Source organism: Agrobacterium sp. S7/73, from assembly GCF_019355535.1.
In the GTDB taxonomy this organism is placed as follows: domain Bacteria; phylum Pseudomonadota; class Alphaproteobacteria; order Rhizobiales; family Rhizobiaceae; genus Agrobacterium; species Agrobacterium tumefaciens.
The window spans coordinates 779,919-837,096 of record NZ_CP072136.1 but is presented as its reverse complement, the minus strand read 5'-3'; the positions used below and the strand labels follow the sequence as shown (position 1 = coordinate 837,096).

The following is a 57,178-nucleotide window of genomic DNA, read 5'->3' as shown; positions in this document are numbered from 1 at the left end:
TCCAGATGCGCGAGTTCGAAGACCGTTTCGTCACGCTAGGCCTCAATTACCGCGTCATCGGCGGTCCGCGCTTCTACGAGCGTCTCGAAATCCGCGATGCCATGGCCTATTTTCGCCTTGTCTGCCAGCCGGCCGACGATCTGGCCTTCGAGCGCATCGTCAACACCCCCAAGCGCGGCCTGGGCGACACGACCATCCGCAATCTGCATGATTACGCCCGCGCCCGCGACATTCCGATGCTGGCGGCAGCGACCGACATCATCGAGACCGACGAGCTGAAACCGAAAGCGCGCAAGGCGCTGTTCGACGTGGTGCAGGATTTCCGCCGCTGGCAGGGGCTTCTGGAAAACACCGAACACACCACGCTTGCCGAGCAGATCCTGGACGAAAGCGGCTATACTGCCATGTGGCAGGCCGACAAGACGGCGGAAGCACCCGGTCGGCTGGAAAACCTGAAGGAACTCATCCGCTCGATGGAGGCCTTCGAGAGCCTGCGCGGTTTCCTCGAGCATGTCGCGCTCGTCATGGATGCCGAGCAGAACGAAAATCTCGATGCCGTCTCAATCATGACGCTGCATTCCGCCAAGGGGCTGGAATTCGACACCGTCTTCCTTCCCGGTTGGGAAGAAGGTCTGTTCCCGCACCAGCGGGCGCTGGACGAAGGCGGCCGCTCCGGTCTGGAGGAAGAACGTCGTCTCGCCTATGTCGGCATCACCCGCGCCAAGAAGCTATGCCATATCTGGTTCGTATCGAACCGGCGTATCCATGGTCTGTGGCAATCCACCCTGCCCTCGCGTTTTCTCGATGAACTGCCGCCAGCGCACGTGGATGTGGCGGCATCCGACAGCAATTACGGTGGTTACGGCGGACGCGGCGGTTATGGCCAGTCCCGTTTCGACAAGGCGGAGCCCTTCGCCAACAACTACTCCACCCCCGGCTGGAAACGTGCCCAGGCCAACAAGTCCGACGCGACCCGCGATAACTGGGGCACACGCTCCGGCCATGCGGTCGAGCGGATTGGTTATGGTGAAAGCGGGCCCCGCGCCCGCACGATCGACGGCGAACTGGTGGCAAAATCGGTTGCCGACACACCGTCGAAATTCGTGGTCGGAGACCGCGTTTTCCATATCAAATTCGGCAATGGCAACATCTCCGCTATCGAGGGTAACAAATTGACCATCGATTTTGACCGCGCCGGACAAAAGCGTGTGCTGGATGGATTTGTGGAAAAGGTTTGATTCGACAACTATGAGTGTGCGAATGCAGTTTTTTCCATAGCCCCCGTCACGCCGTTGCAATAAAGGAGTTGCAACAGGGTGCAGAAACCGGGCGAGGACTGCTTTGCATATTTTACCGAAAAGCGGGCGCAAGCTTGCCGTTTTCCTGATCAATATGGACAGCGCCACCAAGCGCCTCGAGGACATGAACGCACGCCTCGACGCCATCGGGCTGAAGGCAGAGCGGGTCCCGGGCGTTAATGGCCGCGAACTGAATTATCCGATCCCGGAATTCAGCGAGCTTTCCTACATGCTCATGCATGGCCGCCGCACCTCGCCGCCGGAAATCGGCTGCTATCTCAGCCATGTTGCCTGTGCCAACAGGTTCATGGGCAGCGATGCCGACATCGCGCTCATTCTTGAAGACGATGTCGTCTTCGAAAAGGATTTCCTGGAAGCAATCGACGAGGCGATAGTGAACGGGAGCGACTGGGATCTGCTTCGGCTGACCACGGTCAGCAACGGTCGCAAGTTTCCGTTCCGCAAGCTCGTTGGCGGACGCTCACTCGCAATTGCGTTGACGCGGGAAAAGGGTTCGGGCGCATATCTCGTCAACCGCCGCGCCGGCAAATGGATCTCGAAGCTGATCCCCATGCGGCTTGCCTACGATATTGCCTTCGACCTGGAATACCTCGCTGGCCTGAAGGCAGCCTTCATTTACCCACTCTGCGCCACGCAGGATGCGGACGGGGAAAGCCAGATCCAGAACAATCTGCGGATATACCGTCTGCCCCGCTGGCGCTACTTCACCGTGCTGCCCTACCGCACTTTTCTGGAAACCAGCCGTTTCCTCATGCGCAGCCTCCGCTTTGCCGTTGCCAAGCTGACCGTTGCGCTGGAGCGCGCCAAGGGCAAGGCCGTTCCCACCGGCAATTGACTACGCCGGCCTACACTTCGCCGGGCGTGAACCCAACCAGATAGACCGCCGCGATCACAGCTGCGAGAGTGAAAATCGAAATGACGAAAATCGTCATCCGGTTCAAGGGTTTGCGCGTCGTTTTCTTCATGGTGGAATAATGCGAAGCGCGCGTTCTGGTTCCCTACGGATTGTCAGCTTTTGCCTGCGGTAACCTGTGAGACAGGTAATCCCGCATCTGCTCCATTGCCTCGTCGCGCGTCAAACCACCGGACTGCAATCCTGAGCGCAACCAGAGGCCGTCGATAAGCGAAGTGATGCCAAGCGCGACAGTTGCGCAGTCTTGCCTCGGCACGAGATGCACCAAAGCCGACAAAAGATTGGAGCGCATCCGCGCATGGATCACCTTCTGAATCCTGGCGAGCTGCGGCTCGCGCGGAACCTCGGCGCAAAGCGACAGCCAGGCGTGGCAGATCGAGGGCTGAAAGAAGCTCTCGTCGAAATTCGCCTCGATAATCGCATCGAGCCGTTCACGCGGACTGACCGCCCGATTGAGGCGCGCCACCACGGCCTCCTTCAGCTTCACATTGGCTTCACGCATCGCGTGCTCGAACAGTTCCTGCTTGTTGGCGAAATAATGCAGCACGATGCCTTTCGAGGCGCCTGCCTGCGCCGCCACCCTTTCAAGCGTGGCACCCGCCATTCCCTCACGCTGAAGAACTTCGAATGCAGCCCGCCTCAGCTCCGCCCGGCGAATATCGCTTATCTTGGTCAGTCGCATCTTTGTCTCCTTGCGTGAGCAATATTGACAAATTTTCCGTAAAGATCAATTATTGTCCCACCGGTCAATCTAATGACCCAATAGACAAAAAAAGGTGGAACAATGAAAAAATGGGCAGGTGTTTTTTCGGCCGCGATGGTTTTGACGACCGTCGGCACTTCCGCGCTCGCATCGGATGCTGAAACTTGCAAGGTTGTGCGACTGGCCGAGCCGGGCTGGAACGATCTCGCTTTCACCACCGGCATCGCCATGTCGCTGTTGAAGTCACTGGGATATGAGCCGCAAAGCCAGCTTCTCGGGATCGACGTCATCTACACGAGCCTGAAGAGCAAGGATCTCGACGTCTTTCTGGGCTATTGGAACCCGGCAATGGTGAACTACTACAAGCCTTACAAGGAAGACGGATCGGTCGAAAAAGTCCGAACCAATCTTGTAGGCGCCAAATACACTTTCGCGGTTCCGACCTATGTTTGGGATGCCGGCGTCAGGGATTTCTCCGACCTGCAAAAATTCGCGGACAAGTTCGACAGCAAGCTCTACGGCATCGAACCGGGCTCCAACCAATTGATGCTGGATGCCGTCAACGATCCGGCACTGGGACTGCACAATTGGGAAGTGGTCGAGTCCAGCGAACAGGGCATGCTTTCGCAGGTAACCCGTTTCGCCCGCAACAAGTCCTTCATTGTTTTCCAGGGTTGGGCGCCGCACCCGATGAACAGCAAATTCGACATCAAGTATCTGACGGGCGGCGATAAATTTTACGGGCCCGACTTCGGCGCTGCAACAGTCGATACGCAGGTACGCAAAGGCTACCTACAGGAATGCCCGAATGTGGCGAAGCTGCTCGACAATCTCGCATTCGACGTGGAGTACGAGAACAAGGGCATGGATTATATCATGAACGGTGGAATGTCCCCGGAAGACGCGGCAAGGCAGGCGATCAAGGATGAGCCGCAACGAATGGACGCCTGGCTGAAGGGCGTATCGACGTTCGACGGGCAGGATGGTCTCACTGCCGTAAAGGCGGGGATCGGCCTGTGACGGCAATATTGCAGGATGATTGGGAGAAGCGGAAGCAATATGTAGAATTGCCCCGCGGTCGCCAGCTGGCTTTCATCGACACCGGCGGTCCGGGCCCAGTCCTGCTGATGCTGCATGGTTTTTCGGACACCAGCCGCAGCTTCTCCATGCTGGAGCCTTTTTTCAGCGAATACAGGCTCATCGTCCCTGACCTGCCCGGACACGGTGTTTCCTCGGCGGGACAGAGCCTGCATGTCGCTGATTTCGCCGAAACGGTCGATCGGTTTCTAACGCTCCTGGGTATTTCACGGCTGTTTCTGCTCGGCCACTCCATGGGTGCGATGACCACTATCGAACTTGCCGCCCGGCGAGGCGACACGATCCGGGCTCTTGCCCTCATCTCGGCAACGCTTGAGCCGGATTTTGGCGCTGAAAGCCAGTTGACCAGAGATATTCTCGCACTTCGGGACCCGATCGGACCCAATAGCGGCTTTCTGCGCGGCTGGTATTCGTGCAGTCAGCCAGTCGACGAAGATTTTTTGTCGAAAATGAAACAGGATGCCGCCAACATGCCGGCTGCCATCTGGCATGGCGTCGTTGAGCGCTTTGCGGATACAAACCTGCATCACAGCGCGTCCAGAATAAAAAAACCGGTACTGTGCCTCGCCGGTTTCGAAGACCCCCTTTTCGGCGCGTCGCATCGTCGAAAATTGGCCGCCGCCTTTCCCGAGGCTCAAACCGTTACGCTCGATGGGCATGGCCACAATCCGCATTGGGAAAACCCGAAGGGCGTATCCACGCTGATCGCCGATTTTTTCGCGGATGTGATGACCGACTGCGCTAAGTAAGAGGGTGGAGTGCGCCGGTTGAACAAGTTTCTGGAAACAACTGACAAATCGATTTCGATTCAGGTGCCGATGTTGTAACGCTTCGCTGAATAATCATATTTTGGCTGGCCATGACAGAAACGACCCATCCCCGCCTGAACCCGTTGCACCTTGCCGCCGCCTTCGCAAGCGGCTGTCTTCTGACATTGATGGTGCATTTCAACGGCCAGCTTGCGCATTACGGTAACGCACTTTTCTCCTCCTGGACTGCACACGGCACCGGCACGGTGGCGGCGCTGATCTATCTCGCGATCATGCGCCCGAAGACGGAGGCGGGTGCGCTGGCCAAACCGAAGGCGCCGCTCTGGGCCTATTGCGGTGGGGTGATTGGTGCGGCCATCGTCATCCTCACCTCCACCGCCGTCAATTCGCCGCTTGCCCTCTCCGGCACCATCGCGCTCGGGTTGGGCGGACAGGTGATCTTCAGCCTTCTGGCCGATTTCTTCGGCCTGTTTGGCCTGCCCAAACGGCGGCCGGATTTGCGTGACATGGCGGCGGTGGCACTGATTCTCTGTGGCAGCGCACTTATTATCCTTGTCGGGAGAACGGCATGATCGTCTGGATAGCCATGGCGTTTACCGGCGGCGTCTTTGTGGCACTAAGCCGTCAGGTCAACGGCCGCCTCAGCCTGTCGAACTCACCGCTGATCGCCTCGTTCTGGAACCATATCGTCGGTTTCGGGGTATTGACCGTCATCGGCCTCATCGTCGGCGGCCTCATTCCGCCAGGCGCGGCCGACGCGCCGTGGCTTGCCTTTATCGGTGGCCCCATCGGTGTTGTCTTCATCGCTTCGGGAAGCTGGCTCATCCCCCGCATCGGCGCGGTCAATACCGCACTTCTCGTCATCAGCGGCCAGATGGTCTCAAGCGTCGTGCTCGACTTTTTCAGCGATCAGCCGCCGAAACTCTGGGCGAGCGCACTCGGCATTCTGCTGATTCTCGCCGGCATGGTGCTGACCCAGCGACGCGGCCGCTAGGGCATTTCTCCGGTAAAAATGTGCAGCGGTTTTACGTCCGGGAAAGCGTAAATCAGGTATCGCTGTCGCGTGAGAACATGCTGAGCAGGGTCTTGCCGCCACTCTTGCCACCGCTGCTTGCGAGCGTCGGGCGACCACCATTCAGCTTCGGCACCACGACCATGCGTTTGACTTCGCCACGTTTGAAGGCCGCAAGGAACCGGGAGTAATCCCGGAACACAACGCAGCCATTCGATTCACCGCGTTTCGCCAGCATATAGGTGTGGGCGAGAAGACCGTCGCGGCCATGCGGATTGACGCCATTTTCCGGTGTCAGACGGATTGCTTCGACGCCATGGAACCGCGCCTCGCGCATCGTCAGACGATAGCTGGAGGGCGGCGTCGAGCCGCGCATTCTCACATGAACATAGTCGGGGTTGTCGCGCATCTTGCCGATGCCCGAATGTGCCTCGAGCTTTTCGCCGTTCGGCATATGAACCAGGCCGGAGGAAATATCGTAGATCGCCGTGCCGTTGCCGCGATCCGGCCACGGAACCGCATCCATCTTGCTCGGCTCGCGCACCGGATTATCAGGTTTTGCAAAGGCGAGCATGCCGGCCGTGCCCTGCCGCGGCTGCTGGGGTGCACGCGCAGGCACCGGCGCATCGAAAGCAGGTGCGGAAGCAACGGCTGCCGGGTGTTCATCGGTCTTCGCTAGAACGGCGGGGCGGGGTGATGGCTCCACCGTTTCGGCAGCCGCAACCTCGGCCCGGAAGCTTGGCAAAGGGACGTCGTCCGGAAGCAGGCTGCTCGCCTCTTCCTCGATCTGCGGGCGCCCTAATGCCACTTCAAATGCCGGATGTTGCGATGCGGCGCTCTGATATGCGACCTCTGTGGTGCGTCCAAGCGCCGAATCGACGATGGCGGAGGGCCGCAGCGCTGCAAGTTCCTTGACTGTCGCCTGCCCCTTCGCGTTCGCAGCCGCGCCAAAACGCTCGCGGAACTCCTTCTCGCCGATTTCGGGCATGATGCCGGCAAGGCGAACCGCCTTCTGCGGGCCATGGCTGTGGTCGCTCAGACGGGAAAATTTGCGGACGTGAATATCCCGTGCGGCTGCGCCGGAAATCGCAGCCTCGCCAGACTCCAGCCTCGCCACCAGCGTCTTCTCAAACTGCCCGACACCATGCGATGCGGCCGCCATCGTGTGAAGCGAGGCGAAGGCAGCGAAGGCGAACAGACCGGCAAAGGCACCACCGCCAAGCAGAGCGGACATTCGGCCAAGAGAAAAGGATTTGCCTCTCTTGAGGCAAGACGAACCGGCAAGACCGGCGCCATTATAAGCCGCAGCAGAATACGCCATGATACTCGTTACTCGAACCGTTCACGCACACCCGGGCAAAGCCGGAGGGATTTTGGGGCATCCGAACAGCGGGTGGACACCCGGCCGATTTCGGAACTGACTGGTTCGAAGCATGACGAATTATGGTAACCAAAGTGTTTACGAGTCCCTGCAAAAATAATTCGTTAAGGTCTGCGCATTATCGGGCGAAGGCAAAACAATGACTTGCGCGGGCTGGGCATGCATCTGCATCGCCTTTTCGCGGAAAATGCCCCGCAGGGCGTCATCGGCCTTTAAAGTTTACGTCGCCGCATCGTCAGGTAAATTCCGACTTTGCCGGAAATTTGCTGTAAATGCGGCAGGACTGCGACGGAGCAAATCTATGCCATCAGCCGTCAAGCACACACAAAGCTGGTAAGGGCACTTGATCCGTTGCTGCCGGCTTGGCATCCTGCCGGAAATAAGGGAGGCAAATCATGAAGGCGCTGCTGCTCATCGATATCCAGAACGGCTTTTGTCCGGGCGGTAATCTGGCTGTCGCCGATGGCGACCGGATCGTGCCCGTCGCCAACGCCCTGATCGACAATGGCGGTTACGATCTGATCGTCGCCTCGCAGGATTGGCACCCGGAAAATCACGGCAGCTTTGCCTCGCAGCATGTCGGCAAGAAGCCGTTCGATATGGGTGAACTCTCCGGCAAACCGCAGATGATGTGGCCGGACCATTGCGTGCAGGGCACGCCGGATGCGGAATTCCATCCCGACCTCAAGACGGAGGCTTTCGACTATATCCAGCAGAAAGGCGAAAATCCCGCCGTCGACAGCTATTCCGCCTTTCGCGACAATGATCAGGGGGCAACGACAGGTCTTGCCGATTATCTGACGCGCCAAGGCGTAACCCAGCTCGACATATGCGGGCTCGCCACCGATTATTGCGTCAGTTTCTCGGTGCTCGATGCCCTCGACATGCTGCCTGGCGTCAAGGTGCGTTTCATCGAGGATGCCAGCCGCGGGATCGATCCCCAAGGTATACAGGCGTCGATTGCGGCCATGCGGGAAAAAGGCGCGACCATCCTCAAAAGCCGCGACATTTTGGACGACTGAGGGCCGGTCATCGCAGCCTCGGCTTCTCCAGCACGTCGATATCGCCTGCCGCATCCTCCAGGCGCCGCAGGATCGCGGCATGCGCATCCTTGAGCCCCTGATTGTAAAAGACATATCCGACTTCTTCGGCCAGAAAGTCGACGAAGATTTCCGCCTGCAGCAAGCCGATCTCGGTTTCGGTCTCCCGGGCCAGATACTCCCGAACACGCGCAGCCAGCACTGCCCTGTCCTGCTTCTCCAGCATTGATCCTCCATTATTCAATCGTTTGGGCGGGGAGCAAAAACCGGGTGAGGCCTTCCGTCCGACGTCGCGTATCGGCGTTACCGTAACGGAAGCTTCAAGGGAATCAATCGATCCATTCATGCAATTTGTTTGCCAGCCGGCCGGGACGGCGATAGAGCGGCGGGCAAGGAGTTCCTGAACAATGTCCAATGCAGATTTCCGCGAAGGCCTCAAAAGCGGCTTTCCGATCGCCCTTTCCGCCGCTCCCTTTGGCGCGCTGTTCGGCGCGGTCGCGGTCGATAACGGGCTGAGCGTCGCCGAAGCGACGATCATGAGCGGCACCGTCTATGCCGGTGCCAGCCAGCTGGTCGGCATCGAATTATTCGGCCAGAAGGTTGCCCCCTGGCTGATCGTGCTATCGGTGTTTGCCGTCAATTTTCGCCATATTCTCTATTCGGCCGCCATTGCCAGAATGATTACCAACTGGACTTTCCTGCAAAAGGCCATCGGGTTCTTCGTGCTGGTGGATCCACAATTCGCCGAGTCGGTCAGGAAATACGAAAACACTGGCGTGGTCGGTTTTGCCTGGTACATGGGCTTCGCCACGCCGATCTATATTCTGTGGCTGGTGATGACCATTGTCGGCGCATCGCTCGGCAATCTCGTCGGCGACCCGAAAGCCATCGGCCTTGATGTGCTGTTGCCGATCTATTTCATGGGCATGGTTTTGAGCTTCCGCCAGCGGGAGAATTTTTACCCGGTGATGCTGGCAAGCGCTCTTGGCGCAACCGTTGCCTATCACATCGTCGGCTCGCCCTGGCATGTCAGCCTCGGCGCGCTTGCCGGTATTCTCGTCGCAGTCGTCTATCCGCCGAAACCAACCGGCGAGGCCAATTCTGAAAGCAAGGTGGAAACGCCATGAGCGATCTGCTGCACGCCGACACGCTGATCCTGATCGCGCTCGCCACCGTCGCCACCTATCTTACCCGCATCGGCGGTTATGTTCTGATGACGCGGATGAAATCCATCCCGCCGCGCATGGAAGCGGGATTGAACGCCGTTCCCGTGGCGGTTTTGACGACCCTTGTCGCACCCGCCTTTTTTGAAGGCGGATACGAGGTGAAGATCGCAATGGTGGCCGCTCTTCTGGTCTGCCTGCGTTTCCCCGGCCTGACGATGCTGACCATTGGCTGGGCGATCGTTATCGCCATCAGGCACTTTTCTATCCTTTAAGCGTTCCGCGCCAGAGGCTGCGTGGCCGCAACAAGCCACGCTTTCACCTCTTCATCCGCGATCAAAGGCGAGAGCTTTTCCAGAACGCCGGCGTGATAGGCATTCAGCCAGTCCAGTTCGTCGTCGGTCAAAAGTGCCGTGACGACCAGCCTGCGATCGATAGGGCACCAGGTCAGGGTCTCGAAGGACAACATCGGCTGATCGCCGCCCGCGACTTCCGCCGCCTCGCGCACATAGATCAGGTTTTCGATGCGGATGCCAAAAGCGCCGGGGCGGTAATAACCGGGCTCATTCGACAGAATCATGCCCGGCAGAAGTTCCTGCGTCGAAAGCCGAGAAATACGCTGCGGCCCCTCATGCACCGAAAGATAGGAGCCGACGCCGTGGCCGGTGCCATGAGCATAATCCGCACCGGCCTTCCACAGCGCGATACGCGCCAGGGGATCGAGATCGCAACCGCGCGTTCCCTTGGGAAACCGTGCGTCGCTGATGGCGATCACGCCCTTCAGCACCAGCGTGAAGAAACGCCGCTGATCTTCCGGGACATTGCCGATTGCCACGGTGCGGGTGATGTCAGTGGTGCCGTTGACATATTGCGCGCCGGAATCGACGAGGAACATCTCACCATCGCCAAGTGTCCGGTCCGTATCGGTGGTGACGCGATAATGGATGATGGCGGCATGTTCGCCCGCGCCCGAAATCGTATCGAAAGACACGTCCTTTAGAGGATTCTGGAGAGACTGCCCCACTTTGGCGCGCGCAGCCTCCAGCGCCTTCACGGCCGCGATTTCGGTAACGCTGCCCGGTTGCTGACGATCCAGCCAGCACAGATATTCAACCATAGCCGCGCCGTCCTGCACATGTGCCGCTGCCGAGCCGGCAAGCTCCGCCGCGTTCTTGCACGCGCGCGGCAAGCGGACGGGATCGGCCTCCTCAATCAAGGTGCCACCCGCCGCTGTAATCGCCCCTGTCAGCGCCACAGGCGTCAGATCGGCGTCCACCATGACGCGGCCCTTGGCGCTGGCAATGGCGTGCAGACGATCGGCGATAGTCGATGGCGGCAATTGCGTCGCCAGCTGTGCCAGATAGGCCTCGGCCTCGATACCGGTCTTGCGTTTGTCGAGAAAAATATCAGCCTTGCCATCCGCATAGATGATGGCGCGGGCAAGCGGATGCGGCGTGTGCGGCACATCGTTGCCGCGAATATTGAAAATCCAGGCAATGGAAGACGGATCTGTCACCAGCAGGGCATCGGCTCCCTTGGCCGACACCGTCTCTGCCAGCGAGGCGATCTTTTCCTTCGCCAGCTTGCCGGTGAAGGCTTCCGGCTGAATGACGACAGGCTCCAGCGGTTCTGACGGGCGGTCGTGCCACAGCGCATCGAGTGGGTTGTTTTCGAGCAGGACGACGGAACCGCCCTTCCCCGCAAGCGCCTTTTCCAACCGCTTCAATTCAGCGCCGGTATGCAGCCACGGATCGATCCCGAGCCGAAAGCCCGCAGCCCCGTGCTCCGACAACCAGACGGAAGGCGGGGCACCGACCAAATCACCACCGCTGAACACCGATTGATCGACCTGCGACTTCAACTGCGTGGTATAGCGACCATCGACAAACACCACCGCCTCTGCGCGCGTTACCAGCGCAATGCCGGCAGAGCCGGTAAATCCGGTCAGCCATGACAGACGCTCAGATGATTCAGGTACATATTCGCCCTGATATTCATCGGCACGCGGCACCAGGAAACCATCGATACCAAGGGCGTCGAAACTGGCACGCAGCGCCTCGACGCGGGCCTTGCCGAATTGCGGCGCGGATTTGTTTTCGAAGGTCTGGAACATGGGCATCTTTCGGGAACTGTCATGAGGAAAGCGGTCGGTAACGCCGTCAAATCATTGGCGCGCAACGACAATGCCATGCCGGCAAACCCGGTTTCAAGCCATATGTGCCATCAACCATTACGACAGGCACGCGCGCTGCCATTTACCCCAAAGGCCGAGAAAAGACGCCGCTAAATTGAGCAATTTTCCCTAAATAAGTAATATTGAAAAGCCGCAGACATGCGAAAAACGCATACCTACCTTGAAGCAAGACCCCTAACCAAACAAAAACACATCGCTTATCTTCAAGCCAACACAGCGAGAGACACACTCTCCTGGCAAACAAGGATTTGAAGCAATGGCAAAATCTTTCCTCCGCACCGCTTTCGATCGCGTCATTGAAGCACGCGAGCGTCAGGTCAGCCGTCATGTCAACGCAGCCCTGCTTAACCTCGACGACAAGTCGCTCGAAGCGCTCGGCATGAACCGCGCCGAACTTCGCCGCACCGCAAAGTCCAGCTACGTATTCTGATCACTTCGGGCGCGGCGATCCTCCCTCCACCGCGCAGGAACAGGAATACGTCGACCCGCTTGAGCGATTCTCCTCCAATATGCTCGCGGGTTTTCAGGCGGCGCGAAAGCGCCGCCTTTTCTTTGTCCGGAAACGAATGCTGCTAAAGCGTCAGTCCTTGCGCAGATGCAGCGTGACCCAGCCATTGCGCCAGATGGTGCGGACGTGGGAGAGCCGCGCGCCATTATAGGCCGCAAGCACCTTCCAGCGCTGCGATGCGAGAATTCCCGACAGGATGACGGTGCCGCCGGGCGCCAGATGCGTGACAAGCTGCGGCGCCATCTTGATGAGCGGCCGCGCCAGAATATTGGCGATGATGAGATCGAACGGGCCGTATTTGCGGAAAGCGTCGGAGTGGAAACCCGGAGCGGTTTCAAGCGCCAGCCCGGAGACGATGCCGTTCAGCCGCACATTCTCCCTGGCCACGCGCACCGCGATGGGATCAATGTCCGTTGCGAGTACCGGAATATAGCGCATCTTGCGCACGGCAATTGCCAATACACCGCTGCCGGTGCCGAGATCGAGCGCATTGCGCACGGTCCGCGCCCGCAGAACATCCTCGATCATCTCAAGGCAGCCCGCTGTCGTGCCATGATGGCCGGTGCCGAAAGCCTGACCGGCCTCGATCTCGATGGCCAGATCGTTGGGCTTGATCTTATCGCGATCATGCGCGCCGTGAACGATGAAGCGCCCTGCCCGTACCGGTTTCAGCCCCTCGAGCGACTTGGCGATCCAGTCGATGTCGGGAACGATCTCCTTTTCGATGGCGAGGCCGGGAAAGGCCGGTGCCAGCAAGGTGTCGATGCGCTCGCGGAATTCGTCTTCCTGCTCGGCCATCAGGTAAACCGAAGCTTCCCAGATGTCGCGTTTCTCATCCACCTCGGTGGTGGCGATCGCGACATCCTCCTCGCCGAAATAGTCCGACATGAGATCGAGGATTTCACCGGCCTTGATTTCGGTCGTGGTGACGTAAAGTCGGATTTCGCTCACGGCAGGCTGCTTTCTCTAGCTAAGGTTCTTAAGGCTTGCATTTGCCACAAAACCTCCGCCAGTCCAATAAGCCAGGCACAATTATGCCGTCTCGTTCAGCCCTTCAGCAGATTCTGGAGCTTCTGCTCGGCAACATCGGGGTTTTCGCCATAGGCGATGGTGCCGGAAAAACGACCATTGGCGTCAAGCAGGATGACGGAAGCCGTGTGATCCATGGTGTAGTCACCATTCGGATCCTTGTCATCGACCGGCACCTTCTTGGCATAGATGCGATAGCCTTTCAGCGTTTCGGCAATCTTGTCGGCCGGACCGGTGATGCCGGTGATCCGCTTCGAGACGTTGGAGACATATTGCTGCATGAGCTCAGGCGTATCGCGCTCGGGGTCTACGGATACGAAATAGGCCTGCAGCTTGTCGCCGGCCGGGTCTACCTTCTCCATCCAGCCGTTCAGCTCGAACAACGTCGTTGGGCAGACTTCCGGGCAATGGGTGAAACCGAAAAAGAGCGCCGTGGGCTTGCCCTGAAACGCCTTTTCGGTGATCGGCTGACCGTTCTGCGCCGTGAGTTCGAACGGCACGCCATAGGCCGTTTCCACCATTTCCTCACGGGTCTTGGTCATTTCGAGCGTCAACCAGCTGACGACACCGACAAGAACGACAACCACGGCCCACAATACGATGCGAATATTTCTCATTGTCCTAATCCTACCCCCGAAGCCCGGCCGCATGACGTGGGCCTCCATCGTCTGATAACGAACAGCGGTGGCGACGGCAAATCAACTGGGCGTATTTGCGTAAACCGCGCTGATTTGTCACAAAGCCGGGACGGGACGGCAGATTACAGACACCAGGCGATGCCGCTTTGCACGGCGGAGAGGAAAATATCCGTGCCGTGTCGCACCCAGCCATCAAAGGCAAGAAGCACGACGGCAAGCGAGGCCGCTACCGCAAGGCTTGCAAGAATAAACTTCAGCGGATTGGCAACGAGTGCGTTCATGCGTCTGTTATAACCTGTTTGCACCGGCGCGAAAACCGCCAAAATACTGGGTTTTGCGAGCGCGGCACCGCCAATTGTTAGGGAAAGTTTAAAATCTTGCTGTGCAATATGGCCATAGCGGTTTTTAAGTTCCGACATGATGTCTCCCGGTCCATTCCGGCCACCGCATAAAGCTCAATCATGCATGGGCCTGCCTAAGAGCCGCCAGAGGAAACCTGCCGTCATGTCCAACGCCATCAAGCAATCCGGCGCATATCTCGAAATCGTTTCCTTCCATCTCGGCGGTCAGGAATTCTGCATCGACATCATGGCGATCCGCGAAATCCGCGGCTGGGCGCCGGTTACCCCGATGCCGCACACGCCGCCTTATGTTCTCGGCCTCATCAACCTGCGCGGCGCCGTCATCCCCGTCATCGACATGGCAGGCCGCCTCGGCATGAAAATGACCGAACCCTCCGAGCGCTCCGCCATCATCGTCACCGATATCGGCGGCAAGCTGGTGGGACTTCTCGTGGAACAGGTCTCCGACATGATGACCATCCGCTCCGAAGACCTGCAGCCCGCGCCCGACATCATTCCCGAAGAACAGCGCAACTTCTGCCGCGGCATCGTGGCGCTGGAAAAGAGCATGGTGTGCTTCCTCAACCTCGACACCGTGATTGCCGACGAGCTGGCGCGCGAAGCGGCTTAATAGAGCCGGTGAGGTTTTGATAACATAACGCGCAGGTTCCACAGCTTGCCCTGAGGGGTACGGCAGGGTCGGAAACCTCTCCTCCGTCATGCTCGGGCCTGTTCCGAGCATCTAAAACCTATCGATTTTACGATACGTGATTGTATCCTCGGGACAGGCCCGAGGATGACGTCGCGGGTGAATTATGGTGTCAGCAGTACCAAGGGCAAAGCCTCAAGGCTTGCCCTTTTCCCACGTCACCTGCTGGTTATAGAGAGGCACTGTCGAAATCGCCATCTTGGCCGAGCCATCCTTCAGCTCGCGCGCATGGACCAGATAGATCAGCGTGTCATTCGCCTTGTCGTAAACGCGACTGACGACCAGCTTCTTCCACACCAGCGACATGCCCTGCCGGAAAACCTCTTCACCGCCCTTCGACAGATCGATATCACCGATTTCGACCGGTCCCGTCTGGCTGCACGAAATGGCGTTGTTGGAAGGGTCCTCAAACCAATTGCCATTTTTCAGCCGGTCGATGACGCCACGATCGAAATAAGTGACATGGCAGGTCACGCCCTTGATCTTGGGATCGGCAATCGCCTCGATGACGATATCGTTGCCGATCCAATCGACACCGACCTTACCGACGACCTCCGAATGCGCAACCGTCACCGGAAACAACACCAGAAAGCCTGCAAACAAACCCGAGAGCGTTTTCATCGTCATCGCATGTTCTCCGTTATGCTACTTCAGACATAGGTGTGGGGAACGGTTACGCAACCCGCGAGACAACACGTTTTTTCATGCTGCAAGGCTGATAGCCCGTGGAAGTGAGACGGCCGGCGACCATGCCGATCTTTTCCGGCAGGTCGCGGATATGGTCAACGCGCAACGCCCTGGCCGCCGCAATCGATGCCGCAGCGCAGACGACAGCATCTTCGGCGGCGTTATGGTGCACGAAACGCAACTGAAGGTGATGGGCAATCACATTCAGCTTGTGCGACGCCAGCTGCGGCCAGACATGGCGGGCAATCTTGACGCTGCACAGATAGGAAAGATCAGGATAGGACTGCCGGTATTTATCGAAGGAAGCCCGCATGACGCTGAAATCGAAGGCGGCATTGTGGGCAATCATCGTGGCGCCGTGGAAATCGTCGATGAATTCCTCCATCACATCAGGGAATTCCGGCGCATCCTCTACATCGGCAGGGCGAATACCGTGCACGGCAATATTGAAGGGCGAGAACCGCATGTCCTTCGGCCGGATGAGCCGTTCCTCGACGCGAACGATCTCACCGTCTTCTATCCACGCAAGCCCGATGGAGCAGGCGCTACCCCGTTCCTCATTGGCGGTCTCGAAATCGATGGCGATGGTTTTCAAGAGTGATTCCCGTTGTTTCATTCCGGCATAGACCGGATTGGCGTCAAAGAGAACCGGCTTCGGTAGATCCCGCTTCCGCAAGCATCCAGTCAAGCAGCCTCACAAGATCGGGATTATCAAGCATGCGCCGTGGATAAACCAGGAAATAGGCAAGCGTGCTGGCAATGTCCGTGCCGAAGGGAGCTATCAGCGCTCCCTCGGCAAGTTCGCGGGAAACAAGCGATCGCCGCGTCAGCGCAACACCATGCCCGGCCTTGGCCGCATCCAGCGCGCCGTTGCTGTCGATGAACACGGTGCCCCCGGAGGCATCGACCTCTGTAGCGCCCGCCGTTTCCAGCCAGCGCCGCCACTCGTTGCGGTTTTCATCGTGCAGAAGCGGCACGCATTTCAGATCACCGGCCACCCGAAGCGGGCCATATTTTTCAAAGAGTTGTGGTGAGCAGACCGGCAAGGTGCTGTCGTCTATGAATCGGATGCTTTCCAACCCTTCATAGCGACCAAAACCGTGACGCACGGCCAGATCGACATCGTCCCTTGAGAAATCCACCAGCCGGTTCGTCACGCTGATACGAACATCCACTTGCGGATGTTGTTGCTGAAAGCCGGGCAATCTCGGCATCAGCCATTGCACCGCAAAAGTTGGCGTGCAGCTTAACGTTAAGACCGTAATCTCTGATCGCGCCGTCAGTTCCGCCGTCGCCTCGCGCATCATCCGGAATGCGGTGCGAAGGGAACCGTAATACCGCTCCCCTTCCCTCGTCAGCTGGATGCTGCGCGGCTTGCGGACAAACAGCTGCACGCCAAGGCGGGCTTCCAGCTCCCGGATTTGCAGGCTGACCGCGCCGGGGGTGACGTTCAACTCGTTGGAGGCAAGCGTGACACTGCGGTAGCGCGCCGCAGCCTCAAAGGCCTGCAATCCTTTCAAGGAAGGGAGTTCTGCAACCATGGTTTAGCTGAGCTCAATTATCCGACGAGAAACTATCGTTTGAAAACAGCATAATATGAGGAGTAAATAGATGCAACGGGCACGGACGTAACCAAGATTGCCAGACGACTGATTGAGGTAAACTCAACCGATATCGGGTGGCTGAACGTGGCGTTCTCTGTGACTATTTCAATTTTCCAGCGGTGGGAGAGACGAAGGTGGCAATACAAAAACAGATGGATGCCAGCGAATGGGGGATGCTTGTGGCGCTCTCGCTGCTGTGGGGCGGATCGTTCTTTTTCATCGGCATTGCCGTCAAGGAACTGCCGCCGGTCACCATCGTCACGCTGCGTGTCAGCCTCGCTGCCACGGCACTGCTGATCGTCTGCCGCATCATGGGCCTTCATCTGCCACGGCAATGGGCCGTATGGCGCGCCTTTTTCGGCATGGGCCTCCTCAACAACATCATTCCCTTCTGCCTGATCGTCTGGGGCCAGACCCATATTGCCAGCGGGTTGGCCTCGATCCTCAATGCGACGACGCCGCTCTTTACCGTCATCGTCGCCCATTTCCTCACCGCCGACGAGAAGATGACCGGCAACAAGCTGGCGGGTGTTCTCATCGGTTTTGCCGGCGTGGCGACGATGATCGGCCCGGCAGCCTTTGGCGGTGCGATCTCCGGCCTCTGGGGCCAGATTGCCATTCTCGGCGCAGCTATCTCCTATTCTTTCGCGGGCATATTCGGCCGCCGCTTCAAGGCCATGGGCGTGCCGCCACTGATGACCGCCACCGGCCAGATATCGTCTTCGACACTGATGCTGATCCCCGCCGCGCTCCTCATTGACAAGCCTTGGACGCTTGCCATGCCGAGCCTCGGCACCTGGGGCGCACTCATTGGTATCGCGCTCTTGTCCACGGCCCTGGCCTACCTCATCTTCTTTCGCATCCTTGCAACTGCCGGCGCCACCAATCTCGCGCTCGTCACCTTCCTCATTCCCGTCAGCGCCATCCTTCTCGGTTCGCTCATTCTCGGAGAACAGCTGGAAATCAAGCACTTCGCTGGAATGGCGATGATTGCCGCCGGCCTTGCCGCGATTGACGGCAGGCTGCCGGCAAAACTAAGAGATTTCCTGCGCAAGGCACCCGCTTGACAGTGACAGTTCGTAAAAGCATTCTCGCCATCATGATCGCTATCAAAACGACGACCACCCGCCATATGACGATGACCGGTCAACCGGCAGGGAAAGGCATGTCCGCGCACTGAGCGATCAACATCCACCCCTGCCGATAAGAGCAGGGGTGTCACGCCTGCTCCGAACGCGGCACAAGGAGACAGGCATGAACATGAAACCAGCGGATATTACAAACAAGCCATTCGATCTGAAGGACGTTGTCCTGCGCGCCACCCGGCTTGAAGACGTCGAAGCTTTGACGGAAATGCTCAACCTTCCCGGCGTCCGGCACGGCACGCTTCGGCAGCCTTTCCAGACAATTGAAAAGACGAGAAAATCGATAGAAAACCGAGCCCCTACCGACATCGTCATCGTCGCGGAGTGGCACGGAAAACTCGTTGGTAACGCCGGATTATACCGCAGAACGGGCAGACAGTACCATGTCGCCGATCTTGCGATGTCCGTTCACGACGATTTCGCCGGAAAGGGCGTCGGTTCAAGGCTTCTGACGGCACTCATCGACGCGGCCGACAACTGGCATGATATCCGCCGCATCGAACTGAATGTCTTCACCGACAATCTCGCCGCCCTCCGGCTCTATGAGAAACTCGGTTTCGAACGCGAGGGCACCTTGCGCAACGATGCCTATCGCGACGGCAAATATGTGGATGCCTACGTCATGGCGCGTCTGCGCTGATGTTTCAGGCGGACAAATGATCGGCAATCACTTCCCGAATGGTCCGACGTGACCATTCGGCCAGTTTCTCATCACGTCCACGTTGAGCCTCAAGCGTGATCAACGCCTTCCACAGCGCCCAGCCGCGCCCGCGCTGCCATGTGGCATTGTCGAGATCCATCGCCTGGCGAAAGACGTTCCGGCTTTCGGCGTCGAGCACGTTCCATGCCAGAATGAGATCGGAAGATGGGTCTCCGACGCCGGAACTGCCGAAGTCTATGACGGCTGAGAGGCGGCCATCTCTCACCAGCAGATTGCCTTCGGCAATATCGCCATGCACCCAAACGCCCTGGCCCTGCCAGCTGCTCGAAAGAGCAAGCTGCCATATTTCCATGGCCAGCCTCTGATCGACCTCATCGGCGAGGCGCAACGTCGCCGCCCTCGCCTCGCCGTCATAGACCGCAAGCGACCCACCGCGGTGGAAATTTTGCTCGCCCGCAAGCGGACCATCCGTCGCATCGATGCCCTGCAGGGATTTCAAAAACGCTGCTACGTCGACGGCTATTGTTGCGAGATTTATATGCCCAAGATGCCGGGCGAGAGGCTCGCCATCAAGCCAGCCATAAACGGACCATGGAAACGGATAATCTTGTCCCGGCTCCCCAATCGCCAATGGCTTTGGGATCGGAAGAGGCAAAAGAGGCGCAAGCTTCGGCAGCCAGCGATGCTCCTTCTCCACCTGTGCCACATAGCGGCCAGCGCTCGGCAGGCGAACGAGCATATTATCACCAAGGCGGAAGCTGCGATTATCCCAGCCGCTCAGTTCCACTGGCCTGACATCAAGCTCCGCCCATTGCGGAAACTGGCTTGCCATCAGCGCTCGCACCTGCTGCCTAGAGATGACGATGCGGTCATCCATGTCCCGTCCCCCGTTTCAGGATGAGACCCATAGCGGCGCGAAACAACGAGGCGATGACGGTGCTTCAGCCACCGATCAGCGCCAGCCACTCGTCCTCGTCCATGGTCTGAACGCCCAGCTCCGCCGCCTTGGCAAGCTTGGAACCTGCCCCCGGCCCGGCCACCAGAATATCCGTCTTCTTCGATACGGAACCGGCCACCTTGGCGCCCAGACTTTCCGCACGGGCCTTGGCCTCGTCGCGCGTGAATTTTTCCAGAGACCCGGTAAAGACCACCGTCTTGCCCGCCACCGGGCTGCCTTCGGTCGAGGGCTTCTCGGCCTCCTTTGGCCGCAGCTCCCGTATCAGCCGGTCGATGACATCGAGATTGCGCGGTTCCTTGTAGAATTCGATGATGGCGCGCGCCACGACCTCGCCGATGCCATCGATACTGTTGAGTTCGGCCCAGGCATCGCTCGCCGGGTCGGCTGCCGCCTTCATGGCTTCCTCGAAATGCTCATAGGTGCCATAGGAACGCGCCAGAAGCTTCGCCGTGGTTTCACCGACGTGACGAATGCCGAGAGCGAAGATCAACCGATGCAGATCGATCTCGCGGCGGGCATCGATGGCATCGAACAGTTTCTTGACGCTGACCTTGCCGAAACCATCTATGTTTTCGAGCTTGGTAAGATGCGATGCCTCCTGCCGCGCCTTCAGCGTGAAAATATCAGGCGCGGTCTTGATGGAGAGGGCCGGATCCTCGCTTTCGAAGAAGAAATCGATCTGCTTGGTACCCAACCCCTCGATATCGAAAGCATTGCGTGAGACGAAATGTTTTAGATGCTCGACCGCCTGCGCCCGGCAGACGAAACCGCCGGTGCAACGCGTGACCGAATCAAGCTTGCCGGTCTTTTCATTGCGCTCCCGCACCGCATGGCTGCCGCACACAGGACATTTCTCCGGAAACGCATATTTCACCGCCTCAGCCGGGCGCTTCTCCAGAAGCACATCCAGCACCTGCGGAATGACATCGCCTGCACGCTGCACGATGACAGTATCGCCAATGCGGATATCATGATCCTCGGGCCGAATGCGCTCGCCGCTATTGCCGATACCCTCGATGTAATCGGCATTGTGTAGCGTCGCATTGGTGACGACGACGCCGCCGACGGTAATCGGGGTGAGACGCGCAACCGGTGTCAGCGCGCCGGTGCGCCCTACCTGGATTTCAATGTTCTCGACCGTGGTGAAGGCCTGTTCGGCCGGGAACTTGTGTGCGGTGGCCCAGCGCGGGCTGCGCGAACGGAAACCCAGCCGTTCCTGAAGGTCCAGCCGGTCGACCTTGTAGACCACGCCGTCGATATCGTAATCGAGATCGGGTCGCGCGACGCCGATTTCATTATAATGTTCAAGCAATTGTTCGGCAGACGTGAATCGCTTCATCAGCGGATTGACCGGGAAACCCCATTCCCGGAATTTCTCGACGATACCATATTGCGTGTCGGCAATCCGCGTCGGCTGGCCGCCATTGGAGACCTCGCCAAGAGCATAGGCAAAGAACCGCAGCTTGCGTTTCGCCGTCACCTTGGCGTCAAGCTGGCGCAGCGAACCGGAGGCCGTGTTGCGCGGGTTCACGTAGGTCTGCTTGCCATCGGCCTCCATCTGGGCATTGAGCGCCATGAAGTCGCTCTTGGCCATATAGACCTCGCCGCGCACCTCCACCACATCGGGTACATCGGCAGGCAGCTGGTTCGGAATTTCCTTGATGGTCTTGATATTGGCGGTGACGTTCTCGCCCGTCGTGCCGTCGCCACGTGTTGCCGCCGTCTTCAGCTTGCCGTTCTCGTAGCGGATGGACATGGAAAGTCCGTCGATCTTCGGTTCGGCGGTAAAAGCAATCGAATCATCCGGCAGGTGCCCGAGGAAGCGATAGACCGAACTGACGAAATCGCGCAGATCACCTTCAGAAAACGTATTGTCGAGTGACAGCATCGGCCGCGCATGCACGATGGGCGCGAAGGTGGGAAGCGGCGTGAAGCCGACTTTCTTCGAAGGGCTGTCGGCCCGCACCAGCGCCGGGAAAGCCGCCTCTATGGCATCGTTGCGCCGCTTCAGCGCATCGTAGTCCGCGTCCGAAATTTCCGGCGCGTCCTTGCCATGATAAAGCGCATCGTGGCGGGAAAGCTCGGCTGCCAGAAATGCCAGCTCGGAAGAGGCCTCAAGCTCGGTCAGGTTTTCGACGGGAATCTGGTCTTTCGACATGGAAGAAGCCTCACGGATGAATCTGCAATGCTTTTAGCGAATTATTGGCAAACGCAAAACCATCCTCGCTTTTCAACAGGCGGGAATCCGCTATTCTGAGCATCCGGATGAAACGGAAGCCGGAGCCCCCATGGAACTCGCCACCCTCATTGCCTTTGCAGCAGCCTTCTTCGTGTTCGCGGCCAGCCCCGGCCCGGACAATATGACGATCGTCGCCCGCACCATCACCCATGGTGCCGCCTCCGGCCTCGCCTATGGGGCCGGAACCGTTGCAGGAATATTGATATTCCTCACGCTTGCAGCCTTCGGCCTGTCGATCCTCGCCGCCGAAATGGGAACGGTGATGGCGGTGCTGCGCTATGGCGGCGCGGCCTATCTCATCTGGATGGGCTTCAAACTCTGGACAGCGGAACCTGTGGTTCCCGATCTGCAACCCATGAATGGCCGCCATAGCCTTCTTTCGATATTCGCCACGGGAACCGCGCTCAATCTCGGAAATCCGAAAATGCCACTCTTTTACGTGGCATTGCTACCGAACGTTGTCGGCGCCTCGCTGACGGTCGATCACCTTCTGGCGCTGACATCCGTCATCGTCGTGGTGGAGGCGGTTGTGATCGGCGCTCATGTGGTTCTGGCTGTGCGGGCAAGAAAGCTGCTGCGTGAGCCAAGAATTGTCCGCAGGGTGAACCGGGCTGCGGGCGGCGTCATGATCGGCTCCGGCGTGGCGGTTGCCGTCAGCCGTTAATCCTTGGCGGCAAGCAGGCGGGCGGCGGCAGCCCTCGCCTCATCGGTCACCGAGGCACCGGCAAGCATGCGGGCGATTTCTTCGGTGCGATGTTTCGGCTCCATGGTAGCGACACGCGTGGCGATGCGCTCGGTTCCGTCGCCGGAGGGGCCTTTGGAAATGAGAAGATGTGTGGCCGCCCGCGCGGCCACCTGGGGCGCGTGGGTGACGGACAGAACCTGGACGGTTTTCGACAGACGACGCAGCCTCTGGCCAATGGCATCTGCCACAGCGCCGCCAACGCCCGTGTCGATTTCGTCGAACACCAGTGTCGGTGCCGATCCACGATCAGCCAGCGCGACTTTAAGCGCCAGCAGGAAACGGGACAATTCGCCGCCAGAAGCGACTTTCATGATCGGGCCGGGCCGCGTTCCAGGATTGGTCTGAACGTGGAATTCCACGATGTCGATACCGTCAGCCGTCGCTTGCTCCGGGTCGGAGCTGACTTCGACGGTAAAACGTGCCCGCTCCAGCTTGAGCGCCGGAAGCTCAGCCATGACAGCTTCGGAAAGCGCATTCGCCGCATTGTGGCGTTTTTCGGAAAGCGATTTGGCCGCGTGGTCGAAATCGGCTTTCACAACGCCGAGATTGGCTTCAAGTTTGCCGAGCTTTTCTTCGCCCGCATCGAGGTCGGCGAGATCCGCGACCATTTTTTCCGCAAGCGCCGGTAGATCAGGCACCGCGACATTATATTTGCGTCCGGCGGCGCGTAGCGCAAACAGCCGTTCCTCCACCCGCTCCAGCTCGCGTGGATCGAACTCGGTGCGGCGAAGTGCGGCCTCCACTTCCATCTGCGCGTTGGAAAGGCTGTCGAGCGCGGCATCCAGCAATTGCACGGTGTCTTCCAGCAATCCCGGCGCCTCGTGGCTCTTGCGTTCCAGGCGCCGCATCATGGATGCGATCATGGGCACTGGCGAGGCGTTGCCGTTCAGGAACTCGCTCGCTTCGGCGATATCACCGGCAATACGTTCGGATTTCTGCATCACCGCCCGACGTTCGGCAAGCTCCTCCTCCTCGCCGTCGCGCGGCGAGAGCACCTCAAGCTCCTCGACGGAGGAACGCAGATAGTCCGCCTCTCGGGCAGCAGCCTCAACCTTGGCACGATGGGTTTTCAACGCCCGCTCGGCGTCCTTCCATGTGCGGTAGAAACCCTGAACGGCACGGGCATCGTCGCTCAGCCCGGCAAAAGCATCCAGCAGCGTGCGGTGGGCATCGGTATCAACAAGAGCGCGGTCGTCGTGCTGGCCGTGAATTTCGACCAGTAGCTGCCCCAGCTGACGCATCATCTGCACGCTGATGGCCTGATCGTTGATATAGGCCTTTGTGCGTCCGTCTGCGGATTGCACGCGGCGGAAAATCAGGTCGCCATCGTCATCCAGACCGTTTTCGCGCAGGAGATGCCGTGTGGGGTGGCTGTTCGGAACTTCGAAAGTGGCAGTGACCTGTCCCTTCTCTTCCCCGTGGCGCACCAGACCGCCATCGCCGCGGCCGCCGAGGGCCAGCGACAGGCTGTCAAGCAGAATGGATTTGCCCGCGCCCGTCTCACCCGTCAACACGGAAAGGCCCGCCTCAAAGCCGAGGTCGAGCCTTTCAATCAGAACGATGTCACGAATCGAGAGCTGGACCAGCATGGCCTATGCCCTGTCTCAGGCGCCGATAAGCTTCTTGCCGGCGCGCGAAATCCAGGACCCCTTGTTTTCACGCGGCTCCAACCCACCGCCCTTCAGCAGCTTGTAGGAATCCGCATACCATTGGCTGTCGGGATAGTTGTTGCCGAGAACGGCGGCAGCAGTCTGCGCCTCGTCGGAAAGACCCATAGCATAATAGGATTCCGTCAGACGGGCCAGCGCTTCCTCGATCTGGTTGGTGTTCTGGTATTGCTCGACGACGATACGGAAACGCGAAACGGCGGCGAGATATTCCTTGCGCTCAAGGTAATAACGGCCGACCTGCATTTCGCGGCCGGCGAGCTGGTCGCGGGCGAAACGGATCTTGGCCTGCGCGTCAGCGACATATTCCGAATCAGGGTAGTCGTTGACCACCTTGCTCATCGCCTCGACCGTGCGCTGCGCGGCGCGCTGGTCCTGAGTCACGTCGGAAATCTGCTTAGAATAGGCAAGACCGATCATGTACTGAACGTAAGCGGCATCCTTGGAGCGCGGATATTGGCGCAGGAATCGGCTGCCCGACGCGATGGCCACGTCGTTCTTGTTGGTGCGCGTGGCGATGAAGGTCTGCATCACAAGCGCCTTCTGGCCCCATTCAGTGAAGGGATATTGCTTGTCGATCGCCTCGAACTTGCGTGAGGCTTCCGTCATGTTGCCGGCGTTCATGTTGGCAAGCCCCTGCTTGTACAGAACGTCTGGCGGATCGGTCTCGACGCCGAGCTTGGTAATGTCGATATCCGGATCGGACTGGCAGGCCGTGACGGCAACACTCGCACCGACCAACATCAACGAAACGGCGATCCCCCGCATCGTACCCTTCATTGCACCAGACCCTACATGCTTCATTCGACAGTTCCCACTTCCCGCGCAAATACATAAGCATCGGCTTTGCACTGGCGTTTCTAGCCATAAAAGCATCTGCAGGGCAACGCAATGATGATGCATTAACGCATTTTTATGGCATCGGCCCATGCAATCGCATGAATATCAGGCGGTATGACAAAACATCCCGCCCCTCATCGTGAAAAAGCCGCCCCGAAACGGAGCGGCTTTTCCTGTCAATCAATAGCCTGCAAACAAACTCAAGCGGACCAGGGTGCAAATTCCGGCATGTTGACCGGGACGAATTCGCGGGCACGTACCTGGTTGCGGGCGGCCGGAGCCTCCACGATCTCATAGGCCGAGCGGTCGCTCAGCAAAGCCTTCAGCGCGTTGGCATTGACCTTGTGGCCGCCGCGATAGGAGCGATAGCAACCGATGAACTGCGCACCGGCAAGTGCCAGGTCGCCCACGGCGTCCAGCGTCTTATGGCGAACGAATTCGTCCTTGGCATAACGCAGGCCTTCCATGTTGATGACGCTGTTGTCGTCGGAGATGACAACAGAGTTTTCAAGCGAGGAGCCGAGTGCGTAACCGGCAGCCCACAGGCGCTCCACGTCACGCATGAAGCCGAAGGTGCGGGCGCGCGAAAGCTCGTTCTTGAACGTATCCGCCGTCAGGTCGCCCTTCCAGGACTGCTTGCCGATCAGTGGCGTGTCGAAATCGATATCGACCTCGAACCGTGTGCCGTCGTAAGGGCGGAACTCCGCCCAGGACGCACCCGAATCGATGCGCACCGGCTTGATGACGCGGATATAGCGGCGCTTCACACCAAGGTTCTTGATGCCAGCCGATTCGATCGCATCGATAAATGGCGCAGAGCTGCCGTCCATGATCGGCACTTCCGGACCGTCGACCTCAACGACGAGGTTATCGAGGCCCATGGCGTAGATGGCAGCCATGACGTGCTCGACCGTTGCCACTGACTGGGATAGCGAGCGGCCGAGCACGGTGCACAGATCGGTATTGCCGACATTGGAAGACACCGCCTTCAACTCGGTTACGCTGCCATTTTCATGAAGGCGCTGAAACACGATGCCCGTTCCTGCTTCTGCGGGCTGGAACGTCATCGAAGCCGGATTGCCGGAATGCACGCCAATGCCCTTGAGCTGAACAGCATTTGCGATAGTCGTCTGAAATCCGAGCAGTCCGATAGTCATGCGTATATGCCTTGTTTTGAAAACCGCGCCGTATATTCAGCGCCGTTCAAGTTTTTCAAGCCGGTTTCAACAACCGGCGAGGTCAATGTTTTCCCTTACCCAGCCTCATACATACGCACATGAAAGTGCCAGGACAAATCACTGTTCGTTTCGGATTGTTACACGCACAAGCCATTGAAAAGATGAATTAATTTACTGTTAATAACGCACAATAAAACAAAACGCCCGGGTCGTGTGACCCGGGCGTTTGGAGAGGCGAACGGAATCGCTGTTAGTTGGACTGGCGACGCAGGAACGCCGGAATTTCCAGCTGGTCGTCGTCATGGTGGCTTGCCGAAGAAGGCGTCGCACGACCGTGATCGTCAAGCTGGCCACGACGCGGAGCGTAGAGGCTGGCTTCCGGCGAAAGTGCGCGGCGCTGCTGCGGCGCCATGCTCGGCGCATCCATCATTTCGGAAGGAACTTCTTCCTCTTCGCGTCGGCCAAGCGAGTTGGTGATGCGCTTCAGAAGACCCATCGGGCCACGCTCTTCCTGGGCTGCAGGAGCTGCGTGGGCACGGTGATCCATCTCGGCCTTCACGACCGGCGGAAAGTCCTCGACCTTCGGCATGCGGACAGGCTCGGGCTGGCGGGCAACAGGAGCCTGCTCCTGATAGACCGGAGCCTGCGGCTGCTGCAGACGCGGAGCGGCAACCTGTTCCGGCGCGTGATAGACCGGTGCCGGGGCAACCGGTGCCGGAGCAGCCTGCTGAACCGGCTGGGCCGGACGGAGAGCCGCCGGTGCTTCAGCCGGAGCAGATGCAAAAAGCTTGCTCTGCGGACGGAAATCCTGAGAGGGCTGCTGGTGTGCTGCGAAACCAAGTTCACGTTCCATTTCGGCTTCCGCCGAACGGATGGTCTGGGCGATCTGGTCTACGGTCTTTGGTGCCTGCGATACTGCTTGTGCAGGCTGAACTGCGGCCGGAGCGGGAGCAACGGCCGCGGAAGGACGGATAAGCGGCTTGGCGGCTGCGGCGCGCATATCGGCAACGTTCTGTTCGCCAACGCCCGCAACGCGGTCGATGCCGGTCGCGACGACGGAGACGCGGATGAGACCTTCAAGTGCCTCGTCGAAGGTTGCGCCGAGGATGATGTTCGCATCCGGATCGACTTCTTCGCGAATACGGGTAGCCGCTTCGTCGACTTCGAACAGGGTAAGATCGCGACCGCCGGTGATGGAGATCAGGAGGCCCTGTGCGCCCTTCATCGAGGTTTCGTCGAGCAGCGGGTTGGCGATTGCCGCTTCCGCAGCCTGCATCGCACGGCCCGGACCGGAAGCTTCGCCAGTACCCATCATTGCGCGGCCCATTTCACGCATGACCGAGCGAACGTCAGCGAAGTCGAGGTTGATGAGACCTTCCTTCACCATCAGATCGGTAATGCAGGCAACGCCGGAATAGAGAACCTGGTCAGCCATAGCGAAGGCATCGGCAAAGGTCGTCTTGTCGTTGGCAATGCGGAAGAGGTTCTGGTTCGGAATGACGATCAGCGTATCGACGGACTTCTGCAGTTCCTCGATGCCCTGTTCGGCAAGACGCATGCGGCGACCGCCTTCGAAATGGAAAGGCTTGGTAACGACGCCGACCGTCAGGATACCCTTGTTGCGGGCAGCCTGTGCGACGACAGGTGCAGCACCCGTGCCGGTACCACCACCCATGCCGGCAGTGACGAAGCACATGTGGGTGCCGTTCAGGTGATCGATGATCTCATCGATGCATTCTTCAGCGGCGGCGCGTCCGACTTCCGGCTGGGAACCGGCACCGAGACCCTCGGTGACGTTGACGCCGAGCTGGATGACCCGGTCTGCCTTCGTCATGGTCAGAGCCTGTGCATCCGTGTTGGCGACGACGAAATCGACACCCTGGAGGCCAGCCGTGATCATGTTGTTGACAGCGTTACCGCCACCGCCGCCCACACCGAAAACAGTGATGCGTGGCTTCAGCTCGGTGATATCAGGCTTTTGCAGCTGTATCGTCATTTTACCATTCCTTCTTTCTCTGGCCGCATCGCCCCGCTGGCCGATTCTTGAAAACTCAACTTGGAAACCTCAGGCTCACGCCACGAGGCTACTCAGAAACTCTCTTTCAGCCATTGCCCTACCCGGGCTATCCGGCCGCTACCCGTACCAAACGGCGAGAACATTCCGCCTTGCGCCGCATGAATTTCGATGTCCGCCACCTGCGGATAGATCATCAGTCCGCATGCGGTTGAAAATGCCGGTCCCTTTGCCGCAACCGGAAGACCCGCAACCCCCATCGGGCGGCCGATACGAACGTTGCGGGCAAGAATGCGCCGTGCCGTTTCCGGCAGCCCCGTCAGCTGGCTCGCGCCGCCCGTCAGGACAACACGTTTGCCGACGATGGGGCTGAAGCCGGACTTCTGGATACGATCACGGATCAATTCCAGCGTCTCTTCGATACGCGCCCGCACGATGCGGGTAACAAGTGCCCTTGAAACTTGCGATGGTTGATCGCGATCATCTTCGCCAATCGGCGGGATCGAAATCATGTCGCGCTCATCCGCGCCATTCAGCAAAGCCGAACCATGCACCACCTTCAGTCTCTCCGCATCTTCGATTCGTGTCGAGAGGCCTCGTGCAAGATCTGTCGTAACGTGATGGCCGCCAAGGCCGATCGCGTCGGTATGAATGAGACGGCCTTCGGCGAAAACCGAGATCGTCGTGGTGCCGCCGCCCATGTCGATGGCGGCACAGCCAAGCTCGACCTCGTCATCGACCAGTGCCGCAAGACCGCTGGCATAGGGCGTCGCCACCATGCCCTCGACCGAGAGATGCGCGCGATTGACGCAAAGCTCGAGGTTCTTCAGCGCCGTGCGTTCGACAGTCACCACGTGCATGTCGACACCGAGAAGATCGCCATACATCGACAGCGGATCACGAATGCCGCGCTCGCCATCCAGCGAATAGCCTGTTGGTAGCGAATGCAGGATCGCCCGGTCCTGACGCATGGACTGCTGGCTCGCCGCCACCAGAACCTTGCGCAGGTCGCTTGCTTCGACTTCCTGTCCGCCGAGATCGATGCTCGCGGTATAGATGTCGCTTGCCAGCCTGCCGGCGGAAACATTGACGATCAGGCTGTCGACGGTCAGGCCTGCCATGCGCTCGGCCGCATCCACCGAAAGACGGATCACGCCTTCGAGCGCGTCAAGATCGGCGATCACGCCGGATTTCACACCGCGCGAGCGCTGGTGACCAATGCCGATGATTTCCACCTTGTGGGTGCGACCCGGCAGGATTTCGCTTTCCTGGCGCGGCGTCAGCCGTCCGATCATGCAAACGACCTTGGTCGAGCCGATGTCGAGCACCGAGACGATGTGGCTGCGCTTGGAAGACAGCGGCTTCAGGCGAGGCAGACCGAAATGGGAAGAACCAAAAAAGCTCATGTGTTCTTCTCCGCTTTCTTGAGTGCCTTCGTGCGTGCATCTACCGCCGTCTGGCGGCGCTCTGCTGCACCTTCGGTCAACTGGATCGTGGTGCGGTCCGTCAGACGCAGATCGACGGCAGCGACATCACGCGACAGAACCTTTTCCTCGAGATCGAGCCGTGCCAGCAATTGCAGTGCCTGCGGCAGGTTCTCTTCCGGCAGCTTGACGACAATGCCGTTGTCGAGATGCAGATCCCAGCGGCGGCCGGCAATGCGAACATAGGCGCGAACGCGGTTGCGAATTTCCGGCCAATCGGCCAGTTGCGCGACGAAACCGGCAGCGCCCGTTTCCGCGTCACGTCCGACGAACAGCGGCAGGGCGGCAAATTTATTGTCACGCAGCGGCGCGATCACGCTGCCGCTTTTTTCGATCAGCGACAGTTCCGTGCCATGCTGCCAGATGCCGAAAGCTTCACGCTCCTTCAGGCGAACCTCAACCGTCTTCGGGTAGACCTTGCGGATATCAACATCTTCGACCCAGGGAAGCTGGACGAGCTTGCGGCGTGCCGCATCGATATCAAGCGCAATCAGGGAGGTGCTGCCGTCAAGGCCGAGAAGCTGGAAGACTTCGATTTCCGATGTCTGCAAATTGCCGGATACCTTGACGTCCTCAACCGCAAAACCGGCGGCCGAGGTCGTGGTCTGGGTGACGATATTCGTATGTCCGCCAAGCGACATGCCGTAAAGCCCGATCACCGCGTAAAAGGCAACAGCCGAAATCGTGCCGGTATGGGCGGGAATGTGGATGCGTCCGGTCGCAAGGCTGACACCGAAACGCACGAAACGACGCAGCGGACGCGGCAGCACCCTGCGATCGTCGGCATTTGCCGTCGCCACGAATTGCTCGCGCTTTTTTGCCGTCGACTTTTTGCCGGTCACCGCAAACACGAAGCGTCCTCCACCATCCAGCTGACAAGGTTACCAAAGGAGCGGCCAGCATGGGCCGCCATTTCCGGCACCAGGGAGGTCGGCGTCATGCCCGGCTGCGTATTCACTTCAAGCCAGATAACTTCGCCATCTTCTGAGAAGCGGTCGTCGTAACGAAAGTCTGAACGGCTTACGCCACGGCACCCGATCGCCCGATGCGCCATAACCGCCAGTGTTTGAATTTTTTGGTAAATTTTTGGTGAAATTTCTGCCGGAATGACATGCTTTGAGCCACCGGCTGCGTATTTAGCGTCATAATCATAGAAATTGTGACCCAGCGGCACCACTTCCGTAACACCTAGCGCCTCGCCGTCGAGCACGCCGCAGGTCAGTTCGCGACCATGGATGTAACGCTCGACCATGACGTGATCGCCGTAACGCCATTCGGACGAGGTAAGGATTTGCGGCGGATGCGACTGGTCTTCCTTGACGATCACCACACCGAAGCTCGAGCCTTCGCGCACCGGCTTCACGACGTAGGGCGGCGCAAGCGGATGTTCGCTGGTGAATTCGAACCGGTTCATGACGCGTTCGTCAGCCACCGGAATGCCAGCAGCCGCAGCCACTTTCTTGGCCTGCGTCTTGTCCATGGCAAGTGCAGAAGCAAGCACGCCGGAATGTGTATAGGGAATGGCGAGATATTCGAGAATGCCCTGAATGGTGCCGTCTTCACCGAAGGGGCCATGCAGCGCATTGAAGGCGACATCCGGGCGCAGTTCGCCGAGTACGGCGGCGATATCGCGCCCCACATCGACCCGGGTGACCTTGTACCCCTCGCCCTCAAGGGCGAGCGCGCAAGCGTTCCCGGACGAGAGGCTGACCGGCCGCTCCGACGAAAACCCACCCAAAAGAACAGCTACGTGCTTGCCGCCCATCGATACCTCTGACACCAAATCTCCGCTACGATCCGCACCGGAACCAACCGAATTTGACGAACGGTGATTCTGGCACATGATCCTTGAGATCAGTTAAACGCCATTAAGGTTAATGAATCGTTTACTTTCGTTAACCGCCGCGCCCAACATGCCAGTTCCATTAAAGAATCAGCATCGATCCGAATTACCTCCTTGGAATCAGAGAGTTGGACGGATTGCAACATGCAGGTTTTCAATGATCGGAAATAGAACGAGGGTGCCGCACACTTCTATCCCTGATAAAGACAAGGCGAAAACGTTAACGGACGACGCTTTTCCCCAGCGAAAATTATCTGACGTTTCAGCGTTTTAAATCCGTCGCCTGAATCAGTCTCTCAATCTTGAGGCTACGTCCTCGCACACGCTGCGGTCCCTGTCGCACCAGCCGATCACATTGTCCGCATTATTTCTTTTTTAGCATTCCAAAAGAACAAAAATTGCGTTAACGCAGTCAATGCCTCCCAAGGCATGACATGCAATCATCCAAAAATGGGACCAAAACCATGACTGACGCGATATCTCAGGTATCGCCGACAGCTGGCAATTCGAACGTTGTAAAGACAAATTCGCCTGCACGAGTTCTCACTGCCAGCCTGGTCGGCACGACCATCGAGTTTTTCGATTTTTACGTTTACGCCACGGCCGCAGTGCTCGTGTTTCCGACATTGTTCTTCCCGAACAATGATCCGATGACGGCACTTCTGGCATCCTTCGCCACCTTCTCCATCGCCTTTTTCGCCCGCCCGCTCGGCGCCGTCGTTTTCGGCCATTATGGTGACCGCGTCGGCCGTAAAGCTACGCTTGTCGCCGCTCTGCTGACCATGGGCGTATCGACGGTCGTGATCGGCCTTCTGCCGTCCTATGAGACAGCCGGTGTTCTGGCACCTCTGTTGCTGGCGCTTTGCCGCTTCGGTCAAGGCTTCGGTCTTGGCGGAGAATGGGGCGGCGCGGTCCTGCTGGCCACGGAAAACGCTCCTCCCGGCAAGCGCAGCTGGTACGGGATGTTTCCGCAGCTCGGCGCGCCCGTCGGTCTGTTCCTCTCCTCCGGCGTCTTCTGGATCCTGCTGCACTTCATGTCGCAGGAAGCGCTTCTGAGCTGGGGCTGGCGCATTCCCTTCGTCGCTTCGATCATCCTGATCGCGGTTGGCATGTGGGTTCGTCTGTCGATCACCGAAACGCCTGCCTTCCAGAAGGCAATCGAAAAGGAAGAACGTGTTGCCGTGCCGGTCGTGGAACTGTTCCGCAACCACAAGCGCAGCCTCGCGCTCGGCACTTTCGTGGCGCTGGCTACCTTCGTGCTGTTCTATATCGGTACCGCCTACCTGCTGTCCTACAACGTCAAGGTTCTGAAAATCCCGTTCCTCGACGCACTCGAAGTGCAGATCATGGGCTCCATCGTTTTCGGCATCTTCATCCCGATCGCCGGCAAGCTCGCTGAGCGCTTCGGCCGTCGCGAAATCCTGATCCTGACGACGGTGCTGATCGGCCTGTTCTCGTTCCTGCTGCCTACCCTGATGACAGGCGGCGAAGGCTCGATCTTCATCTTCGCGGCCCTTGCGATGACGCTGATGGGCATGACCTACGGCCTGATTGGAACGGCGCTTGCCGCCCCCTTCCCGACAAGGGTGCGCTACACCGGCTCGTCCATCACCTTCAACATGGCAGGCATCTTCGGCGCATCGCTGGCACCCTACATCGCCACATGGCTGCAGGTGAATTACGGCATGGGATATGTCGGATATTACCTCTGCGTATCCGCCCTCATCACGCTCGCCTGCATTCTTTTGTCCCGCAAGGATGAAGTCTGAGCGACAGGCCACTAAAAGATCGAGGCCGCGAAATCACCTTTCGCGGCCTTTTTTCGTCTGTGATGATCATCAAGCGATAATTTGACGGCCACCTTTCGCGCCCGACGAACAGATGCGATTACGCCCGCTACGTTTCGCCTCGTAGAGCGCCATATCCGCATTGTGCATGACCTTCTCGAAAATCTCCCTGTTCCCGCGCAAGGCCACACCTATCGAGATGGTGGTCCTGATCTGCAAATCCTGAAAATGAACCGTTGTCGTCGCGATCTTCTCACGGACGCCTTCGCACTGTTCCAGGAACCGGTCCGGGGCAAGGGTGTGGACGACGACAAACTCTTCACCGCCCATCCGCGCCACATGAGCGGCTTCATCGAAACCTTCCCGAATTGTCTTGGCGACACTGGAGATAACCATGTCACCAGCCAAATGGCCGTAGCTGTCATTCACGGACTTAAAATGATCAATGTCGATAAATGCGACGCAATATGGCGTACTCAGATGAACGCAATTCGAATAAAGACCTAGCCGGTTGTGAAGACCTGTCAGAGCATCAGTCTGGCTGAGCTGCGCAAAACGCTCGTGTGACTGGATCAGTAACTGCATCTGCCTAGCATTGAGCCAGCAAATTAAAAAACCGACGGTGAAGGAGATTGTCGAACTAAGGACCAGGCCGATTGTGAGCCCATTGCTCAAGTCCGAGACCAGGTCCAACTGCGCCATCGTCAGGATCGCAACGACACAGATAACGGCGGCTATGGAAGCGATCAGGCAAGCCAATCGAAATGATGACTGTACCGGGTCAAGCCGACGCCATCCATCCGGTGTCGCCACGGTGAATGTCGTTATCGCGACGAGTTCGCTTAAAAAACGTGACAGCTGTCCGCTTACGCGATCGGCAATGTAAATGCTCATAAATATCACCCAAGCAGTAGAGTGGCGCAACGCTGCCTCTCCCGTAATCTAAATACTGCTTATAGATAAAAACTATTGATCGACCGTTACCCTTCGCCAAGGATGATATGAAACAAAAACTCCTGGCCGCTTGGTGCTGCCAGGAGAGATATGAAACGGCTAACGCAGTTGCTCATGGCAATCGCGAGGTATCACAATTTTCAGGCGCCGAGGAAGGGCTCCACTTCACGACCCGGCATGAAAAGCCCAAGCCGTTTGATTTCCCATTCCAGCCGAATGCCCGACTTCTCGAACACGCGCTTGCGAATGGTCTCGCCCAGATATTCCAGATCGTAACCGGTCGCATGGCCGGTATTGATCATGAAATTGCAATGCAGCGATGACATCTGCGCACCGCCGATGACCAGACCGCGACCGCCCGCTTCGTCGATCAGTTCCCAGGCGGAATGACCTTCGGGGTTCTTGAAGGTCGATCCACCGGTCTGTTCACGGATCGGCTGCACGGTTTCGCGGTGGTGACGCACGGCGTCCATATCGGCGCGGATCTTCGCGCGGTCTTCCGGATAACCCTCAAACAGGGCGCCGGTGAAGATCAGACCAGCATCGGCGCCGGAGTGGCGATAGCTGTAATCCATATCCGCATTGGAGAGCACATGCTGGTTGCCCTGACGGTCCACCGCATAAACCTCCACGACACGCTCACGCGTTTCACCGCCGTTGGCGCCCGCATTCATGCGCAGCGCGCCGCCGATGGAGCCGGGAATACCGTAATAGAAATGGAAACCGCCAATGCCATTATCCATGGCCATCGCGGCAATATGCTTGTCCGGGCAGATCGCGCCTGCCTTGATGCGGTTTTCACCCGAAAGCTCCACCGAGCCGAAACCCTTGGCGGAAAGACGGACGACGACACCTGGAATGCCGCCATCGCGCACCAGAAGGTTCGAGCCGACACCGACCACGGTCAACGGCACGTCCTCCGGAAGGATTTTCAGGAATGTAACCAGATCGTCGGTATCGTGCGGCTGGAACATGACTTCCGCAAGACCGCCGGCTCTGAACCACGTCACGCGGTCCATGGGCGCATCCGGTGTCAGACGTCCCCGCAATTCCTTTACCCCGTCGCCGAGCCTCCCCAGCAATTTAACCCCATCGACCTGTCTCATTCAGACTTTCCTGATATGCTCTTCAATTCCGAAGGCAGCGCTGCCGCCCATTGCGTGATATTTCCGGCCCCCAAGAGAACCACGAAATCGCCCGGATTCGCAATGCCTGCAACCACTGACGCGAGATCTTCCCGTTTTTCGAGAAAACGGGCATCGCGATGGCCGGCAGCCTTGATTGCGGAGACCAGCGCTTCCGAGCTTGCGCCCTCGATCGGATCTTCGCCCGCTGCATAGACCGGAGCAAGAATAATCGTATCGGCATCGTTAAAACAATGCGCGAAATCATCGAACAGGCTGGAAAGGCGGCTGTAGCGGTGCGGCTGGTGCACGGCGATGATGCGGCCCTTGCAGGCTTCGCGCGCAGCCGCGAGCACAGCCTTGATCTCAACCGGATGGTGGCCGTAATCGTCGAAGACCTGCACGCCATTGGCTTCGCCCGTCAGCGTGAAACGACGCTTGACGCCGGCAAAGGAGGCGAGGCCCTTCTTGATGTCCGCTTCCGAAATACCGAGACGATTGGCGACGGCAATCGCAGCCGTTGCGTTCGAAACATTGTGGCGACCGGGCATCGGCAGGACGAGGTCCGTAAAGGAGAATATCTTGCCGGTGCGGCGCCGGCGAATTTCCACATCGAAGATAGACCGCGTGCCATCGATGCGCACATTCGAAAACCGCACGTCGGCCTGTGGGTTCTCACCATAGGTGATGACCTTACGGTCTTCGATACGCCCAACCAGAGCCTGCACCTCGGGATGGTCGAGACACATGACGCCGAAGCCGTAGAACGGAACATTCTCCACGAATTGCCGGAAAGCAGCGCGCACGGCGTCGAAATTGCCGTAGTGGTCAAGATGTTCCGGGTCGATATTGGTGATCACGGCCACATCGGCCGGAAGCTTCAGGAATGTGCCATCGGATTCATCGGCCTCCACCACCATCCACTCGCCCTCGCCCATGCGGGCGTTGGTGCCATAGGCGTTGATGATGCCGCCGTTGATCACGGTCGGGTCGAGATTGCCGGCTTCCAGCAGGGTCGCGACCATCGAAGTTGTCGTGGTCTTGCCGTGCGTGCCACCGATGGCAATGGCGTTGCGGAAACGCATCAACTCGGCCAGCATTTCGGCACGGCGAACGATCGGCAGATGTTTTTCCCGCGCGGCGATCAGCTCCGGATTGTTCTTCTTGATCGCGGTGGAAACGACCACGACCTCGGCATCACCGAGATTATCCGCCGTGTGGCCGACGAAGACCTCGATGCCCTTGTCGCGCAGGCGCTGCACATTGGCGCTGTCGGCCTGGTCGGAGCCCTGTACGCGATGACCGAGATTGTGAAGCACTTCGGCAATGCCGCTCATGCCGATCCCGCCTATGCCGATGAAATGGACAAGGCCTATGGCTTTCGGCATCTTCATGCCTCAACTCCTTCAATGTTCTTCTTGAATTCCTGTACGGACTTTCCGCTCGCAATCGCCTCGACCAGATCGGCCAGTACATCCGCCGCATGCGGTTTTCCTGTCGCCTTGGCCGCCGCCGCCGTTGCGGACAACCGATCCGGCTCGGACAGCGCCGAGGACAGAAGGCCGGAGAGCTTCTGCGGCGACAGTTCCGACTGCTTGATAACGCTTGCACCGCCGGCTGCCGAAAGCGCTGCCGCATTGGCCGCCTGATCGTGATCCAGCGCATGCGGATAAGGCACGAGGATCGAGGGTCGGCCGATGACCGAAAGCTCCGATACCGTCGATGCACCCGAACGGCTGATGACCAGATCGGCCTCACCGATGCGGGAGGCCATGTCGCCGAAGAAAGGCGAGACATCCGCCTTCACGCCCAGCTTCTGATACGAGGAGATCACACTGTCCTTGTCTTCGGGGCGCGCCTGCTGGGTCACGACAATGCGCTTGCGCTGTTCGTCCTTCAACAGGCAGATCGCCGCCGGAACCGCGCTGGAAAAGAACTGCGCTCCCTGGCTGCCGCCAAAAACCACGAGCTGGAACGTCTCGCCGGTCTGCGAAGGCGTATAGGGTATCTCTGACGCCGCCAGCACCGCCGGGCGCACGGGATTGCCGGTCGCAACCGTCTTGTCGGAATATTGGCCGTTGGCGGGCGGCAGAAAACCACCGGCAATCGCCTTCACACGGGCCGCCAGCGCCTTGTTGGCTCGACCCATCACCGCATTCTGCTCGTGAATGATCGATGGCACGCCAAGCCCGGTCGAGGCAAGCAGCGGCGGCACGGTGGGATAACCGCCAAAGCCGACGACCGCAACCGGCTTCAGCTTCGAGATCAGCCGGCGCGCTGAACGCAGCCCTGTCCACAGCCTCCACAGCGAACGCGCCACGGAAATCGGGTTTTTCGAACCGATGGTGGCGGATGGAACGACGTGAATTTCTTCCGCCGGAAACTTCCCCGCATAACGCTCGGCGCGGCTGTCGGTGACCAGATGCACCTGATAGCCGCGCGCTTTCAGCGTGTGCGCCAAGGCCTCGGCTGGAAAGACATGGCCGCCGGTACCCCCGGCGGCGAGCAGAACAATACCCTTGCTCATGATCATTTACTCCGCAGGAACGCCGGAACCGACGCGGAAGAAGCTGCGCTCCTGCGCCCTCTTTTCCGGCCTGTGGCGTGTCAGCGCCAGAAGGAAGCCTGCCGTGACGCAGATCGCCATCATCGACGAACCACCATAGGAAATCAGCGGCAGCGTCATGCCCTTGGCGGGCATCAGCTCCAGATTAACGCCGATATTGATCATCGACTGCATGCCGATCTGCAGGACCAGACCGGCCACGGCAAAGCGGCAGAAATCGTCTTTTTCCCTGAAGGCGTGCGAGAGGCCGCGCAACACGATGAAGGCGAAGATCGCCACAAGGAACATGCAGAAAACAATGCCGAATTCTTCCGCCGCCACCGAGAAGATGAAGTCGGTATGGCTGTCGGGAATAATACGCTTGACGATGCCCTCACCCGGGCCGCGACCGAACCAGTCGCCACGAATGATCGCCTCGCGCGCCGTATCCACCTGGAAGGTATCCCCCTCACCGGTCCAGAAACGGTCGATACGGCCGGCAACGTGCGGCAGGAGCAGATAGGCGGAGACGATGCCGAGAACGCCGAGGCCGCCGAGCACGATGATCCAGAACCAGGGAACACCGGCCATGAAGAACATGCCGCCCCACACCACCGATGTCAGGATGGTCTGGCCAAAGTCGGGCTGGGCGATCAGAAGTGCAGCCACGATACCGAAGGTGATGATAGCGAAGAGGTTGCCGGGAATTTCGGGGTGGCGCGCGCGTTCGGCAAACAGCCAGGCGCAGACAATGACGAAGGCGGGCTTCATGAATTCCGATGGCTGGATCGAGAAGCTGCCGATGGAAATCCAGCGTCGTGCACCCTTGACCTCGATACCGAAGAACAGCGCGAAAATCATCATCAGCAGCGACGCGATCAGCATCATCACCGCCACGCGCCGGACCTGACGCGGCGACAGGAAGGAAAGACCGATCATGATCGCCAGCGAAGGCACCATGAACATCGCCTGACGTTCCACGAAGAAGAAGCTGTTGAGACCGATGCGTTCGGCAACCGCCGGCGACGCCGCAAATGACAGCATCAGGCCGATGCCCATCAGCGCGATGAACGCCGCCAGAAAGAAACGGTCGATGGTCCAGAACCATTCCGCGACCGGACCGCGATCAACTCGGCTTACCATGGCCTCAGCCCCCTTTTCCAGAGTGAACGAGCATCGTCACGCCATCGAGCGCCGCAACCTGCGCGACGAACGAATCACCTCTGATTTCAAAGTTCTTATATTGGTCGAAGCTTGCGCAAGCCGGGGATAACATCACGATATTGCCGGCCGTCGCATCTTTTTCCGCATCCGCCGCCGCATGCTGCACCGCCTTGTCCAGCGTGCCGGATATTTCATAAGGCACGGCTTCGCCTAGCGTCGCTGCAAATTCCGCCGCCGCCTCGCCGATCAGATAGGCCTTGGCGATGCGCGGAAACAGGGGCGCAAGGCTGGCAATGCCGCCGGCCTTTGGCAGACCGCCCGCGATCCAATAGATGCGCTCATAGCTCGACAAGGCCGGTGCTGCTGCATCGGCATTGGTGGCCTTGCTGTCATTGACGAAAGTGACATTGCCGCGCCGACCGACAGGCTGCATGCGATGTTTTAGGCCGGGGAAGGACTTGAGACCTGCGCGAACGTCCTCTTCGGAAACGCCGACGGCAAGGCATGCGGCAATTGCAGCCGCTGCATTCTGGGCATTGTGGCTGCCGCGAAGCGTCTGGATGCCGTCGAGATCGACCAGCGGCGAGGACTTGCCCCCATGCGCCCGCAGGATGCGGCTGCCTTCGGCATAAAGACCTTCGGAAACGACATTGCGCTTGGAAATGCGCTCCACCTTCACGCCGGCACGCTCGATGCGGTCGGCGATCAGCGTGGAATAGCTGTCATCAACGCCGACAATTGCCGTGCCACTGCCGGCCACAAGCCGTTCCTTGACATCGGCATAATGCTGCATGGTGCCGTGCCGGTCGAGATGGTCGGGCGTCAGATTGAGCAGAATACCGGCCGTCGGATTGATCGTCGGCGCCAGATCGATCTGGTAGGACGAGCATTCAACGACATAGAAACGTTGCGCTTTCGGCGGATCGAGGCTCAGCACGGCAGTGCCGATATTGCCGCCGAGTTGTGTATCGCGGCCCGAAGCCTTGAGGATATGGGCAATCAGTGCGGTCGTCGTGGATTTGCCGTTCGTGCCGGTGATGGCGATGAAGGGGCAATCCGGCGCATGCGCCCGGCGCTCGCGAATGAAAAGCTCGATATCGCCGATAATCTCGACACCCGCCGCCCGGGCAAGATCGACCGACCAGTGCGGCTTCGGATGCGTCAGCGGCACGCCGGGTGCGAGCACGAAAGACGAAAAGGAATGCCAGTCTATCGTTCGAAGATCAGCCGTCGTTATGCCTTCGGCCTCAGCCTTGGCGACGCTGTCGGGATTATCGTCGAAAGCAACGACATCCGCCCCGCCGGCAACCAGTGCCCGGGCCGTGACGAGGCCCGAACCGCCAAGCCCGAAAAGCGCGACCTTCTTACCTCTGAACGACGAGACCGGGATCATCGCTCACCTCAGCTTCAGCGTAGCGAGGCCGAGCAGCGCCAGACCGACGGAAATGATCCAGAAACGGATGACCACCTGGCTTTCCGTCCAGCCTTTTTTCTCGAAATGATGGTGGATGGGCGCCATCAGGAAAACGCGCCTGCCGGTGCGCTTGAACCAGAAAACCTGGATGATGACCGAGAGCGTTTCCATCACGAACAGGCCGCCGACGATGACCATGACGATCTCGTGCTTGGTGGCGACAGCGATGGAGCCGATGAGGCCGCCGAGCGCCAGCGAACCCGTATCACCCATGAAGATGGCGGCGGGCGGCGCGTTGAACCACAGGAAGCCGAGACCAGCCCCGACCACCGCGCCGACGATGACAGCGAGCTCACCCGTTCCGGGCACGAAGTTGATCTGCAGGTAATTGGCGAAAACCGCGTTACCGGCGAGATAAGCAATCACGCCGAAGGTGGCGGCTGCAATCATGACAGGCACGATGGCGAGACCATCGAGACCGTCGGTCAGGTTAACCGCATTGCCGGCGCCGACAATCACGAAAGCACCGAACAGCACGAAGAAATAGCCGAGATTGATCACAAGTTCCTTGAAGAACGGAAAGGCGATGGAGCTTCCGAGCGTGCCGCCATGCGGTGCGGAAGCAAGCGCCACCTTCATCATGAAGAACACGGCAATCGCCGCAATCAGGAATTCGATGCCGAGACGGGCTTTGCCGGAAAAGCCCTTGTCGCTCTGCTTCGTCACCTTGAGATAGTCGTCATAAAAGCCGATAGCCCCGAAGCCGAGCGTCACCATCAGAACGGCGACGACGTAGACGTTCGACAGGTCACCCCAGAGCAGCGAACCGCCGAGAATACCGGCAAGGATCATCAGCCCGCCCATGGTCGGCGTGCCAGCCTTCTTGAAATGCGTCTGCGGCCCGTCGGCACGGATTGGCTGGCCCTTGCCCTGGCGCACGCGCAGCGAATTGATGATCGCCGGTCCGAAAAGGAAGACGATCAACGCAGAGGTGAACATCGCCGCACCCGCCCGGAAGGTGATGTACCGGAAGAGGTTGAAGACTTGAATTTTATCCGACAGTTCGACGAGCCAGATCAGCATAATTGCCCTTTCAAAAGGCTATTTCAGACTTGGCGTTCCGTCTCGGGGAATGCCGGATACTTGTCAAGCAGTGCCGCGACAATCTTGCCGAAACCCAGCCCAAGTGACGATTTTACCATCAGCGCATCGCCCGGTTGCACCCATTGCAGGGCAAAATCGGCAAGTTCAGCTGTCGTCGGGAACCAGATGACAGTTACACTGTCCGGAAGCGCATCGCGAAGGGCGGCCATCGCCTCCCCAGCCAGCCAGACATGTTCGATACCACCGGCTAGCAGCGGTCCGGCCAGTTCCTCGTGTAGCTGGGCTGAGAATTCGCCCATCTCCAGCATGTCGCCGAGAACGGCAACGCGACGGCCATAACCCTGCGTTTCTGTTTCCGCAAGCACGGCAATCGCCGCCCGCATGGAGGCGGGGTTGGCGTTGTAGCTCTCATCGATCAGCAGGAAGGAACCGCTTTCAATCGTCAGGCGATGGCGCTGTCCGCGCCCCTTGACTGCCTCGAGCGTTCCGAGCACCTCGAAGGCGCGGTCGAGATTGGCGCCGGTAACGGCAACAGCGCCAAGCACCGCCATGGCGTTGTCGGCAATATGCCTGCCGGGAATGTTCAGGTGCAATTCGCTCGTTTCGCCGTTCAGGATCGCCCAGATGGTCGAGCCCGTGGACGTGCTTTCGAAATCGGCCAGCCGGAAATCGGCCTTGGCATGCTGCCCGAAGGTCAGGATATGCTCGATACCCTGGTCCTGCGCCGCTTCTTCAAGTTGCTCGAACTGGGCGTTGTCACGGTTGAGGATGACGAAGCCGCCGTCCTCCAACCCTTCGAATATCTCCGCCTTGGCGCTCGCGATCTCTTCTATGTTCTTGAAATTGCCCAAATGAGCTGGCGCGATGGTGGTAATGATCGCGACATGCGGACGTACCATCTTGACCAGCGGACGGATTTCGCCGGAGTGGTTCATACCGATTTCGAAAACGCCGAATTCAGTATCGGCGGGCATGCGCGCCAGCGTCAGCGGCACACCCCAGTGATTGTTGAAGGACGCCACCGCCGCATGAACCCGGCCCGAAGGCGCCAGAGCCTGCCGCAACATTTCCTTCGTCGTCGTCTTGCCGACAGAACCGGTCACCGCGATGATCCGCGCCGTGGTCCTTTCACGCGCCGCAATGGCGAGCTTGCCAAGCGCCGCGAGGACATCCTCCACGACGATCATGGGCACGGTCAGGCGGCCGAGGGCCGGCAGCTTGCCTTCGGCGACGACCAGCAGGCCCGCACCATTGGCGACAGCAAAACTCGTATAGTCATGGCCGTCGACCCTATCGCCCTTGATGGCGAAAAATGCTTCACCAGCCTTCACAGTCCGGCTGTCGATGGAAATGCCGGTGATACCGGTCGGCAGGTTCCCGACGGGACGCCCTGCCGTGATGGCGATCATGTCGGCGACTGTCCATAACCAATTCAAATCTTCAATCCTTCCAGCGCGGTACGCACCTGTTCATGATCGGAAAACGGCAGCGTCACGGAACCGACGATCTGCCCCTCTTCATGCCCCTTGCCCGCGACGATCAGCGTATCGCCGTTCGAAAGCAGCGACACCGCATGACGGATCGCCTCTGCCCTGTCGCCAATTTCCAACGCACCCGGCGCAGCCGCCATGACTTCGGAACGGATCGTTGCAGCGTCTTCCGAGCGCGGATTGTCGTCGGTAACGATGACGATGTCGGAAAGACGTGTCGCCACTTCGCCCATGATCGGGCGCTTGCCCTTGTCACGGTCGCCGCCGCAGCCGAAGACGGTGATGATGCGGCCGGAGGTGAAGGGCCTGACCGAGGTCAGAACATTTTCAAGCGCATCCGGCTTGTGGGCATAATCCACATAGGCAAGCGCGCCGTTCTTCGTCTGGCCCACAAGTTCCAGGCGACCGGCAGCACCGATCAGCTTTTCAAGCGCCTTCATGGCCGTTGCGGCGGAAACGCCGGTGGACATGGCAAGACCAGCGGCGACGAGAGCATTGGCTACCTGAAAATCGCCGGCCAGCGGAATGTCGACTTCGTGGATTACGCCGTCATGGTGCACTTCGATCAGCTGCTTGTGACGGAAATGCTCTACACGCTTCAGCGTCAGATAATCGCCCTTCCGGCCAACGGTGCGCACATTGAGGCCTGCATCCGCGGCGACGCGAATGGCCTTATCCGACCAAGGGTCGTCGGCAAAAATGACGGCTGGCGCGCCCTTTTCCATCAGCGTGTCAAACAGCCGCATCTTCGCGGCCATGTAGTCCTCGATGGTCGGGTGATAATCCATGTGATCTCGGCCGAGATTGGTGAAACCGGCCGCAGCGAGCTTCACGCCATCAAGGCGACGCTGGTCGAGGCCGTGGCTCGAAGCTTCCATGGCCGCATGGGTCACGCCTTCGGCAGCAAGCTCGGCGAGAAGCGCATGCAGCGTCACCGGATCCGGTGTGGTAAGCGCGCCATAATCTTCGCGGCCGGGAGCGATGACACCCGTCGTACCGATCTGGGCGGCGGCATGGCCAGCGAAAGCCCAGATTTGCCGCACGAAGGAGGCAACGGAGGTCTTTCCCGCAGTGCCGGTAACGGCGACCATGGTTTCCGGCTGTTTTCCGTAAAAACGGGAAGCGGCGAGCGAAAGGTAGAGGCGCGGGTCGGTGACAGCGAGGACCGGCACATCGGCATCCACCGCATGCCCGGAAACGACGGCAACCGCACCCTTGGCGACCGCGTCCTTCACATAGGCCGCGCCATCCGCCTTGGTTCCCGCAACCGCCACGAACAGGCTGCCGGGCGCAGCCTTGCGGCTGTCTGCGGTAATTCCCCCGATTTCGATTGCCCCTATCTCAGACAGGAGCAATTCATTCAATTCCGGAAACGCCGTCCCGGATATATCTCGCAAATTCATCGACTGTGTCCGTCTTGTCCCCCCGGCGCGATTCGCCGGAACACCATAAGCTCTAACAATCAATAAGACACGAGCAAGGCCGAGCCATCCTTGCCGAACTTCGGCTTCACGCCCAGCACTGCCGCCGTGCGGCTGATGATATCGTGCACCATCGGCGCAGCCGAGGTGCCTGCAAGTGCCGCGCCATTGCCCTTGTCCGTTTTCGGTTCGTCGATGAAAGAGAGCACCACATATTGCGGGTCGTCCATCGGGAATGCCGAAAGGAAGGCATTGAAGTTCTTGTCATGCACATAACGGCCATTGACGACCTTGTCAGCCGTACCGGTCTTGCCGCCGACATTGAAACCGTCGACGCGCGCATTACGGCCAGAACCGTTGACACCGTTCCATTCGAACAGGAAGCGCATATCCTTGCTGGCGCCGGGCTTCAGCACCTGTTTTGCGACCTGATCCGCCTGTTCGCGCGTGCGCGGCAGGAATGTCGGCTCGATCAACTTTCCACCATTGACGAGCGCGGCACCGGCAACTGCTGTCTGCAACGGCGTTGTTGAAACGCCGTGGCCGAATGAAATGGTGATCGAGTTGATCTTCTTCCATTCGCGGGGCTGCGAAGGCAGCGCCACTTCAGGCAGTTCGGTCTGCATGCGCGTCAGAAGGCCAAGCCGCGTCAGGAATTCCTTGTGTCCTTCGGTCCCCACGGTGTCGGCGATTTTTGCCGTACCGATGTTCGACGAATACTGGAAGATTTCCGGCACCGAGAGCATGCGGCCCTTGCCGTGGAAGTCCTTGATAGTGAAGCCACCGATGCGGATCGGATAACGCGCGTCGAACATATCGCCAAGGCGGACGCGACCCGAATCGAGACCCATGGCAATGGTAAAGGATTTAAAGGTGGAGCCCATTTCGAACGTGCCGTTCGACATGCGGTTGAGCCATCCTTCCTTGGCACCTTCTGCCGGGTTGTTCGGATCATAATCCGGCACGGAGGCCATAGCGAGCACTTCGCCGGTATGCACATCCAGAACCACAGCCCCCGCGCCGATCGCCTGGAACTTGGTAATGGCCGAGGTCACGACTTCACGCACGATGGACTGGACGCGTAGATCGATGGATAGCTTCACCGGCTCCAGCGGCTGATCGCTGGTCATGCCGAGCGCCGTCAGATCGGCCAGTCCCTGGCTGTCGACGTAACGTTCCATTCCGGCAACACCGCGATTGTCGATATTGACGTGACCGACAACATGGGCAGCTGTTGGCCCGCCAGGGTAGAAGCGGCGCTTTTCCGGGCGGAAACCGACACCGGGAATGCCGAGCGCCAGGATCTGGCTCTGCTGCTTCGGCGTCAACTGACGGCGCAGCCACTGAAAGCGCGAATTGGAGGAAAGCTTCTGATAGGTGCCGCGCTGGTCGAGATCTGGCAATACAGTGCGCAGCTTCTCGATGGCTTCGTCGATATCGACGATGCGATGCGGCTCTGCAAACAGCGAGACAGTGCGGATATCAGTCGCCAGAACCTCGCCGTTACGATCAAGAAGATCGGGACGCGACGCCATCAGCCGGTCGGCAGGGGCAATGCTCGAAACCGTCTCCTGCTCGGCAAGGCCATATTGCACCAGACGGCCGCCCACGACGCCGTAAAAGGCGATGAAGCCGAAAATGATGAGACCGACGCGGCTTTTCGCCTGGGCCGCCCTCTTCTTGCGAGCGCCCTCGAAAGCTGCATGGTCAGTATGAATGCCGGTGGTGCTGGCGGAAAAGTGAGCCTTGCTCTTCAGAACCATGACGCGGGAGAGAAAAGACATCAGCGGTCCACCGATCCAGTTATGGTTTCATCCATTTCGCCATCTTCATCGCCTGCGACAGCGGCGACGGCAGGAGCCGGAGCCGCCGTGGGACGGGAAACACGCGCCCGCGGTGTTGGAACAGGAGCGCCATTGGCGGCAATCTGGCCGGCGGGCGGTGATTTCTTCTTGGCAGCTCCGCCAAGCGTAGCGCCCGGCTTGGAGCCGTTGACGGCGGCGGCGATGACATCCGCAACGCTCATGCCTTCCGGCTCGGGCGGCTGCGGCAATTGCGAGCGCAGCATCGGCAATTCCCGCGGCTGCGCCAATTGTGTCGGCAGCGTCGGCGAAAGGCCAAGCTCGTCCTGATAGGCATTCACGAGACGATGAAGGCGGTTCGGCTGCGTCAGCAGTGCCCAGTCGGCCCGCAAAAGATCGATCGTGTCTTTTTCGAGCTTGATTTCGGTCTCAAGCTTGCGGACCTGTTCCAACTTGAGATCGGTCTTGTGCTTGATCGAATAGGTCACCACCGCCGCAGCGACCATGACCCCCATCAACACGACATCGAATGTGCGCAGCATATCAGCCTCCCATCTTTTCAAGGCTGGCGAGATCGGGAAGTTCGAAAATCGAAAAATCTGCCGCCCGGGCAGGTGCCGCCGTGCGCAGGCCCGCGCGCAGCTTGGCCGAACGGGCCCGCGGATTGATCTCCGCCTCCTCGTCGCTTGCAGCGATCATCGGCTTGCCGATATTTTCGAAAATGGCGGGCTTGTCCTCCACCATCGGCAGATGGCGGGAACCCGCCGCCTTTCCGGAACGTTCGGAGAAGAATTTCTTGACGATGCGGTCTTCGAGCGAATGGAACGTGACGACAACCAGCCGGCCGCCGGGCTTCAAAGCCCGCTCGGCAGCAAACAGGGCCTGCGCCAATTCGCCGAGTTCGTCATTGACGAAAACGCGCAGCGCCTGAAACACCCGTGTTGCGGGATGGATCTTGTCTTTAGCCTTGCGCGGCGTAACGATTTCAATGAGGCCCGCCAGATCGCGCGTGGTGCGGAAGGGCTCTTCCGCCCTCTTCTTTTCAATGGCGCGGGCGATGCGGCCCGGCTGCTTTTCCTCGCCGAGAAAACCGAAGATGCGGATGAGATCGCCGACCTTGGCGCGATTGACGACATCCGCCGCCGAAACGCCGGAGCTAGACATGCGCATGTCGAGAGGACCGTTCTTTTGGAAGGAAAAACCGCGCTCGGCCTCGTCTATCTGCATGGAGGAAACGCCGATATCGAGAACCACGCCGTCAAGACCGCCTTCCGGCGCGTGCCTTGCCAGATCGGAAAATTGCGATTGAATGAGGGTAAGCCTGCCGCCATTTGCAGCAACCATGGCCTGGCCGCCGGCGATCGCGTTCGGATCGCGGTCAAGCGCGATGACATTGGCACCTTGATCGAGAATTGCCTGGGTGTAGCCACCGGCGCCGAAAGTGCCGTCGAGGATGACCTTGCCAGATGCGGGTTCGAGCGCAGCGATCACTTCGCGAAGCAGGACCGGGATGTGACGCTGAGGTCCCTCACCGGCATCAGAAGATCGCCCGCCAGAATTCGCCGCCATTCCGTGTCCCCGTCCTATGCGGGGCGTGCAGCCGAAAAACCGCGCCCCGCTCTTGCTGCCGCCTGCGCCGCCAAAAACGCCTGCGGTTGCCAAAGCTGAAAATGATCCGCTCGTCCAACGAAGGTGACATCCGTGGATATGCCGGTAAATTCCCGGACGAAATCCGTCACCATCAACCGACCTTCCTGATCGAGCTTCATGAAAACGCCGCCGCCGTGTACCAGCAGCGACATTGCGTTTGCCTCCGGCGAGAAGGCATCCATGGACGCGATCTGCCGCTCGTAGCGCTCCAGCAAATCCGGACCGCCGACACTGATTGCCGGAAACGCGAAATCCTGAAGACAATAAAGCTCCTGAATCCCACGCTGTGCCAGCACCGAACGAAACGGAGACGGAACCGAAACGCGCCCCTTGGCGTCGATCCTGTTCGTTACGTTCGATAAAAAGCGGTCCATTACTCAACTCGCCAAAACCGCATTCCGCAAAGCGAATCATCCGCCCCACAGACAACACCGGTACGCACGACACATCGCCAAGCGTCAGGGCGACATGCCCTGCAGCAGCCCGTTGCAGGCTCCTCACTCGTTTCAGCGATTGCGGGTCAAAAACACGACCCAGTGTGGTGTGCATTTGGGATACCATGGGACACTATGGGCGTCAATGGGAGAAGCCGGCACGATACCGACTCCGCATCGGAAATTCATAAGCCGTTAAGTTTAACGAATGGTTTACTTCACACCCCATGATGCTTTTTCACGGCACACGAAGGCTCGGTAAGACCACCTTTTTTCTGTTTTAAAACAATGAAATAGATATTTCCTGCCGCGGCGCTCGCCTGCGGAATGGAAAAGAAATTCGCCAGTTGGCCTGTAAGCCGGGTTCTGTATGGCTCCGGTTTGACCCGGAACGTGGCAGCCATTCATCTGGGACGGCATTTGCATGCCGCCTCTCGCAACCCACCCGGATGACGTGCCCGGAAACCGGCTGTAGACGAAGGCTTTCGCCCGCGCCCCGTGTCATCCCTATTCGGTCTTGCTCCCGGTGGGGTTTACCTTGCCACCACTGTCACCAGCGGCGCGGTGGGCTCTTACCCCACCCTTTCACCCTTACCATGCCAGGCATGGCGGTTTGCTCTCTGTGGCACTTTCCCTGGGGTCGCCCCCGCCGGACGTTATCCGGCACCGTATTTCCGTGGAGCCCGGACTTTCCTCACCTTACCGTCTTTCGACATTGGTAAAGCGCGGCTGCCCAGCCAACTGGCATGGCGTCAATACCCATGTTCTTTGGCGAAAGCCACCGAAAAGCGTAACGGAAGATCAAAGAAATGCAGGCTTGAAATCCGTTGCATAGGCGTCGTTGCCAATTTTTCCATCCCGCAGCAACAGGGCGCCTAACCGCCCGATCTCGTCGGAACTCTTGGCCGCCGTACCGTTGCCGCCAGTCAGAACCGCAATGCGCGGTGACGTCGTAAAGCCGATGGCCGGATAACCGCCCGGCGTTTTGGACACCACGCAGGCGGCCATGGAAATGCGCGACCGGTCGATGGATGGCACCAAGGTCCCGACGATGGCGGAGAGATGGTCGCGAACGCTTTCGCGCCCGCCGGAACGGAACCATGCGCGGATTTCGGGATCGCTATCGAGCTTCTTATCATCGGGATCGCCGCCGATTTTCAGATAGAACCTGCCATCGGGATAACGGACGGGCGGCAGGAGATAGATATGTTTCGTCGTGTCGCGCGGCTCGTAAATCAGCGACGGCATGCCCGCATATTGTCCCAGCTCCGCCTCGTCTACCTCGAAGAAGGCGACGGTGCGCGCATAGACATTGAGAGCGACGGGCTGCGGCAACAAATCCTTCGTGATCGAGAAGCCACCCGCAGCGACCAGCACCCGGTCTGCCGTATAAACCGCGCCCGAGGCCGTCTCGACGCGTGCACGGCCAGCCTCTTCCCGCGTCGAGACAACTATATCGTCGATGAGCGTAACGCCGGCTTTGTCTGCCAGAACGCTCTGCGCCTTCACCAGCGCGCGCGGATTGACGTAACCGGCATTGTCCTTTTCGAACACGCCCTCGCAGCCCGGCTCGAAGGAGAAATAGGGAAAGGCGCTTTTCAGACCTGCGTCGTCAAGCATTTCCGTGGAAACCCGCAGACGCGCCGCTGCCTCACAGACGTTGTCGACAAAGGGATTGTCGCCACCGCGTTCAGGCCCAACCATCAGACAGCCGACGGGAGCGTAAAATTCCACGCCGCTCCTTGCCGCGATGTCGGTGTAGCGCGCGATCGAGCGGTTGGCGAGTAGCGCCCAGTCCGCATCGCCATCAATGGTGCGGGTAATGCGCGCCTCATCATAATGGCTGGCGAAAACACCCGGATGTGACTTGATGTCGGCAGGTTCACCGGGGCCGATCAGGGCCACACCTTCGGTGGTTTCCGCCAGATGGCGGGCGGCGGCAGCACCCATCATGCCACGACCGACAACGATATATTTGAAATGTCCCGACATGCCGCCGTCTTCGCCTCAACCCGCTCTAGTACAGCTGCGATTTTGTAGCCGCTTCGCTGCTGAATGTCAGATAAAAACCGGCGACATTTCGGCGGCAAAATCACTCTCGGTCAGCTGGCCATGCAGAAGCAGCACCGCGCCTAGCCGCCCGATTTCGTCGGAAGACTTGGCGGAAACGAAATTGCCACCGGTCAGAACCGCGATATTGGAAGATTGCGTATAGCCGATATATGGATAACCGCTACGAGTAATGGATGCGACGCAGGAACCAGAGGTCACGGGGCAGCCCGCAAGTTCCGGCATGAGCGATAGCGCCCGTTTCGTCAGGAATTCCACTTCGCCCGGCGTGCCGTCGGAATGAAACCAGCCGACTGCTTCGGCCAGCGTTTCCAGCCTGCCCTTTTCGCTCTCACCGCCGATCTTCAGATAGACCTTGCCGTCGGGGTAACGCACAGGGGGCAGAATATAGACGATATCGTCCTCGGTCTCCGCCAGCACGATGGTCGAGGGCATGGAGCCGAAGAGGGCCTGCCTTGCTTCGTCCAGTTCGAAAAACACGATGGTGCGGCCCGTTGCCGCCATATCGACCGGGGAAGGCAGAAGATCAGCCATGTTGGTGAAACCGCCAGCCGCCACTATGACCTTTTCGGCCGTGTGTACGGCCCCTTCCCTGGTGGAAACTTCCACACCTTGGGAGGTATCGCGAACATGCGCCGCCGTCTCGCGGATCAGTCGCGCGCCCTGCGCAGCAGCAATCTTGCATTGCGCCCTCACAAGCGCACGCGGATTGACGTGGCCGGCATTGTGCGCCTCGAAGTAACCGTCGTGATCCGACGGCAGGGAAAACATCGGGAACCGGCCAGCCAGCGCATCGCTGCCAATCGTTTCCACGCCTAGACCGAGACGGTCGGTCGAGACCAAGGCTCGCGAAACGTAGTCTCCGGCAAGCCCCTTACCGTTTCCCGTAAACAGGCAGCCCGCTTCGGTGAAGAAACGGATGCCGCTTTTTGCTTCGATCTCGGCATAGCGCCGGATGGAGCGTTGCGCCAGCTCCGCCCATACGGGATCGCCATCGAAACCACGGGTGATGCGCGCCTCGTCATAGTGACTTGAAAACACACCGTTATGGGTCTTGCGATCGGCGGGTTCATCCGGCCCGATCAGCGCCACGCCATCCGTTTGCGCCGAAAGGTGTCTCGCTGCCGCCGCACCCATCATTCCGGCACCGACCACGATATATTTGAAATCCGGCATGTCATGCTCCGCATCAGGTTTGCTCCTGACTACAGCATGAACGCATAAACCGGAATCGATTTTCGTGACGTCCGAAACATGCCGCGCAAGAGCGTGCAGCGGTTTTGCAATAACGAGATGCGTTAAAACAAGGACCTAAAGCTTATGGCCAATCTGAAACATCACGACACGCTTGAGCAAAAGACCTCAGCTGGCCAGAAGCGCCTGGACCTTGCCGCAATAACGCTTGGACACCGGGTTCATGCGGGTGGCGCCGTGGCCGGCATTGTAACGCAGGATCGTGCTGCAAACCTCACCGCCGCCAAGCTGGTGTGCGGTTGCCAGATATTGCATGCCCCAGCGAATATTGGTCTCGGGGTCGAAGAGGGCTTTGGTCGTGCCGCGAAAGCCCATCATGCGCGCCGTTGCCGGCTTGATCTGCATCAGCCCGACCTCGCCTGCGCTGCCGCGAGCCCTAGGGTTGAACTTGCTTTCTACAGAAACGACGGCATGGGCCAGATTGGTGGGGACGCCGTAACGCTTGGCATATTTGACGATCAGATCGGAATAGTCGTTCTTGAGCGACGAAGGCAGGCTCTTTTCGGGAACGGGATAACCGGGCGTACGGAAGAAGGTCCCCAGCGTCACGGTTTTGGTCTTGACGTCCTCGTCTTTGGCAAAAGCAATCCCCGCCTGCGAAACGAGCATAGCAACGCCCGCTGCGACAGCAACAAAAACTCTGTTCATCTGTTGAAATAGTCTCCAGATCGGATAACCGGAACAATGAAACGATAAAAACGTCCAGCGCGCGGAAAGTCGATTACGACCTTCTACCGTCCAGTCTCCTTGATTGATATTGACGGCAAGCTCCCCTGAAGAACAGCACCGCGTCCACTGCGGCTCTTAGACTTCCTCAATGCGGATTAACTGTGGCACAACAAAAAAATCGACTTGCGCGACCGGGAAACGGGGAAGGCTTTTCCAGAAACGGCGTTCAAACGGCCGAAAATTTCGGAAGGCTGGCAATCAGCCGATGCAGCGTGTCGATCGTGGAAAAATCCGCGATACCATCCACCAGCGCCGGGCGGAAATGCCGCTGAAAGGCGGCCACGGCACCTTCTGTTTTTTCGCAATATGCGCCTGTTATTTCAACGCCATATCCGTAAATGGATAGCATGGACTGGAGCGCTTCCACCGGCTGGCCGTGATCGCCGCGCTGAAAAAAACGTCCGCCGCGGATCGGCGCAGGCTCCACCCAATGACCGACACCGTGCCGCGACAGGATGTCCCATGGGAATTTTTCACCCGGATCAACCTTGCGGATCGGCGCCACATCGGAATGCGCAAGCACCCTTTCAGGGGCGATAGACCACCGCTGGCCGCAATCGCGACACAATTCGATGACGGCAGCTACCTGTTTTTCCGGAAATTCCGGCAGGCCGCCCGGGTGGCCTTGATTGGCGATTTCAATCCCGATGGAGCGGGAATTGATGTCCGCCTCCCCCGCCCAGCTGCTTTTGCCCGCATGCCAGGCGCGGCGTGTTTCCGCAACAAGCTGCATGACACGCCCGTCTTCAAAAACGAAATAGTGGCTGGAGACCTGGCTTTCGGGATTGCAGAGCCACGAAAGGGCGCCATCGGCGGTCGTCATGCCGGTATAGTGCAGGAGGATGATATCCGGGCCTGCCACGCCCTGTCTTTCGCCATGGTTGGGAGAAGGCGCAATGGTTGCGCCCCCGAAATCCGGGTTGAAATCCGGCAGAAATTCACTCATGCGACGCGGCGTTCTTTCTCGATGGCCTCATAGGCGGCATTGAGAGCCGCCATACGCTCATTCGCGGCAGCGTGCAATTCCATCGGCACACCGCGCGCGATGAGCTTGTCCGGGTGGTGCTCGGCAACCAGTGAACGGTAACGCTTGCGGATATCCAGAAAGTCGTCCGAGGGCGAAACGCCAAGCACACGATAGGGATCGCGCCCATCCATATGGACGTGCCGTGCCATGATCGTTTCGAAATGATCTTCGGTAATATGGAAGATTTCCGCGATACGGCCGAGGAACGCCAGTTCCCGCTCGTGGATCAAGCCGTCTGCCTTGGCGATGTGGAACAGGCCATCGATGACGCTTTCCAGCATCTCGCAATTGTCATGGCCGGAGCCGCAAAGACCGGCAAGACGCTCGGCATAGGCCTCGTATCCCGCAACGTCCTGGCGTGCGAGATTATAAAGGCGGGCAACGTTTCTGGCCTCTTCTTCAGGAAAATCGAAAATCTGCCGGAAGGCGCGCACTTCGGCATCGTTCACGACACCATCGGCCTTTGCCATCTTTGCCGACAGCGCGATAATGGCCACGGAAAAAGAAACCTTGCGGCGGGTCTCCGGATCTCCCTCGAAAAGGGTGCGGATCGCCTCTACCACGCGACCGAGCGTGCTGCCTGCCGCGTCACCGATCGCGCCGAGCAGCCGTTCCCACAGGGATGAAATATGCAAACAGGCGAAATCGAACATCATGACGCCAAGCATGACGGCATATCGCCGTGAATGCAATATGCGCGGCGCCGCTGCGGCATTAACTTTTATTCATTTTTGCGACAGTTTTTCTTCAGGAGCAAGGGGGCGGCAAACGGGAGAGCAACGGTTTTCCACAGACGGCGAAGCCTGGTGCAAGGTTGGAGGCGATTGAAACGATTATATTCGGCTTCTTTGCCCAAGCTGCTGAAAAACCGCGAGAAATCGGCATTTTTCGTGATAAATTCACTTTACACCTACACGTGGCTGTCGCATCCATTTGCCAGACATATCTTTCTATCCAAGCAAAGGAGAGCCACGATGGCCAAACAGAAAGTCGCAATGCTGACCGCGGGTGGCCTTGCTCCCTGTCTCTCTTCAGCCGTTGGCGGCCTGATCGAGCGTTATAGCGACGTCGCGCCTGATATTGACATTGTGGCCTATCGTTCCGGCTATCAGGGCGTGCTTCTGGGCGACCGGATCGAGATCAACAAGGACATGCGCGAAAAGGCGCATCTGCTGCACCGTTATGGCGGATCGCCGATCGGCAACAGCCGCGTAAAGCTCACCAACGCTGCCGATTGCGCCAAGCGCGGGCTGGTGAAAGAGGGTGAAAATCCGCTGCGCGTTGCCGCCGAACGGCTGGCTGCCGACGGCATCACCATTCTCCACACCATCGGCGGCGACGACACCAACACGACGGCCGCCGACCTTGCCGCCTATCTCGGCGCCAACGGTTACGATCTGACCGTCGTCGGGCTGCCGAAGACCGTGGATAACGACGTGGTTCCGATCAGGCAGTCGCTCGGCGCATGGACCGCGGCCGAAGTGGGCGCTTCCTTCTTCGACAATGTCAGCAACGAGCAGAGTGCTGCGCCGAAGACCTTTGTCATCCACGAAGTCATGGGCCGCCATTGCGGCTGGCTGACGGCTGCGACCGCCCGCGCCTACATCCAGAAGACCAACGGCAATGAATATGTCGAAGGACTGATGATGAACACGCAGATGAAGAACATAGACGGCATCTACCTGCCGGAAATGGCGTTCGACATCGAAGCGGAAGCCGAACGGCTGAAGGCGATCATGGACAAACACGGCTACGTCACGTTGTTCGTTTCCGAAGGTGCGGGGCTCGATTCCATCGTTGCCGAACGCGAAGCCGCCGGTGAGGCCGTCAAGCGCGATGCCTTCGGCCATGTGAAGATCGACACCATCAATGTCGGCGGCTGGTTCCAGAAGCAATTCGCCGGCCTCATCGGCGCCGAACGCTCCATGGTCCAGAAATCCGGTTACTTCGCCCGCTCCGCTCCCGCCAATGGCGACGATCTGCGCCTCATCCAGGGCATGGTCGATCTTGCCGTCGAAAGCGCGCTGAACAAGGTCTCGGGCGTCACCGGCCACGACGAAGACCAAAAGGGTAAATTGCGGACCATCGAGTTTCCGCGTATCAAGGGCGGAAAGCATTTCGACCTGTCTGCAAAATGGTTTACCGAAGTGATGGAACACGTCGGTCAACCGTTCACAGCGGCCTAATTTTACGATAGGCTGGATAAAGCGGCGACAGGGAGGGCAAGGAGGAAGAGAATGTCTGGACAGGCGTGGCTGGTTTTTTGTGCAGCATGTGCCGTTGTGTTCGCACTTCCCTCTCCCCTTGTATTCTCTGTCGCCTCCTATGCCGCTATCCGCGGCAGAAAAACGGTGTTTGCCTCTGTCACTGGCGGCGCGCTTGGCATCGTCACAGCTATGACGATATCTGCGATTCCAGCGGCTGGCCTTGCCTATCTGCCGCATGCCTTTGTGGAAATCGTTCAGTGGACGGGTATCGGCTGGCTGATTCTTTTCCTGTTATGGACCTTTGCCACCCCCGCCGCCCAGGCAGCCAATGCAGACAATGACAATCTGCCCGGCAAATCATCCAGCGGCATTTTCCGTGATTGCTACGCCATTGCAGCGTTGCGTCCGCGCTATTTCATGTTCTTCCTGGCACTGTTGCCGCAATTCGTTTCCACCTCCGGCAATGCGGTCGAAACGCTGGCCGTAGCGCAGGCCGCAATCCTGTTGCTGGCACTTGGCATTCTGGCAGCGCAGGCACTCTTTGCCGGCTCCACGCTGGCACTGGTGCGCCGCATGTCCGGCAACAAAAAAATCCGGCCGAAATACCGCACTCACTTCATTTCTGGCCGTGCCGTCAGCGCCGGATACCGCCGCATCGCCGCCTGAAAAACCGCGACGCCACGTCCCGGCTTGCCGCTATCCTTACAATAGGTTAATGAAGGCTCGATGGGACACTGCCTGCTTCGCTCGACGCGGGGGTATCGACAGACAGGCATAACGAAGGCGGCAACATGCGAAATTCGGCAAAATTCCGCGGAAGAAGTGCAATTCTTCTGTCTTCCACGGTGGGCCTTGCCCTGGCTTTGGCCGGATGCACCAGCGTCGAATATGCCGCAAAGGAAGGGCCGAACGGCCCGAAAATAGCTGCCGTCAACCAAACCGCACCGGCACAAGCCTCCGCACAGTCGGAAACGGCTGGTACCCCGGCTGATACCGCCGCACCGGCAGCACATGCCACTGACGTGGCAGCCTCTTCCCAGCCCGAATCGCTTCCAACCGTCGCCGCCGTCAAGGGTGGCCGCGTGGCGCTGCCGCCGGCAGCGGAAATTGCAGCGGCAG

General features: G+C 59.1%; 55 protein-coding genes and 1 other RNA gene (2 of these 56 only partly in view). 18 read left to right on the top strand and 38 right to left on the bottom strand.

Features of this window, described 5'->3' with window-relative positions:
* A protein-coding gene (locus tag J5276_RS03825; protein ID WP_025594016.1) for an ATP-dependent helicase crosses the window boundary here: on the top strand, window positions 1–1,238 show its 3' portion. The gene continues 1,237 nt to the left of window position 1, outside the view; the window shows 1,238 of its 2,475 coding nt (coding positions 1,238–2,475); the start codon falls outside the window, past its left edge; the stop codon is at window positions 1,236–1,238.
* Between the two features lie 103 nt (window positions 1,239–1,341).
* Entirely contained in the window at window positions 1,342–2,154 is an 813-nt protein-coding gene (locus tag J5276_RS03820; RefSeq protein WP_112154021.1) for a glycosyltransferase family 25 protein, read from the top strand.
* Between the two features lie 163 nt (window positions 2,155–2,317).
* Here the strand turns inward: J5276_RS03820 and betI are convergent, their stop codons facing one another.
* Window positions 2,318–2,914: a transcriptional regulator BetI gene (gene betI, locus J5276_RS03815; RefSeq protein WP_111790711.1), complete on the bottom strand. Its 597-nt coding sequence runs from the start codon at window positions 2,912–2,914 to the stop codon at window positions 2,318–2,320.
* A 102-nt stretch (window positions 2,915–3,016) separates the two neighbouring features.
* Between betI and choX the strand changes: the two genes are divergently transcribed.
* The 4 genes from choX to J5276_RS03795 all read left to right on the top strand — a co-directional run bounded on the left by choX (window position 3,017) and on the right by J5276_RS03795 (window position 5,797).
* Window positions 3,017–3,955: a choline ABC transporter substrate-binding protein gene (gene choX / locus J5276_RS03810; RefSeq protein WP_162632968.1), complete on the top strand. Its 939-nt coding sequence runs from the start codon at window positions 3,017–3,019 to the stop codon at window positions 3,953–3,955.
* Window positions 3,952–4,782: an alpha/beta fold hydrolase gene (locus J5276_RS03805; RefSeq protein WP_112154022.1), complete on the top strand. Its 831-nt coding sequence runs from the start codon at window positions 3,952–3,954 to the stop codon at window positions 4,780–4,782. Before choX ends, J5276_RS03805 begins: the two co-directional genes overlap by 4 nt.
* Window positions 4,783–4,892: 110 nt before the next feature.
* The gene (locus tag J5276_RS03800; RefSeq protein ID WP_003513161.1) at window positions 4,893–5,375 is read left to right on the top strand and encodes a DMT family transporter; all 483 of its coding nucleotides are present in this window, start codon (window positions 4,893–4,895) and stop codon (window positions 5,373–5,375) included.
* On the top strand, window positions 5,372–5,797 hold the full coding sequence (locus J5276_RS03795; protein ID WP_003513163.1) for a DMT family transporter: 426 nt from the start codon (window positions 5,372–5,374) through the stop codon (window positions 5,795–5,797). The genes J5276_RS03800 and J5276_RS03795 overlap by 4 nt, the downstream gene beginning before the upstream one ends.
* Window positions 5,798–5,849: 52 nt before the next feature.
* On the opposite strand, the gene J5276_RS03790 is transcribed toward J5276_RS03795, so the two are convergent.
* The gene (locus J5276_RS03790; protein WP_112154023.1) at window positions 5,850–7,136 is read right to left on the bottom strand and encodes a DUF2778 domain-containing protein; all 1,287 of its coding nucleotides are present in this window, start codon (window positions 7,134–7,136) and stop codon (window positions 5,850–5,852) included.
* 455 nt (window positions 7,137–7,591) lie between these two features.
* On the opposite strand from J5276_RS03790, the gene pncA reads away from it, so the two are divergent.
* The gene (gene pncA, locus J5276_RS03785; RefSeq protein ID WP_111783551.1) at window positions 7,592–8,218 is read left to right on the top strand and encodes a bifunctional nicotinamidase/pyrazinamidase; all 627 of its coding nucleotides are present in this window, start codon (window positions 7,592–7,594) and stop codon (window positions 8,216–8,218) included.
* Window positions 8,219–8,225: 7 nt separating this feature from the next.
* Here pncA and J5276_RS30760 read toward each other — a convergent pair whose 3' ends face one another.
* Window positions 8,226–8,462, bottom strand: a complete 237-nt coding sequence (locus J5276_RS30760) for a DUF2164 domain-containing protein (protein ID WP_003513169.1) — start codon at window positions 8,460–8,462, stop codon at window positions 8,226–8,228.
* A 181-nt stretch (window positions 8,463–8,643) separates the two neighbouring features.
* Between J5276_RS30760 and J5276_RS03775 the strand changes: the two genes are divergently transcribed.
* Both J5276_RS03775 and J5276_RS03770 read left to right on the top strand, forming a co-directional pair.
* Window positions 8,644–9,363, top strand: coding sequence for an AzlC family ABC transporter permease (locus tag J5276_RS03775; protein WP_025594025.1), 720 nt, complete (start codon window positions 8,644–8,646; stop codon window positions 9,361–9,363).
* Window positions 9,360–9,674, top strand: a complete 315-nt coding sequence (locus tag J5276_RS03770) for an AzlD family protein (protein ID WP_025594027.1) — start codon at window positions 9,360–9,362, stop codon at window positions 9,672–9,674. Before J5276_RS03775 ends, J5276_RS03770 begins: the two co-directional genes overlap by 4 nt.
* Here J5276_RS03770 and J5276_RS03765 read toward each other — a convergent pair.
* Window positions 9,671–11,512, bottom strand: a complete 1,842-nt coding sequence (locus J5276_RS03765) for an aminopeptidase P family protein (RefSeq protein WP_111783552.1) — start codon at window positions 11,510–11,512, stop codon at window positions 9,671–9,673. The genes J5276_RS03770 and J5276_RS03765 overlap by 4 nt on opposite strands.
* A gap of 337 nt (window positions 11,513–11,849) precedes the next feature.
* On the opposite strand from J5276_RS03765, the gene J5276_RS03760 reads away from it, so the two are divergent.
* On the top strand, window positions 11,850–12,023 hold the full coding sequence (locus J5276_RS03760) for a hypothetical protein (protein ID WP_003513176.1): 174 nt from the start codon (window positions 11,850–11,852) through the stop codon (window positions 12,021–12,023).
* 150 nt (window positions 12,024–12,173) lie between these two features.
* On the opposite strand, the gene J5276_RS03755 is transcribed toward J5276_RS03760, so the two are convergent.
* From J5276_RS03755 to J5276_RS03745, 3 genes are all read right to left on the bottom strand, one after another.
* Window positions 12,174–13,052: a 50S ribosomal protein L11 methyltransferase gene (locus J5276_RS03755; protein WP_111783553.1), complete on the bottom strand. Its 879-nt coding sequence runs from the start codon at window positions 13,050–13,052 to the stop codon at window positions 12,174–12,176.
* Window positions 13,053–13,147: 95 nt separating this feature from the next.
* Window positions 13,148–13,747: a cytochrome oxidase assembly protein Sco gene (gene sco, locus J5276_RS03750; protein WP_003513179.1), complete on the bottom strand. Its 600-nt coding sequence runs from the start codon at window positions 13,745–13,747 to the stop codon at window positions 13,148–13,150.
* A gap of 143 nt (window positions 13,748–13,890) precedes the next feature.
* Entirely contained in the window at window positions 13,891–14,187 is a 297-nt protein-coding gene (locus J5276_RS03745; RefSeq protein WP_236761511.1) for a hypothetical protein, read from the bottom strand.
* A gap of 85 nt (window positions 14,188–14,272) precedes the next feature.
* Here J5276_RS03745 and J5276_RS03740 point away from each other — a divergent pair, with 85 nt between their 5' ends.
* Entirely contained in the window at window positions 14,273–14,740 is a 468-nt protein-coding gene (locus tag J5276_RS03740) for a chemotaxis protein CheW (protein ID WP_003513183.1), read from the top strand.
* A gap of 213 nt (window positions 14,741–14,953) precedes the next feature.
* Here J5276_RS03740 and J5276_RS03735 read toward each other — a convergent pair whose 3' ends face one another.
* From J5276_RS03735 to gcvA, 3 genes are read right to left on the bottom strand one after another with little or no spacing between them, the layout of a single operon-like run.
* Window positions 14,954–15,445: a CreA family protein gene (locus J5276_RS03735; protein WP_003513184.1), complete on the bottom strand. Its 492-nt coding sequence runs from the start codon at window positions 15,443–15,445 to the stop codon at window positions 14,954–14,956.
* Window positions 15,446–15,491: 46 nt separating this feature from the next.
* Window positions 15,492–16,100, bottom strand: coding sequence for a 3'-5' exonuclease (locus J5276_RS03730; protein WP_013636498.1), 609 nt, complete (start codon window positions 16,098–16,100; stop codon window positions 15,492–15,494).
* Between the two features lie 43 nt (window positions 16,101–16,143).
* On the bottom strand, window positions 16,144–17,046 hold the full coding sequence (gene gcvA, locus J5276_RS03725; protein WP_003513188.1) for a transcriptional regulator GcvA: 903 nt from the start codon (window positions 17,044–17,046) through the stop codon (window positions 16,144–16,146).
* Between the two features lie 197 nt (window positions 17,047–17,243).
* Between gcvA and J5276_RS03720 the strand changes: the two genes are divergently transcribed.
* Both J5276_RS03720 and J5276_RS03715 read left to right on the top strand, forming a co-directional pair.
* Window positions 17,244–18,176: a DMT family transporter gene (locus J5276_RS03720; RefSeq protein WP_025594031.1), complete on the top strand. Its 933-nt coding sequence runs from the start codon at window positions 17,244–17,246 to the stop codon at window positions 18,174–18,176.
* Between the two features lie 187 nt (window positions 18,177–18,363).
* Window positions 18,364–18,894, top strand: a complete 531-nt coding sequence (locus J5276_RS03715; protein ID WP_112154024.1) for a GNAT family N-acetyltransferase — start codon at window positions 18,364–18,366, stop codon at window positions 18,892–18,894.
* 4 nt (window positions 18,895–18,898) lie between these two features.
* On the opposite strand, the gene J5276_RS03710 is transcribed toward J5276_RS03715, so the two are convergent.
* Window positions 18,899–19,792 carry an aminoglycoside phosphotransferase family protein gene (locus tag J5276_RS03710; RefSeq protein WP_112154025.1) on the bottom strand — a complete coding sequence of 298 codons (894 nt, stop codon included), beginning with the start codon at window positions 19,790–19,792 and terminating at the stop codon, window positions 18,899–18,901.
* 64 nt (window positions 19,793–19,856) lie between these two features.
* Entirely contained in the window at window positions 19,857–22,031 is a 2,175-nt protein-coding gene (ligA, locus tag J5276_RS03705; RefSeq protein WP_112178836.1) for an NAD-dependent DNA ligase LigA, read from the bottom strand.
* Window positions 22,032–22,161: 130 nt separating this feature from the next.
* On the opposite strand from ligA, the gene J5276_RS03700 reads away from it, so the two are divergent.
* The gene (locus tag J5276_RS03700) at window positions 22,162–22,776 is read left to right on the top strand and encodes a LysE family translocator (RefSeq protein WP_112154027.1); all 615 of its coding nucleotides are present in this window, start codon (window positions 22,162–22,164) and stop codon (window positions 22,774–22,776) included.
* On the opposite strand, the gene recN is transcribed toward J5276_RS03700, so the two are convergent.
* The 7 genes from recN to J5276_RS03665 all read right to left on the bottom strand — a co-directional run bounded on the left by recN (window position 22,773) and on the right by J5276_RS03665 (window position 31,805).
* Window positions 22,773–24,446, bottom strand: a complete 1,674-nt coding sequence (gene recN / locus J5276_RS03695; protein WP_003513199.1) for a DNA repair protein RecN — start codon at window positions 24,444–24,446, stop codon at window positions 22,773–22,775. The genes J5276_RS03700 and recN overlap by 4 nt on opposite strands.
* 15 nt (window positions 24,447–24,461) lie before the next feature.
* Window positions 24,462–25,328, bottom strand: coding sequence for an outer membrane protein assembly factor BamD (locus J5276_RS03690; RefSeq protein WP_003513201.1), 867 nt, complete (start codon window positions 25,326–25,328; stop codon window positions 24,462–24,464).
* Window positions 25,329–25,564: 236 nt separating this feature from the next.
* Window positions 25,565–26,521, bottom strand: a complete 957-nt coding sequence (gene lpxC / locus J5276_RS03685) for a UDP-3-O-acyl-N-acetylglucosamine deacetylase (protein WP_003513204.1) — start codon at window positions 26,519–26,521, stop codon at window positions 25,565–25,567.
* 271 nt (window positions 26,522–26,792) lie between these two features.
* Window positions 26,793–28,538, bottom strand: a complete 1,746-nt coding sequence (gene ftsZ / locus J5276_RS03680) for a cell division protein FtsZ (protein WP_003513206.1) — start codon at window positions 28,536–28,538, stop codon at window positions 26,793–26,795.
* 92 nt (window positions 28,539–28,630) lie between these two features.
* Window positions 28,631–29,962: a cell division protein FtsA gene (gene ftsA, locus J5276_RS03675; protein WP_003513208.1), complete on the bottom strand. Its 1,332-nt coding sequence runs from the start codon at window positions 29,960–29,962 to the stop codon at window positions 28,631–28,633.
* Window positions 29,959–30,891, bottom strand: coding sequence for a cell division protein FtsQ/DivIB (locus J5276_RS03670; RefSeq protein WP_003513210.1), 933 nt, complete (start codon window positions 30,889–30,891; stop codon window positions 29,959–29,961). The genes ftsA and J5276_RS03670 overlap by 4 nt, the downstream gene beginning before the upstream one ends.
* The gene (locus tag J5276_RS03665; RefSeq protein ID WP_112154028.1) at window positions 30,879–31,805 is read right to left on the bottom strand and encodes a D-alanine--D-alanine ligase; all 927 of its coding nucleotides are present in this window, start codon (window positions 31,803–31,805) and stop codon (window positions 30,879–30,881) included. The genes J5276_RS03670 and J5276_RS03665 overlap by 13 nt, the downstream gene beginning before the upstream one ends.
* 542 nt (window positions 31,806–32,347) lie before the next feature.
* Between J5276_RS03665 and J5276_RS03660 the strand changes: the two genes are divergently transcribed.
* A complete protein-coding gene (locus tag J5276_RS03660; protein ID WP_112154101.1) occupies window positions 32,348–33,652 on the top strand; it encodes an MFS transporter in 1,305 nt (434 codons plus the stop codon).
* 69 nt (window positions 33,653–33,721) lie between these two features.
* On the opposite strand, the gene J5276_RS03655 is transcribed toward J5276_RS03660, so the two are convergent.
* The 19 genes from J5276_RS03655 to J5276_RS03565 all read right to left on the bottom strand — a co-directional run bounded on the left by J5276_RS03655 (window position 33,722) and on the right by J5276_RS03565 (window position 54,508).
* Window positions 33,722–34,564, bottom strand: coding sequence for a GGDEF domain-containing protein (locus J5276_RS03655; RefSeq protein WP_236761512.1), 843 nt, complete (start codon window positions 34,562–34,564; stop codon window positions 33,722–33,724).
* A gap of 200 nt (window positions 34,565–34,764) precedes the next feature.
* A complete protein-coding gene (gene murB, locus J5276_RS03650) occupies window positions 34,765–35,730 on the bottom strand; it encodes a UDP-N-acetylmuramate dehydrogenase (RefSeq protein WP_003513214.1) in 966 nt (321 codons plus the stop codon).
* A complete protein-coding gene (gene murC, locus J5276_RS03645) occupies window positions 35,727–37,142 on the bottom strand; it encodes a UDP-N-acetylmuramate--L-alanine ligase (protein ID WP_038491615.1) in 1,416 nt (471 codons plus the stop codon). Before murC ends, murB begins: the two co-directional genes overlap by 4 nt.
* The gene (murG, locus tag J5276_RS03640) at window positions 37,139–38,275 is read right to left on the bottom strand and encodes an undecaprenyldiphospho-muramoylpentapeptide beta-N-acetylglucosaminyltransferase (protein ID WP_112154102.1); all 1,137 of its coding nucleotides are present in this window, start codon (window positions 38,273–38,275) and stop codon (window positions 37,139–37,141) included. The genes murC and murG overlap by 4 nt, the downstream gene beginning before the upstream one ends.
* A gap of 6 nt (window positions 38,276–38,281) precedes the next feature.
* Window positions 38,282–39,436, bottom strand: a complete 1,155-nt coding sequence (gene ftsW / locus J5276_RS03635; protein ID WP_003513223.1) for a putative lipid II flippase FtsW — start codon at window positions 39,434–39,436, stop codon at window positions 38,282–38,284.
* A gap of 4 nt (window positions 39,437–39,440) precedes the next feature.
* Window positions 39,441–40,850, bottom strand: coding sequence for a UDP-N-acetylmuramoyl-L-alanine--D-glutamate ligase (gene murD, locus J5276_RS03630; protein ID WP_112154030.1), 1,410 nt, complete (start codon window positions 40,848–40,850; stop codon window positions 39,441–39,443).
* 3 nt (window positions 40,851–40,853) lie between these two features.
* Entirely contained in the window at window positions 40,854–41,954 is a 1,101-nt protein-coding gene (gene mraY, locus J5276_RS03625; RefSeq protein WP_003513226.1) for a phospho-N-acetylmuramoyl-pentapeptide-transferase, read from the bottom strand.
* A 23-nt stretch (window positions 41,955–41,977) separates the two neighbouring features.
* The gene (locus tag J5276_RS03620) at window positions 41,978–43,411 is read right to left on the bottom strand and encodes a UDP-N-acetylmuramoylalanyl-D-glutamyl-2,6-diaminopimelate--D-alanyl-D-alanine ligase (protein ID WP_013636512.1); all 1,434 of its coding nucleotides are present in this window, start codon (window positions 43,409–43,411) and stop codon (window positions 41,978–41,980) included.
* Window positions 43,408–44,868: a UDP-N-acetylmuramoyl-L-alanyl-D-glutamate--2,6-diaminopimelate ligase gene (locus J5276_RS03615; protein WP_112154031.1), complete on the bottom strand. Its 1,461-nt coding sequence runs from the start codon at window positions 44,866–44,868 to the stop codon at window positions 43,408–43,410. Before J5276_RS03615 ends, J5276_RS03620 begins: the two co-directional genes overlap by 4 nt.
* Before the next feature lie 59 nt (window positions 44,869–44,927).
* On the bottom strand, window positions 44,928–46,670 hold the full coding sequence (locus tag J5276_RS03610) for a penicillin-binding protein 2 (protein ID WP_003513230.1): 1,743 nt from the start codon (window positions 46,668–46,670) through the stop codon (window positions 44,928–44,930).
* Entirely contained in the window at window positions 46,670–47,230 is a 561-nt protein-coding gene (locus J5276_RS03605; protein WP_003513232.1) for a hypothetical protein, read from the bottom strand. Before J5276_RS03605 ends, J5276_RS03610 begins: the two co-directional genes overlap by 1 nt.
* A gap of 1 nt (window position 47,231) precedes the next feature.
* Window positions 47,232–48,257 carry a 16S rRNA (cytosine(1402)-N(4))-methyltransferase RsmH gene (gene rsmH, locus J5276_RS03600; RefSeq protein ID WP_111783561.1) on the bottom strand — a complete coding sequence of 342 codons (1,026 nt, stop codon included), beginning with the start codon at window positions 48,255–48,257 and terminating at the stop codon, window positions 47,232–47,234.
* Between the two features lie 14 nt (window positions 48,258–48,271).
* Entirely contained in the window at window positions 48,272–48,712 is a 441-nt protein-coding gene (gene mraZ, locus J5276_RS03595) for a division/cell wall cluster transcriptional repressor MraZ (RefSeq protein WP_003513235.1), read from the bottom strand.
* Window positions 48,713–49,111: 399 nt separating this feature from the next.
* An RNA gene (rnpB, locus tag J5276_RS03590) (RNase P RNA component class A) lies at window positions 49,112–49,517 on the bottom strand.
* Between the two features lie 56 nt (window positions 49,518–49,573).
* Entirely contained in the window at window positions 49,574–50,764 is a 1,191-nt protein-coding gene (locus J5276_RS03585) for an FAD-dependent oxidoreductase (RefSeq protein ID WP_111783562.1), read from the bottom strand.
* Between the two features lie 66 nt (window positions 50,765–50,830).
* Window positions 50,831–52,018: an FAD-binding oxidoreductase gene (locus J5276_RS03580; protein ID WP_111788410.1), complete on the bottom strand. Its 1,188-nt coding sequence runs from the start codon at window positions 52,016–52,018 to the stop codon at window positions 50,831–50,833.
* A 186-nt stretch (window positions 52,019–52,204) separates the two neighbouring features.
* Window positions 52,205–52,744 (bottom strand): lytic transglycosylase domain-containing protein, encoded by a 540-nt coding sequence (locus tag J5276_RS03575; protein WP_003513258.1) that lies wholly within the window; start codon window positions 52,742–52,744, stop codon window positions 52,205–52,207.
* Window positions 52,745–52,991: 247 nt separating this feature from the next.
* Window positions 52,992–53,771 carry an N-acetylmuramoyl-L-alanine amidase gene (locus J5276_RS03570; RefSeq protein ID WP_038491639.1) on the bottom strand — a complete coding sequence of 260 codons (780 nt, stop codon included), beginning with the start codon at window positions 53,769–53,771 and terminating at the stop codon, window positions 52,992–52,994.
* Window positions 53,768–54,508 (bottom strand): DnaJ family molecular chaperone, encoded by a 741-nt coding sequence (locus J5276_RS03565; protein WP_013636520.1) that lies wholly within the window; start codon window positions 54,506–54,508, stop codon window positions 53,768–53,770. Before J5276_RS03565 ends, J5276_RS03570 begins: the two co-directional genes overlap by 4 nt.
* A gap of 318 nt (window positions 54,509–54,826) precedes the next feature.
* Here J5276_RS03565 and J5276_RS03560 point away from each other — a divergent pair, with 318 nt between their 5' ends.
* The 3 genes from J5276_RS03560 to J5276_RS03550 all read left to right on the top strand — a co-directional run.
* On the top strand, window positions 54,827–56,038 hold the full coding sequence (locus tag J5276_RS03560) for a pyrophosphate--fructose-6-phosphate 1-phosphotransferase (RefSeq protein ID WP_003513264.1): 1,212 nt from the start codon (window positions 54,827–54,829) through the stop codon (window positions 56,036–56,038).
* Between the two features lie 51 nt (window positions 56,039–56,089).
* Complete coding sequence (locus tag J5276_RS03555) at window positions 56,090–56,725, top strand: LysE family translocator (protein ID WP_025594056.1); 636 nt, start codon at window positions 56,090–56,092, stop codon at window positions 56,723–56,725.
* A 125-nt stretch (window positions 56,726–56,850) separates the two neighbouring features.
* Window positions 56,851–57,178, top strand: partial view of a lytic transglycosylase domain-containing protein gene (locus J5276_RS03550; protein WP_112154032.1) — the beginning only. The gene runs 740 nt beyond the window's last position; the window shows 328 of its 1,068 coding nt (coding positions 1–328); it begins with the start codon at window positions 56,851–56,853; its stop codon lies beyond the right edge, outside the window.

Coding starts and splice junctions, on each gene's coding strand:
- J5276_RS03555 (WP_025594056.1), top strand. CDS start 56,090: ATGTCTGGACAGGCGTGGCTGGTTTTTTGTGCAGCATGTGCCGTTGTG.
- J5276_RS03605 (WP_003513232.1), bottom strand. CDS start 47,230: ATGCTGCGCACATTCGATGTCGTGTTGATGGGGGTCATGGTCGCTGCG.
- ftsA (WP_003513208.1), bottom strand. CDS start 29,962: ATGAGCTTTTTTGGTTCTTCCCATTTCGGTCTGCCTCGCCTGAAGCCG.
- J5276_RS03740 (WP_003513183.1), top strand. CDS start 14,273: ATGTCCAACGCCATCAAGCAATCCGGCGCATATCTCGAAATCGTTTCC.
- J5276_RS03665 (WP_112154028.1), bottom strand. CDS start 31,805: ATGGGCGGCAAGCACGTAGCTGTTCTTTTGGGTGGGTTTTCGTCGGAG.
- J5276_RS03795 (WP_003513163.1), top strand. CDS start 5,372: ATGATCGTCTGGATAGCCATGGCGTTTACCGGCGGCGTCTTTGTGGCA.
- J5276_RS03800 (WP_003513161.1), top strand. CDS start 4,893: ATGACAGAAACGACCCATCCCCGCCTGAACCCGTTGCACCTTGCCGCC.
- J5276_RS03560 (WP_003513264.1), top strand. CDS start 54,827: ATGGCCAAACAGAAAGTCGCAATGCTGACCGCGGGTGGCCTTGCTCCC.
- J5276_RS03575 (WP_003513258.1), bottom strand. CDS start 52,744: ATGAACAGAGTTTTTGTTGCTGTCGCAGCGGGCGTTGCTATGCTCGTT.
- J5276_RS03570 (WP_038491639.1), bottom strand. CDS start 53,771: ATGAGTGAATTTCTGCCGGATTTCAACCCGGATTTCGGGGGCGCAACC.
- J5276_RS03760 (WP_003513176.1), top strand. CDS start 11,850: ATGGCAAAATCTTTCCTCCGCACCGCTTTCGATCGCGTCATTGAAGCA.
- recN (WP_003513199.1), bottom strand. CDS start 24,446: ATGCTGGTCCAGCTCTCGATTCGTGACATCGTTCTGATTGAAAGGCTC.
- J5276_RS03710 (WP_112154025.1), bottom strand. CDS start 19,792: ATGGATGACCGCATCGTCATCTCTAGGCAGCAGGTGCGAGCGCTGATG.
- J5276_RS03585 (WP_111783562.1), bottom strand. CDS start 50,764: ATGTCGGGACATTTCAAATATATCGTTGTCGGTCGTGGCATGATGGGT.
- J5276_RS03655 (WP_236761512.1), bottom strand. CDS start 34,564: ATGAGCATTTACATTGCCGATCGCGTAAGCGGACAGCTGTCACGTTTT.
- mraY (WP_003513226.1), bottom strand. CDS start 41,954: ATGCTGATCTGGCTCGTCGAACTGTCGGATAAAATTCAAGTCTTCAAC.
- ftsW (WP_003513223.1), bottom strand. CDS start 39,436: ATGGTAAGCCGAGTTGATCGCGGTCCGGTCGCGGAATGGTTCTGGACC.
- lpxC (WP_003513204.1), bottom strand. CDS start 26,521: ATGACTATCGGACTGCTCGGATTTCAGACGACTATCGCAAATGCTGTT.
- betI (WP_111790711.1), bottom strand. CDS start 2,914: ATGCGACTGACCAAGATAAGCGATATTCGCCGGGCGGAGCTGAGGCGG.
- J5276_RS03610 (WP_003513230.1), bottom strand. CDS start 46,670: ATGTCTTTTCTCTCCCGCGTCATGGTTCTGAAGAGCAAGGCTCACTTT.
- J5276_RS30760 (WP_003513169.1), bottom strand. CDS start 8,462: ATGCTGGAGAAGCAGGACAGGGCAGTGCTGGCTGCGCGTGTTCGGGAG.
- pncA (WP_111783551.1), top strand. CDS start 7,592: ATGAAGGCGCTGCTGCTCATCGATATCCAGAACGGCTTTTGTCCGGGC.
- J5276_RS03690 (WP_003513201.1), bottom strand. CDS start 25,328: ATGAAGCATGTAGGGTCTGGTGCAATGAAGGGTACGATGCGGGGGATC.
- J5276_RS03565 (WP_013636520.1), bottom strand. CDS start 54,508: ATGATGTTCGATTTCGCCTGTTTGCATATTTCATCCCTGTGGGAACGG.
- murD (WP_112154030.1), bottom strand. CDS start 40,850: ATGATCCCGGTCTCGTCGTTCAGAGGTAAGAAGGTCGCGCTTTTCGGG.
- ftsZ (WP_003513206.1), bottom strand. CDS start 28,538: ATGACGATACAGCTGCAAAAGCCTGATATCACCGAGCTGAAGCCACGC.
- ligA (WP_112178836.1), bottom strand. CDS start 22,031: ATGTCGAAAGACCAGATTCCCGTCGAAAACCTGACCGAGCTTGAGGCC.
- choX (WP_162632968.1), top strand. CDS start 3,017: ATGAAAAAATGGGCAGGTGTTTTTTCGGCCGCGATGGTTTTGACGACC.
- J5276_RS03790 (WP_112154023.1), bottom strand. CDS start 7,136: ATGGCGTATTCTGCTGCGGCTTATAATGGCGCCGGTCTTGCCGGTTCG.
- murB (WP_003513214.1), bottom strand. CDS start 35,730: ATGAGACAGGTCGATGGGGTTAAATTGCTGGGGAGGCTCGGCGACGGG.
- murC (WP_038491615.1), bottom strand. CDS start 37,142: ATGAAGATGCCGAAAGCCATAGGCCTTGTCCATTTCATCGGCATAGGC.
- J5276_RS03700 (WP_112154027.1), top strand. CDS start 22,162: ATGGAACTCGCCACCCTCATTGCCTTTGCAGCAGCCTTCTTCGTGTTC.
- J5276_RS03715 (WP_112154024.1), top strand. CDS start 18,364: ATGAACATGAAACCAGCGGATATTACAAACAAGCCATTCGATCTGAAG.
- J5276_RS03735 (WP_003513184.1), bottom strand. CDS start 15,445: ATGACGATGAAAACGCTCTCGGGTTTGTTTGCAGGCTTTCTGGTGTTG.
- gcvA (WP_003513188.1), bottom strand. CDS start 17,046: ATGGTTGCAGAACTCCCTTCCTTGAAAGGATTGCAGGCCTTTGAGGCT.
- sco (WP_003513179.1), bottom strand. CDS start 13,747: ATGAGAAATATTCGCATCGTATTGTGGGCCGTGGTTGTCGTTCTTGTC.
- J5276_RS03660 (WP_112154101.1), top strand. CDS start 32,348: ATGACTGACGCGATATCTCAGGTATCGCCGACAGCTGGCAATTCGAAC.
- J5276_RS03775 (WP_025594025.1), top strand. CDS start 8,644: ATGTCCAATGCAGATTTCCGCGAAGGCCTCAAAAGCGGCTTTCCGATC.
- J5276_RS03765 (WP_111783552.1), bottom strand. CDS start 11,512: ATGTTCCAGACCTTCGAAAACAAATCCGCGCCGCAATTCGGCAAGGCC.
- J5276_RS03615 (WP_112154031.1), bottom strand. CDS start 44,868: ATGAATTTGCGAGATATATCCGGGACGGCGTTTCCGGAATTGAATGAA.
- J5276_RS03580 (WP_111788410.1), bottom strand. CDS start 52,018: ATGCCGGATTTCAAATATATCGTGGTCGGTGCCGGAATGATGGGTGCG.
- murG (WP_112154102.1), bottom strand. CDS start 38,275: ATGAGCAAGGGTATTGTTCTGCTCGCCGCCGGGGGTACCGGCGGCCAT.
- rsmH (WP_111783561.1), bottom strand. CDS start 48,257: ATGGCGGCGAATTCTGGCGGGCGATCTTCTGATGCCGGTGAGGGACCT.
- J5276_RS03745 (WP_236761511.1), bottom strand. CDS start 14,187: ATGTCGGAACTTAAAAACCGCTATGGCCATATTGCACAGCAAGATTTT.
- J5276_RS03770 (WP_025594027.1), top strand. CDS start 9,360: ATGAGCGATCTGCTGCACGCCGACACGCTGATCCTGATCGCGCTCGCC.
- mraZ (WP_003513235.1), bottom strand. CDS start 48,712: ATGGACCGCTTTTTATCGAACGTAACGAACAGGATCGACGCCAAGGGG.